This window comes from Actinomadura sp. GTD37 (genome assembly GCF_041951365.1).
Classification (GTDB): domain Bacteria; phylum Actinomycetota; class Actinomycetes; order Streptosporangiales; family Streptosporangiaceae; genus Spirillospora.
This window is the reverse complement of the sequence record NZ_JBGNUS010000001.1, coordinates 832,056-887,213: the sequence shown is the minus strand read 5'-3', so window position 1 is coordinate 887,213 and position 55,158 is coordinate 832,056. Positions and strand designations below refer to the sequence as shown.

The window sequence follows — 55,158 nt, the reverse complement described above, 5'->3', positions numbered from 1 at the left end:
CTGGTGATGACGATGTTGCTCGCCGGAATGCTGGCGACCGGGCTCAGCATCAACACCGACATCAAGAAAGGGGTCTTCGACCGGTTCCGCAGCCTGCCCATCGGACGATCCGCGCCCCTCGTCGGCATCGTCCTCGGCGACGTGATCCGGTACGTCGTCGCGGCGGCGGTGCTGTTCGCGACCGGCTACCTGATGGGGTTCCGCGTCCAGACGGACGCGGCGTCGGCGCTCGCGGCGGTGGGCCTGGCGACCGCGCTGGGCTTCGCGATGGGCTGGATCAACGTGCTCATCGGCGTCCTGATCAGGGAGGAGGTCATCGTGCAGACGGTCGCGTTCCTCGGGATCTTCCCGCTGGCCTTCGGCACCGACATGGTCGTCCCGGCCGACACGATGCCCGGCTGGCTGCGGGCATGGGTCGAGGTCAACCCGGTCAGCGACGCGGTGGAGGCCGCGCGGGGGCTGCTGGTCGGCGGGCCGGTGGCGGGCCCGGCGACGGCGACGCTGCTGTGGTCGGCGGGTTTCCTCGCCGTGTTCTGCCCCCTCGCCGTCGCCGCCTACCGGCGCCGCAGCTGATCGTCCAGCAGGGCGAGCGCGCCGGTCACGTCCAGCCCGCGGCCCCGCTCGTAGGCGTCGCGGTAGGCGCGCTCGCCCAGCTCGCCGCGGAGGCGGCGCGCGGGCCGGGCGACGTCGGGGTTGAACGCGTCGGGCGCGCCGCGCAGCACGGCCGCGGCCCCCAGCGCCTCCGCCGCCGCGCGGGGATCGGCGGCGGCGCGGAGCCGGGCGACCGCGTATCCGGCGACGGCGGCGATCGGCATGTCGGGCGCGCCGACGGCGAGGGCGAGCGCCTTCCGCAGGCGCCGGGCCGCCTCCCCGGGGTCGTCCCGTCCGATCGCGAGCTGGGCGTGCGCCGCCTCCAGCAGCGAACGGAACTGCGGGTAGGACGGGACGCGGTCCAGCTCGCGCCCGGCGGCGGCGTAGTGCGCGGCGGCCTCGGCCGCGTCCCCGGCGTGGCGGGCGAGGTCGCCGAGCGCCAGCCGGACGTGCACCAGGTGGCGGGACGGGGTCGCGGCGCCGGGCGCGGCCATCGCCGACAGCTCGTCCCGCGCCCTCCGGACGTCGCCGGAACGGGCCCGCGCCTTCGCGAGCATCACCCGCTGCAACCCGGCCGCGGCGTCCTGCCCCAGCTCGCGCAGCAGCCCGATCGACTCCTCCAGCGCGGCGACGGCGTCGGCGAAGTGCCCGTCGACGGTCTGCGTCTCGGCCCCGAACGCGAGCGCGAGCGCCAGCCCGGCCCGCTCGCCCGCCGCGCGGAACCCGGCCTGAGCCGCGACGATGTCCGCAGCGGCCTGCCCCATCTCGCCGCGGTTGCCGTTGAGCATGGCGCGCGTCAGGTGCAGCGCGGCGCTCGTCCACGGGTCGTCGTGGGGCAGCAGGCGGTCGACGGCCGCGACGCCCCCGGCGGGGTCGTCGGCCAGCAGCGCCGTGGCGGGGGCGATCAGCGCGGCGAGCGGATGCCCGTCGGCGGGCCCCGCAGGCGGCGGCGCACCCGGCCCCCGCAGGCCGCCGATCAGCGGGTCGTCGCGCGCCGCGCCGCCGGACAGGACGGTGTTGAACACGTAACCGCCCAGCGCAGCCGCCACCCCCGGCACCGGGGCGCGGCGCGGCACTTCCAGCGCGAGCCGCAGCCGCCGCGCCGCCTCAGCGTGATCGCCCTGGATCATCCAGAACGTGGCCAGCGCGGCGCCCATCCGGACGGCCCGCTCCGCGTCGCCCTCGTCCACGGCGTGGTGCAGCGCGGCGAGCAGGTTGTCGCGCTCCGCCGCCAGCCGGAAGATCCACTCCAGCTGCTCGGGACGGCGCAGCCGCGGCTCCGCCCGTTCGGCCAGTCCGAGGAAGCATCGGAGGTGCGCGTCCCGGGCCGGGCCGGCGTCGCCCGCCAGCCGCTCCAGGCCGTACTCGCGGATCGTCTCCAGCATGCGGAAGCGCGGCTCGGCGCCGTCGACGGCCTGGAGCAGCGACCGGTCGACGAGCGAGTCGAGGACGTCCAGGGCCTCCGCCGCGCCGGTCACCTCGGCCGCCGTCTCCGGCGTGATCGTCCCGGGGAACACCGACAGCCGCTCGGCGAACCGGCGTTCGGCGTCGTCCAGCAGGTCCCAGCTCCACGCGACGACGGCGCGCAGCGTCCGGTGCCTGGGCAGGGCCTTGTTCCCGCCCGTCAGCACGCGGAACCGGTCGTCCAGGCGTGCCGCGAGCTGCTCCGCGGACATCGACCGCAGCCGGGCGGCGGCCAGCTCGATCGCGAGCGGCAGCCCGTCCAGCCGCCGGCAGATCTCGGCGGCGACCCCGGGGTCGGGCTCGTATCCCGGCCGGACGGCCGCCGCCCGGTCCGCGAACAGCCGCACCGAGGCCGGCCGGTCCAGCGGCGGCACCGGGCACAGCGCCTCGCCGTCGACACCGAGCCGCTCCCGGCTCGTCGCGAGTACCCGCAGGCTGGGACAGGCGCCGAGCAGGTCGTGGACGAGCCCGGCCGCCGCGTCCACGACGTGCTCGCAGTTGTCCAGCACGATCAGCGTCTCGTCGGCGGACAGGGCTTCGACGAGCCGGCTCGTCCCGTCCCGGAGCCCGAGGACGCCCGCGACCGCGCGCGGCACCTCCGCCGGGTCGTCGACGCCCGCCAGCTCGACGAGCCAGACGCCGCCCGGGAACCGTCCGGCCAGCTCCGCGCCGACCTTCGCCGCCAGCCGCGTCTTGCCGGCCCCGCCGTGCCCGACCAGGGTGACCAGCCGGCCGTCCCAGAGCGCCCGCGCGACCCACGCGCACTCGCTCTCCCGCCCGACGAAGCTGGTCGGCGGCACCCGCAGGTTCCCGCGCGTGCGCTCCCTGGGCGCCGCCCGCAGGACGGCCAGGTACGCGTCCTGCAGCTCCTTCCCGGGATCGGCGCCCAGCTCCTCGGCCAGCACGCGCCTGAACCGCTCGAACACGCCGAGCGCCTCGGCCGAGCGTCCGCCCCGGTGCAGTGCCTGCACCAGCAGCGCGCGGGGCCGCTCCCGCAACGGATGCAGCGCCGCCAGCTCCTCCAACTCGGCGACCAGCCGCGCCGGCTCGACGCCCGTTTCGAGTTCGGCGGCCACCCGGTCCTCGACCGCCGAGATCCGCAGCGCCTCCAGCCGGACGGCCGCCGCGTCCGCGAACGGCGCACCGGCCGCGTCGGCGAGCGCGTCCCCGCGCCACAGCTCAAGGGCAGCCCGCAGCAGGCCCGCGGCGCGCTCGGCGTCACCGTCGCGGAGCGCCCTGCCGCCCGCACCGGCGAGGCGCTCGAACTCCGGGGCGTCGACCGACTCGACGTCCAGCACGTAACCGCCGGACACCGACCGCAACCTGCCCTCCGGCAGGCGCCGCCGCAACCGCGACACGAGCGCCTGCAACGCGTGCACGCCCGGCCCGCCCTCCGGCCACAGCGCCTGGACGAGCGCGTCGACGCCGACCGTCCGCCCCGGCTCCAGCGCCAACCGGATCAGGAGCGCCCGCAACCGGGCCCCGCCGACGGCGACAGCACTCCCCTGGTCCGTGACGACCAACGGCCCAAGGATCCGAACCCGCACCCCTCAACTCTGCCATCCGCGGCTAGGGCGCCTCGACCCCCGAGATCACGTACTTCATGACCTCGGCGTGCCGGATCCGAGCCGCCTGCTCGGGCTCGGGCCCCCCGCCCCGGAACCGCTCGACGTCCTCCCCGCTCTCCCACCGCTCGTACACGTTGATCCGGTCAGGCTCGACCAGGTCGGCCGACAGCGCGAAGTCGAGACACCCGGGCGCGGCCCGCGCCAGCGCCACGACCTCCCGGCACCCGTCGAGAAACCCGTCCCGAGTCCCCGCCTCGACGTACAAGGCCCCCGAAATAATGATCACCAGCGCCCCCTCTCACTCCCCCTCACCCTGCCCCACCCCACCGACAAACCCGCCCGCGCCCAAGCACCCGGCGGCCGGGCGGACGTGTCCTTTGGCATCCCGGGCCCGACCCGCATTCCGCTGATCAAGCAAGCGGTACCGGCCAAGCGGACATTCTGGCCATGCGAAGAACCGCGATCAGAGCGCGGCCGAGCACAGGGCGCGATCGGCGTGTGGACGTAGCGCGGGCGGGCGGCCGGCTCGCGACGTTCCACGTCCCGTCCGGCCTGCGGACGGACGGCACGTCAGGGGCGTCCGCGACCGGAGGACGCGGACGGCCCAGGATGTCGTAGAGCTGCCGAGCCAGGTCGGCACCGGTCTTGGCCTCGACCAGGCGGTCCGGCAGAAGCGCCCACAGCGATCCGCTGAACTCCCCCCACCACATGCACAAGCCGGGAAAGGAGCGACGCAGCTCGTCGAGGACCCGATCAATGTCGAGGTCCATTTCCAAGGCGCCCGCCGGACCGGGGCCGTAGTCGAACGATCGGCTGTAAGAAGCGTGGGGGTTCACCGTGATACCTCCGGGAGCGGCCCTACCAGGTGGCGGGGAACATGCGGTGCTTGAGGACGCCGTCGACCTGGTCGGCGGCGGACTTGGTGTCGCCGCAGGGCGCGAGGTACCCGCGCCGTCCGCGTCCGGCCTCGCAGTAGCCCCACACACCGCCCGTAAAAGCGTGAACGGCGACGGCCATCCGAACATGGTCGTCGGGGCTGAACGCGAAGACCCAGAGGACGGGCGGACGCGCGGGCTGGTCACCGGCCCGGTAGAGCTTGACGGCCTTGTAGCCCTTGGCCTGGACGGCGACGGCGAGCAGGTCCAGGTACCGGATCGCCGTGGGACGCCCGCGCAGGGTCCGCCACCGCAGCAGGTGCCGTTCGGCCCGGACGGTCAACGGGCGCAGCGAGCCCACGTGATCTTTCCTTCCTCGCCGAGCGGCCGGACGCCCCAGTCGTGGGCGAGCCGGGCCATCAGCAGCAGCCCGCGCCCGCCGATGGCGTCGCAGTCCTCACCCCGGACGACCGGCAGGGCCGTCCCCTCGTCCTGAACCTCGATGACGGTCAGGTGCTCGCGCACATCCGGGAAAATGCGGACGACGATCTGTCCGACTCCGACGTGCATGTACGAATTTGTAACCAGTTCCGTAACCACGAGCCGTCCGGCGAAGTCGTCGGCGTGCCCGAGTTCACGGAACCGCGCGGTCAGGTAACGGCGCGCCTTGGCGGGCGCCTGATCGGTCGGCTCCAGGATGAGCGCCGGCCTCTCCGGCGCAAGAGCTACAGGTGGCATCGGTACGACCTTCGAACGTGTCCGGTTCTTGTGTCTGTCAGTAAGCCACCCATCGACGCAGAGTCAGTGTTAACGTCCAGAAAGACGCAACAACTCAATGTTGATCTTCAATCTCCGGTTACTCCCCGGTACCGGCAGGTTAAGGAGCGCGAGCATGGCATCCCCCCGCCGACGTGCAGCGACGTCACCCGCCCTTGCGGCCTTCGGACGGCAGTTCCGCCGATACCGGGAGCGCGCCGGGTTAAGCCAGGCGCGCGTCGCACAGCGCACCGGCAAGACGGCGTCCTTCGTCTCGCAGATCGAAAGCGGGAAGAAGCGATGCAAACGCGAGTTCGTCGAGATCATGGACCCCGAACTCAAGGCCGGCGGCACCCTCCTCAACCTCTACGACGACCTGAACGGCGACGGCGCACTCGGCTTCCCAACGTGGTTCGACTGGCCCGAGGTGGAGCGCGAGGCCGAGATCCTGGTGACTTGGGAGCACAGCGTCGTACCCGGGCTACTTCAGATCGATGACTACGCCCGCACGCTTCTGAGCACGGACGAAGCCGTCATCGCTCGCCTGACACGGCAAGAGATCCTCAAGCGGGACGTACCAGCACCGGTTACCCTGATCGCGTTGCTGAACGAGCACGTTCTCCATCACCTTGTGGGCTCTCGGGAGATCATGCGGCAGCAACTCGAACATCTGCTGACCATGAGCGAGCTACCGAACGTGACTATCCAGATCGTCGTGAACGATGACGGCACCCCAGCCGGCAATGGTGGATCGTTCGTCCTCGCAACAATGAAAGATCGCAGCGAGATAGCCTACCTAGAAACCACTGTCCGTGGGATCACTACGGATGACTCGGGCGACCTTGCGGCGATCGCGCGCACCCTTGATAGCTTGAGAAGCAAAGCACTGCCAGCACGTATGTCCCGAGACTTCATCAGAAAGGTGATGATAGAGAAATGGACATGAGTAACGTACCGTGGCGCAAGACACGCCTGAGCACAGAGAACGGTGGCAACTGTGTAGAGCTTGCACCCGTGAGCAGATTGATCGCCATCCGCGACAGCAAGGACCCTGACGGCCCCAAGCTGACCCTAAACCAAAAGGAATTTCGAGGTCTAACCCAGGCCCTCAAGAACCTCTGAGCCGCACACCGCCTACCGCGAGGAACGGACGAGACATGGACCTGAGCCGCGTGACATGGCGCAAGGCCAGCCGCAGCACCTCCAACGGCGGAAACTGTGTTGAAGTCGCCAGCACTCCTGACGTAGTCGCCGTCCGTGACAGCAAGGACCCCAACGGCCCCAAACTCGTCATCACCTACAAAGACTTTCAACGCCTCACCGAAACCCTCAAGGCCATGTGATTCGTACTTGCCGACGGCGAATCCGAATCGGCGGCGCTTGAGCCTCTCTCGGCCGTGGACCCCGTCAGCGGTGGGGCGCAGTGCGGTGATGCGTCCGGCGAGAAACAGAGAGTTCGCGCCGCGCCTGCGTCCATGCCTCGACCGGGGGCCGAGTGGGTGGCGCGATCTGGCGCCAACCAGACGGGGATGGCCACCACTACACGCCGAGTCCGCACGGGTTCGTTCTTCCGTACCAGCGGTCGGCAATGAACGGACAGCGAGCCGGTTCCTCTCTCGTTGGACATCATGGCGTGCGCCGAACGCGGACCTGAGCTTCGGGCGAGTGGCCGTGCGTCGGGAGGGGGATGGGTAGGGTCGGGTGCGTGCCAAGTGGTGGTGTTCGAGCGCGTTCTCCGAAGCGGGTCAGGGAGCCGGTGGCTCCGGTGATTCCGCGGTCGTTGGCTGAGGCGGGGGCGGCCGAGTGCGAGCTGGCTGACGATGGCGTGTACCTGTCGATGCGGTTCGGGGCGCTGGACGTGTCCGACCGTGACGCGGAGGACGTCGAGTTCGAGCGGTGCCGTTTCCAGGAGACGCGCCTGGCGGGCACGGTCATGCGGCGGGCCGAGTTGCGGGACGTCGAGTTCGCCGCCTGCGACCTGGCGAACCTGAAACTGCACGACTCCCGGATCTTCAACGTGGCGATCGACGCCAGCCGCCTGACGGGGACGTCGCTGGCCGGCTGCTCGCTCCGGGACGTGCTGTTCAGCGACTGCCGCGCCGACCTGTCCTCGTTCCGTTTCTGCCGGTTCAAGAACGTGGTGTTCCGGGACTGCAACCTGGCGACGGCGAACTTCCAGGAGGCGGATCTCTCCGGCGCCCGCTTCGAACGCTGCAAGCTGACCGGCGCGCAGTTCAGCCATGCCGACATGAAGGGCGCCCGGCTCTCCGAGTGCGACCTCTACGGCGTGAACGGCGTCCAGAGCCTGGCGGGCGCCACGGTGACCACCGCTGACGCTCAGGGCCTCCTGCTGACCCTGGCGGCGGCGATGGGCATCACCATCGAGGACCACGCCGCCAACTCCTGACCGGACGAGCTACCGCTGAGACGGGCGAAAAAAGTTCTGGCGGGGATGTCGAGAAGGCGCGGTCGGCTCCGTCCCTGGGGGGAACGCGATCCAAGACGGGTCGCACCAGCAACGAGGAGAGTCACGATGGCCAAGTACCTGCTGCTCAAGCACTACCGCGGCGCCCCGGCCCCGGTGAACGACGCGCCCATGGACCAGTGGACGCCGGAGGAAATCTCGGCGCACATGCAGTACATGCAGGACTTCGCGGACCGGCTCGAGAAGACCGGCGAGTTCGTCGACGGGCAGGCCCTCGCCCCCGAGGGCAGCTGGGTCCGGTACGACGGCGAGGGCCGCCCGCCGGTCACCGACGGCCCGTTCGCCGAGACCAAGGACCTCATCGCCGGCTGGATGGTGATCGACGTCGACAGCCACGAGCGCGCCGTCGAGCTGGCCGGGGAGCTGTCGGCGGCCCCGGGGGCGGGCGGCGAGCCGATCCACGAGTGGCTGGAGCTGCGCCCGTTCATGACCGAGCCGCCCACCATCACGGAGTGACCTCGCAGCTGAACGAGGCCCTGCTCCGGAGCCTCACGCCGAGCGTGCTCGGCATCCTCGTCCGCCGCGGAGCCGACTTCGCGGCGGCCGAGGACGCCGTGCAGGACGCGCTCGTCGAGGCGGTCCGCGGCTGGCCGGACGACCCGCCGCGGGACCCGAAGGGCTGGCTCGTCACCGTCGCCTGGCGCAAGTTCCTCGACGCGACCCGCGCCGACGCCGCACGCCGCCGGCGCGAGGACACCGCCGACGAGGAGCCCGCGCCGGGCCCCGCGCCCGCGGCGGACGACACGCTCCAGCTCTACTTCCTGTGCGCCCACCCGTCGCTGACGCCGTCCTCGGCGGTCGCGCTGACGCTGCGCGCCGTCGGCGGGCTGACCACCCGCCAGATCGCCCGCGCGTACCTGGTGCCCGAGGCGACCATGGCGCAGCGCATCAGCCGCGCCAAGCGCACCGTCTCCGGCGTGCGGTTCGACCGGCCCGGCGACGTCGCCACCGTCCTGCGCGTCCTCTACCTGGTCTTCAACGAGGGCTACTCCGGCGACGTCGACCTGGCCGCCGAGGCCATCCGGCTGACCCGGCGGCTCGCCGCCGGGATCGACCACCCCGAGGCGGCGGGGCTGCTCGCCCTCATGCTGCTCCACCACGCCCGGCGCGCCGCACGCACCGCGCCGGACGGGAGCCTGGTGCCGCTCGCCGAGCAGGACCGCGGCCGGTGGGACACCGAGATGATCGCCGAGGGCGTCCGGATCCTCCAGGGCGCCCTCGCCCGCGACCGGCTCGGCGAGTTCCAGGCCCAGGCCGCCATCGCGGCGCTCCACGCCGACGCGCCCACCGCCGGGGAGACCGACTGGGTGCAGATCGTGGAGTGGTACGACGAACTCGCCGGCCTGACCGGCAGCCCCGTCGTCCGGCTCAACCGCGCGGTCGCCGTCGGCGAGGCCGACGGGCCGCGCGCCGGCCTCGCGGCGCTCGCCGAGGTGGACGACTCGGTGCCCCGCCACACCGCCGTGGCGGCGTACCTCCACGAGCGCGACGGCGACCTGGCGACGGCGGCCCGGCTGTACGCCGAGGCGGCCCGGAAGGCGCCCAACCTCGCCGAATGCGGCCACCTGACGCGCCAGGCCGCCCGCCTCAACGCCCGCCGCGCCCGCTGACCGCCCCGGTCGCGGGCGGACGGGAGACGCCGCTCAGCAGTACTTGGAGGAGCCCGTCCGCCCCCAGGAGCATTTGTCCGCCACGCGGCCGCTCGGGTAGAGGAGGTAGGCGGTGTCGCCGGTGTTGTTCCAGACGTACCAGGTCTTTCCGAAGTAGCGGTGCGTGGCGGTGCTCGTCCCCTTGCCCGTGTGAATGTAGACCGACTTCCGGCCCTTGATCGTGTAGGAGCCGAAAGTGTACGAGTAACCGGTCTTGTCGCGGAGTTTGACGCCCTTGAGGTTCTTGGACGAGCGGGACGTGTTGAACAGCTGCACCCATTCGGCGTTCAGCGACTTGTTCGACCCCGTGTCGCTGCCCGGCGAGTTGTAGTAGACCCGGTAGATCTGCACCGGACTCGCGGCCTCGGCCGGCGTCGCCAGCAGCACTCCGGCTCCCGCCACCGCGATCGCGGCGGCCCCCGTGACGAGAAGCTTCCTCACTTGTGGATCCCTTCTGATCGGACGAATCCCCAGGTGTACAGGTGTTCGCCGATCCGCGGGGACCGCTGGCCGACTCCGGGTCCGCTGTCAACCGAGCCCGGCGGCCACGCGTCCTACCTGTCGCGTTCTCCCAGGTGGTCCGGGGAAACACGGGGCCTGCGGGCGGCGGTCCGGGAAACCACGGACCGGCCGGTCACATGACCCGGGCGCAGAGGACGCCCTCGCGGAAGTCGTTCCATCTCCGGGAGCCGCTCGGACACCTGGTCGCGTAGTAGCCGGTGAACTGGAGAATGTAATCGAAGTCCTTCGGGACGGTGTTCTTGCTGCATGACCACGAGGTCATCAGGCCGTGCCCGGTGATGTACACCTTGCTTTCGTCCTTGCCCTTCTTCCCCAGGAAGCACTCGCCCTTCCGGAACTGCCGCCGCACGCAGAGGTAGATATTGTCCCCGTCATGCGCGGGGGACCGCCACCAGGATTCGCCGTCCAGCGTCTCGGAATTGCACTCGGTGCTCGAATCCCTCACTCCGGTCACCTTCACGTACGCGTCGCTGCGGCCGCAGGAGACCGCGCTCGGCGTGTTCTCGCTCCATTCGCCGCTGTCATAGGGGTCCTTGTAGGCGTCCAGGCAGTCGTTGACCGAGATGTCGTCGAACGCCTCCCAGGTCGGGTCCGGGGTCGGGCTCGCGCTCGGCCGCGAGGTGCTCCCCGATCCGCTCGTGCGGCCGGACGTCCGGCTTGCGGACGAAGTCGGGGTCGAGGTGCCGTCCGCGTTGCTCGACCTGCCGAACCTGTCGTCGTCGGCGGCGAAGGCGATGAGCAGGGCGATCATCACGACCCCGACGACTCCGACCGCGACCGCGGCGTTCAGCGGCCCCGGCGACCTGGCCCCCGGCGGACGCCCCGCGCCCGGCCCCTGCGGCACCCGTTGCGGACGTGCCTGCGGAGGTGCCTGCGGAGGTGCCTGCGGAGGTGCCTGCGGTGGTGGCTGCGGAGGCCGGTTCCCCGGGCCCTGCTGCGGCTGCTCCGGCGGACGCTCTCCCGCGTCGGCCCTGCGGGTGAAGATCTCCGTCTCCGCCACCCGCGTGGCGATCATCGTGGCGAACGTCTGCGGCAGGGACATCCCCTCGTCCGCCGCCAGCGCCGAGCAGTGGTCCAGGAAGTCGCCGGTCGCGGGACGGTCGTCCGGGTCCTTCTCCAGCCCGGCCGCGATCAGCCCCCGCAGCGACGCCGGGACGCCCGTCAGTTCCGGGTCCTCGTGGCGGACGCGGTAGCCGAGGGCGTCGGGCGGCCCCTCCCCGAAGGGGTGGCGGCCGGTGGCCGCGAAGGCGAGCACGGCGGCCAGGCAGAACACGTCGCTGGACGGCCCGATGACGCCGCCGAGGTACTGCTCGGGCGACATGTACCCGGGCGTGCCGACCAGGGTCAGGCTCTGGGACGCGGCGTCCAGCGCACGCGCGATGCCGAAGTCGATGATGCGGGGGCCGTCCTGGGCCAGCAGCACGTTCCCCGGTTTGAGGTCCCGGTGGATCACGTTCTGCTCGTGGACCGCCCGCAGCCCCTCCGCGAGGCCCGCGCCGAGCGCGGCCACCGACGTCTCGGGCAGCCGTCCGTGCTCGTCGACGGCGTCCTGCAGCGTCGGACCCGCGATGTACTCCGTCACCAGCCAGGGCGGGTCGGCGTCGGTGTCGGCGTCCACGACCTGCGCCGCGTAGAAGCCGCCGATGCGGCGCGCCGCCGCGACCTCCTTCCCGAACCGGCGGCGGAACGACGCGTTGTCGGCGAAGTGCGGATGGACGATCTTGACCGCCACCAGCCGCCTGCCCGGCGAGCGCCCCAGATAGACCTGGCCCATCCCGCCGGCCCCCAGCCGGGCCAGCAACCGGTACGGCCCGATCCGCACCGGATCGCCGTCCCTGAGCGCCTTGAGTCCTGCGCCGGACATCCCACCTGCCTCACACCTGCTGAACACCAGCGTCTATTTGATCGAGCGTAGCGAGCTTGATCATCAGGGTCTGTGTCCTTGGACTCATTCGCCCCCCGGCCCCCGTCAGCGCTCTTCAGGGTCGCGGCCCAGGACGTGGCGGCCGCCGTCGACGGGGACGACGGCTCCGTTGACGAAGCTCGCCTCGTCCGACAGCAGGTAGGCGACGGCCGCGGCCACCTCGTCCGGACGTCCCACCCGGCCCAGCGGGTGGAGCAGGCGCATCTCGTTCTCGATGCGCGCGGTTTCGGCCGGCCCCTGGCGTTCCAGGAGGGCCTCGTAGCGTTCCGTGGTGATCGAGCCGAGCGCCACGACGTTCGTGCGGATGCCGTGGGGGCCGTAATCGACCGCCAGCGCCCGGCTCAGCCCCTCGGTCGCCGCCTTCGCCGTCGCGTAGGGGAGGGAGCCGCGCACCGGACGCTGCGCCTGGTGGGACGAGACGTTCACGATCGCACCGCCCGTCCCCGCGTCCAGGAAACGGCGGACGGCGGTCACGCAGCCGACCACGGCGGGGTCGAAGTTCAACGCGACGAGGTCCAGCAGCTCACGGGCGGACGGGGACGGGGCATCGCGGAAGACGGCGGCGTTGTTGACCCAGCCGGTGAGCGTCCCGGCCTCCTGCGCGAGGTCGGCCGCGCGTCCGGCGACGTCCTCGTCGGCCGCGCTCCCCACGACCGGGATGACGCGCGCGACCCCCTCCGCCCACGCGACCGCGGCCGGGTCGAGTTCGATCACGACGACCGAGCCGCCGTCGGCGAGCAGGCGTTCGACGATCGTCCGGCCGACGCCCCGTCCTCCTCCGGTCACCACATAGGACCGATTCACGGCACATCCTCCTGTCGACGGTTTCCACCCATCGTGGCGCGTCCGGGAAACCGCAATTCCCGGCAGGTTCTTTATGGCGTCGCGTAGTCTGCTGCCTACTCTCAGTACGCGAGGAAGCGGGTTCCGAACATGGTGCGACGCTCGTCCCGTCCCGGCAGGCGGTCGAACGGCCGGCCGTTCTGGCGGCGCCGGCGGATCGGCTCGTCGGCCGCCACGCTGCTGGCCGCCGTGATCACCTCGGCCGCGCTGCTCTCCGCCGCCCTGATCAACTACGGCTTCGGCGGCGGGAGGGCCGGGAGCCCGGCGACGCCCGCGCCGGAGGTCGTCGACCGAGCGCCCACGGTCGCGCCCGCGGCCCCGGCCGCCACGCCCTCCCCGTCGCGGCACGGCCGTCCCAAGGCCAAGTGCTCATGGCTGGGGGACGGCAAGTGCAGGGCGTCCGTCACCAAGAACCCCCGCGGCGGCTCGGCCGGAGAGTGCGGCGGTTCCGGGGGCCAGGGCAGCGGCGGATGCGCCGCCAGAGTCGACTAGCGGAAGGCGTCCGGCATCGTCCTGCCCACGCTAGCCCTCATTGAAAAGCGGACGGTGCCTGTCGAGGTCTTGCCATTCGGACCAGTCGCCGTCCCGTGCGATCTGCCACAAATGCCATAGATGGCCGTCCGCGCCGCGCACGAATATCTCAATGCGCCCATCGGCCGAATGATGCGCGGCGGGGTCACCCGCCACCGTCAGCAGCTCCCCGTTCGGGAGTGGACGGTGCCTGCTGAGGTCCTCCCAGTTGGACCAGTTGCCGTCCCGCGCGACCTGCCACATATGCCACAGATGACCGTCGGCGCCGCGCACGAAGACCTCGATCCGACCATCGGCCGAATGATGCGCAGCCGGATCACCCGCCACCATCAGCGGACCATCCTCCGGATGCGAGCGATACCCGCTCACATCATCCCAGTTAGACCAACCACCCTCCCGCGCCACCTGCCACAAATGCCACAGATGGCCGTCCACACCGCGCACGAAGACCTCAATTCGACCATCGGCCGAATGATGCGCCGCTGGATCACCCGCCACCGACAGCAGTTCCCCATTCGGGAGCGGACGATGCCTGGCGAGGTCCTGCCAGTTGGACCAGTTGCCGTCCCGCGCGACCTGCCACATATGCCACAGATGGTTGTCCGCGCCGCGCACGAGAACCTCGATCCGACCATCGGCCGAATGATGCGCAGCCGGATCACCCGCCACCATCAGCGGACCATCCTCCGGATGCGAGCGATACCCGCTCACATCCCTCCAGTTAGACCAACCACCCTCCCGCGCCACCTGCCACAAATGCCACAGATGACCGTCCACACCGCGCACGAAAACCTCAATCCGACCATCGGCCGAATGATGCGCAGCCGGATCACCAGCCACCGACAGAAACCCCCCGCCCGGAAGCGGACGATGCCTACCGAGGTCCTGCCATTCGGACCAGTCGCCGTCCCGCGCGACCTGCCACAAATGCCACAGACGGTCGTCCGTGCCGCGCACAAGAACCTCGATCCGACCATCGGCCGAACTGTGCGCCGCCGGATCACCAGCCACCGACAGAAACCCCCCGCCCGGAAGCGGACGATGCCTACCGAGGTCTTCCCATTCGGACCAGTCGCCGTCCCGCGCGACCTGCCACAAATGCCACAGACGGTCGTCCGCACCGCGCACGAAGAACTCGATCCGACCATCAGCGGAATGATGCGCCGCCGGATCACCAGCCTCCGCCGGCAGGCCGCCCGGCATGAACATGGTCGCTTTGGAGGAATTCGCGAAATGGTCCAGGATCTCGGTGAGCCGGGGCCGCAGGCTCGGGTCTTTGGCCAGGCAGCCGCTGATCAGGCCGGTGAGGTGGGAGGGGAGCCGGGTCAGGTCGGGGGTGCCGTGGACGATCCGGTAGACGATCGTTCCGGCCGGCCCGGTGCCGAAGGGGCCGTGTTCGGTCGCCGCGAACGTGAGCACCGCGCCCAGCGCGAACACGTCGCTGGGCGGCCCGACCGCCAGTCCGCCGACCTGTTCGGGCGACATGTACCCGGGAGTCCCGAGCGCGGCGGTGGAGGTATAGGCGTCGTCCAGCGCACGGGCGATGCCGAAGTCGATGACGCGGGGGCCGTCGGCGGCGAGGATGATGTTGCCGGGCTTGAGGTCGCGGTGCACGAGACCCTCGTGGTGGATCGCGGCCAGTCCCTCCGCGAGTCCCGCTCCCAGAGCGCTGAGCGCATGGTCGGGCAGCGGCCCGTGTTCGCGGACGGCCTGTTCAAGCGACGGGCCGGGGATGAACGCCGTGGCCAACCACGGGAAGTGCGTCTCGGTGTCGGCGTTGACCACCTGGGCGGTGTAGAAGCCGCCGACCCGCCGGGCCGCTTCCACCTCCTGGGCGAACCGGCGCCGGAACCCGGCGTCTTCGGCCAGTTCGGGGCGCACCACCTTGACCGCGACCGGCCTCCCGCCTTGGGACCGGCCGAGGAACACCAGTCCCATACCGCCGCCGCCCAGCCTCCCCTCCAGCCGGTAGGGGCCCACCCTGCCCGGATCACCCGGTCGCAGCGGCTCCATCCAGCGACACCTCCCCGATCCTGAAGGACAAGTTGAGATCATCTCAAAACACCTCATCCTCTGTGGAGGCATCTCGACAGACCGTGACGAAGACGATCCGCAGGCGCGCGGCGACGCGTCGCGCACCCCGCCCGCCGACCGCGCCGACCGCGCACGAGCGGTCCCCCGTGATCGTCGCCGCGCGCACGAGTAGACTCGCGGGCGCGGACGGTTCACTCCTTTCGAGTGTCGTAAGAGGGAACCCGGTGCGAGTCCGGGACTGCCCCGCAGCGGTGAGCGGGAACGACCGCCGTCATAGGCACTGGGCCGAACGGCCTGGGAAGCGACGGCCAGTAGGACGCCTCCTCCGGGAGGCGACGCCCGCGAGTCCGAAGACCTGCCTCCGCCCGCGCGCCGGCCGGTGCGCGGTGGTGTGCGGCCTCGCGGGAAGGCCGGCGGCGCAGGCGTGCCGTCGCCGTTCCCGGGGCCGCCCGTGGCACAGCGAGGGAAGCCGCCATGAACACGACGATCCTCGGATACCCCCGAATCGGGGCCGACCGGGAACTGAAGGCCGCCACCGAGGACTACTGGGCGGGACGCGCCGACGCCGGCGCGCTCGCCGAGACCGGCGCCCGGCTGCGCGCCGAGGTCTGGACGGGGCTCCGCGACGCCGGGCTCGACGACGTCCCGTCGAACACGTTCTCCTTCTACGACCAGATGCTCGACACGAGCGTCCTGGTCGACGCCGTTCCGGACCGGTACCGGCGCCTGACCGGGCTCGACCGGTACTTCGCCATGGCCCGCGGCGTCCAGGACGTCCCGCCGCTCGAGATGACCAAGTGGTTCGACACCAACTACCACTACATCGTCCCCGAACTCGGGGTGGACACCCGGTTCCGGCTGGCGGACGGGGCGGCGGCGAAGCCGCTGGCCGAGTACCGGGAGGCGCGGGCGCTCGGCGTCGAGACGCGTCCCGTCCTCGTCGGGCCGCTCACGTATCTGCTGCTCGCCAAGCCGGCGGAGGAGGGGTTCCGGCCGCTCGACCTGCTCGACGGGCTGGTCGACGTGTACGCCGAGGTCCTGGAGCGGCTCGCCGGGTCGGGCGCGCAATGGGTGCAACTGGACGAGCCCGCCCTCGTCGCCGACCGGAGCGAAGCGGAGATCGACGCGCTCGCCCGCGCCTACACCCGCCTCGGGCGGCTCACCAGCAGGCCGCGGCTGATGGTCGCCACGTACTTCGGCACGATCGGCGCGGACGCGCTGCGGGTGCTGGGGCGCTCCCGCGTCGAGGCCGTCGGGCTCGATCTCGTCGCCGGTCCCGGCAACGTGGACGTGCTCGCGTCGGTCGGCGGGATGCCGCGCAAGACGCTCGTCGCGGGCGTGGTGGACGGGCGGAACGTCTGGCGCACCGATCCGGGCAGGGCCCTGGCCGCCTGCGCCTCCGTGCTCGGGCTCGTCGATCGGGTCGTCGTGGGCACGTCCTGCTCGCTGATGCACGTCCCGCTCGACCTGGACGCCGAGACGGCGCTCGACCCCGCCGTCCGCGGACGGCTCGCGTTCGCCCGGCAGAAGGTCGCCGAGGTCGTCGCCCTCGGACGGGCGCTCAGCGAGGACGTCCCGGTCCCGGACGCCGCGCCCCTTCCGGAGGCGGGCGTCGACCGGGCCGTCCGCGAACGGCTCGGGTCGGCGGCGGACACGCGCCGGGGCGACCGCGCCGCCCGGTTCGCCGCGCAGCGGGACGCGCTCGGCCTGCCCGACCTGGCGACGACCACGATCGGCTCGTTCCCGCAGACCCCCGAGATCCGCCGGGCCCGCGCCGACCGCCGCGCCGGGCGCGTCACCGGCGCCGAGTACACGCGCGCCATGAAGGACGAGATCGCCCGCGTCATCGCGCTCCAGGAGGACCTCGGCCTCGACGTCCTCGTGCACGGCGAGCCCGAGCGCAACGACATGGTGCAGTACTTCGCCGAGCAGCTCGACGGGTACGCGGCCACCGACCACGGATGGGTGCAGTCGTACGGGTCGCGGTACGTCCGGCCGCCGATCCTGCACAGCGACGTCGCGCGGCCGCGGCCGATGACCGTCGAGTGGGCCGTGTACGCGCAGTCGCTCACGGACAAGCCGGTCAAGGGGATGCTGACCGGGCCGGTCACGATGCTGGCCTGGTCGTTCGTCCGCGACGACCAGCCGCTCGCCGAGACGGCCCGCCAGGTCGCGCTCGCCCTCCGGGACGAGATCGCCGACCTGGAGGACGCCGGGATCCGCGTCATCCAGGTGGACGAGCCCGCCCTGCGCGAACTGCTCCCGCTGCGGGACGCCGACCGTCCCGGCTACCTCGCCTGGGCGGTCGGCGCGTTCCGGCTGGCCACGTCGGGCGTGCGGGACGCCACACAGATCCACACCCACATGTGCTACTCGGAGTTCGGCGAGATCATCGGCGCGATCGGGGAGCTGGACGCCGACGTCACGAGCGTGGAGGCGGCCCGCTCGCACATGGAGCTGGTCGGCGACCTGCGCGCCGCCGGGTACGGGAACGGCATCGGGCCCGGCGTGTACGACATCCACTCGCCGCGCGTCCCCTCCGCCGAGGAGATGGAGGAGAACCTGCGGCGCGCGCTGCGGGCCGTCGAGCCGGGACGGCTGTGGGTCAACCCCGACTGCGGGTTGAAGACCCGCGCCTATCCGGAGACGGAGGCGGCGCTGCGCAACCTGGTGGCGGCCGCCCGCCGCGTCCGCGCGGACCTGGCCGGCTGATCCCCCGCCGCCGCATGGCCCGCCCCCACCACGGGCCATGCGGCGGCCGCTCGCGTGGCCGGAACCGGCCTCAGTCGTTCATGCACTCCCACAGCCGGACGAGCTGCTCGCAGACCTCCGTGATGTCGGCGATCGGCATCTTGCCCGACTCCCCGGACCGGGAGCTCCAGCGGAACGTCGCCGACTCGCACCACACGGTCAGGTCGTCGTGCCCGGACAGGACGGAGACGCCGAGTTCGTCGATCGGGGTGAGTTCGGCTATGCCGCGCTGGACGAGCAGGCCGTGCAGGTCTTTCGCGGCGTGCGGCTCGTCCATCCGCCAGGTGTGCCGGAGCCGGCGCGCGGTGCGCGGGAGGGGCAGCGCGAACCACGTCGCCTTCCCCCGGACGGCCGGCGACCGCAGCCGGGAGCGGGACGGATGGTGCCCCCACCGCCCCTGCGTCAGCAGTTCGATGATCTCCAGCCCGCGGCCGTGTTCGGGCATCGGCCCGGTCGGCGTCTGCGGGCGCCACGCCCGGAGCGTGTCGAACGCCTTGACGACCAGCTCGTCGCGGCCGCGGCCGTCGGTGCGCTGGTAGACCCACAGCTCCGGCGCGGCCCCGTCTCCGCCGGGCAGCGCGTGCTGGAGGACGTTCGTGGCCAGTTCGCTGACCATGAGGGTGACGTCGTCGACGTCCTGGACGGAGAGCCCGAGTGCGGGGAGCAGTCCCGTGACGTGGGCGCGCGCAACCCGGGCGATCGAGTCGTCGGTGGGCAGCGGCAGGGCCGCGCAACCGCCGTTCTCCAGCCTCCACGGAATCCCGCACGTCGCTGCGGCCTTCGTCATGACGCCCACCTCGGGGGTTACGGAGACAGTCGCAAATCAGACATTCGCGACCTGAATCTCGATGGTTCGCGAGTCGCTATGTGTGATTCACAGTTCCAAGCTTCGCACATTTCTGGCCTTCCGGAGCAATAGATCGCAAGGATCATGCGCGGGGTGTTGAGACGTTCACCAAATACGGGCGAAAGCTACCAAAACACTCTTCCTCCAGGTATAAGGAACGTGTACCGGCGGACCCGGTACGCCCGTCGCCGGCCGCTGTAGCGTGGACGGCGCCTGAGAGAGGGCCGCACACATGAAGGATCCCCCAGGGATGCAGCCCTGGGGGATCCTGTGTGCGGCCCGGTCGGTCAGCGGTCGTAGCCGCCGGCCCGCACGTCTTCGAGGAACGCGGCGAAGACGGACCGGGGCACCACGTGCGCCCCGGCCTCCGGCGTCCTGCTGTCCCGCAGCCCGGTGGCCGTCTCGAGGTCGGCGACCTCGACGCATCCGCCGTTGCTGCTCGCGCTCGCGGTGGCCTTGAACCAGCGTGCCTGAGAGAGGTCCATAAGTCTTACTCCAGCTTCGCGATGAGTGACTCCAGGTGAGCCGCGGTGTGGGCGGCGCTCAGCGCCGCCGCGCGGATCTCTTCGAAGATCTCGCCATACGCCTCCACTTTGCTCGCGTCGTCGATCTCCTGGATGTCCGCGTCGTTCTCGAGGAAGACCATGCACGGCTCGTCGCCGGGGAACTCGAAGATGTTGACCAGCGTCGACATGCCGGGGTGCAGGCCGTCCGACAGGCGCAGCAGCCGCAGCTCGACGTTCGGCCGCGCGGACATGGTCAGCAGGTGGCGCAGCTGCGCGCGGCGGTCGCCGGGGTCGCCCCACTCGTACATCAGGGACGCCTCGGTGATCAGCGCGGACAGCCTCGGCGCGCCGTCGTCGCGTTCGAGGATCTGCTGCCGCCGCAGCCGGGCGCGCAGCGCCTGCTCCCGCCATTCGGGCGTCTGCTGCCCGGTCGACAGCAGCGCCTGCATGTACGGCAGCGTCTGCAGCAGCCCCGGCAGCACCAGCGGCATGACCACCCGGATGCTGGACGCGTCCCCCTCATAGCCGGGGAACTCGTTGTGGAACACGTCCGGGTAGTCACGCCACCAGGCCCGCTGCCGGGCGCGCGTCGCGAGTACCTCGAGCTCGTCGAGGTCGCTGCCCTCGTAGATGCGCGCCAGGTCGCGGATGTCACTGAGTTCGGGTCGAACCCAGTTGTTGGCCTCGAACCGGCCGACCTTGCCCCGTCCCCAGTTCAGCCGGTCGCAGACCTGATTGGCCGTGTATCCCGTCCCGACGCGCAGCTCTCGCAAGCGGCGCGCCAGCCCCCGTTTGGCAATGGTGGCGCCGTACGCCTCGCTCATCGGCACCACCTCCCTTGACATACGGCCGGCATCAGCATACGCCTTCCGAATTTGTGAATCACAGATTTGGCCGGATCAGGAAGCACCTCACGACTTCCGTCAGATGGAGCGGACATGGGACGGCCTCACGACGCGGCCCGGTCGAACTCACCCTTCCGCACGCCGTCCAGGAAGCAGGCCCATTCGTGCTCGTCGAACACGGAGATCAGGGCCCCGGACGTGCGCAAAAGCGTCCATTCCCCGACAAACGCGACTTCGATGCCGCCCTCGTCGTTCCCCGAGCGCCGCCAGTCGAGGGTGTCCGGGTCGACGCCCAATTCCGCCGCGGTCGGCTTCGTCATCATGGCTTCCTCGCCACAGCGGCATAGCCGAGACGTGAGCCATCACTGTTCGCCTCGTCAGGGTCTTCGGCGCCCCACACGCCGAGGTGGCACAGCTCCGCGGGCGCCCCCTTGTACGGCGGGACGATCTCCAGGCCGGTGAAGTACCGCTCGATGTCCGCGCGGGGCCGGGGGTAGGCGCCCCGGGACGACGACTTGGCGTACACCGCCGTGACCTCGTCGAGCTCCTCGCTGACCTGCCGGTCGCTGCTGATCGCGGACAGCGCCACGTAGCTGCCCGGCGCGAGCCTGCCGACGTACCGCTGGACGACGCCCCACGGGTCGTCCTCGTCCGACACGAAGTGCGTCACCGTCACCAGCAGCAGCGCCACCGGCTGCGTGAAGTCGATCATCGCCTGGGTCTCGTCGTGCCCGAGCAGGCCCTCGGGGTCGCGGAAGTCGGCCGTGATGAACGCCGTCCCCGCCACCCCCTCCAGCAGGGCCTTCGCGTGGATCCCGACCAGCGGGTCGTTGTCGACGTACAGGATCCGCGCGTCGGGCGCGACCTTCTGCACCGCGTCGTGCGTGTTGTTGCCGGTCGGCAGGCCGGCGCCGACGTCGATGAACTGCCGGACGCCCTGCTCGGCCAGCCACCGCACCGAACGCTGCAGGAACCCGCGGTTCGCCCACGCCGCGTCCTCCAGGTCGGGCATGTGCGCGCGGACCGTCTTCACGGCCTCGCGGTCGACCTCGTAGTTGGCCGAGCCGCCGAGGATGTAGTCGTACATTCGAGCCGGGCTGGGGACCGTGCTGTCCACCCCGGGAGGGGCCTGCTCGATGTCGCTCACCGTTTTTCGCCTCCATCGCCGCAACTTGTGATGCACGAATTATGAGGCAATCTCCCCACTTGGGCGATGCTCGGGCGGCGAACGGCATCCGTCCGGCACGGCGGGGTTCGGCGGCGTTCCGCCGGGCATCACGGGGCGAACAATGGGGACGAGAAGGGGGGAATCGAGCATGAAGACCCTGCCTGACCTCGCACTACGCCAGCTCACGATGCAGTTCGTCGGGAATGCGACATCGCTGCTGCGGTGCGGGCCGTTCACGCTGCTGACCGACCCCAACTTCCTGCACCGCGGGCAGCGCGCCTATCTCGGGTTCGGGCTCTCCTCCAAACGGCTGACCGAGCCCGCGCTGCGCATCGAAGAACTGCCGCGCCTGGACGCCGTCGTCCTGTCCCACCTGCACGGCGACCACTGGGACCGGGTCGCCCGCGCGAAGCTCGACCGCGGCCTGCCGATCGTCACCACGCCGCACGCGGCGCGCCGGCTCCAGGGCTGGCACCGGTTCCGGCACGCGGTCGGGCTGCGCTCCTGGGAGTCGCACACCCTGGTGAAGGACGGGGCGCTGCTGCGCATCACCGCGCTGCCCGGACGCCACGCGCCCGGCCCCGCCCGCTTCCTGCTGCCCCCGGTGATGGGCAGCCTCCTGGAGTTCGGCCCGGCCACCGGCGAGGTGCAGTACCGCCTCTACATCACCGGCGACACGCTGATGTTCGACGGCATCCACCAGATCGCCCGCCGTACCCGGGACATCGATCTCGCCATCCTCCACTTGGGCGGCACCAAGTTGCCCGGCGGCCTCATCGTCACGATGGACGCCAAGCAGGGTGCCGACCTGTTCGAGGCGATCCGTCCTGGACGTGCGGTGCCGGTCCACTACAACGACTACGGCGTGCTCAGCTCGCCGCTGGACGACTTCCGCCGCGAAATGGAACTCCGGGGCTTCGCCTCCCAGGCGACCTATGTCGAGCCGGGACAGACCCACACCTTCACTCAAGCCTGACGTCCGCCCTCGACCCGCTTGCGCATGGCGCGGGCCATGCGCAATGGGAAGAGGCCCACGAGCGGGGCACGCCGTCCCAGATCGTCGGTGTTCTTCTTGTCGAAGGCCCGCGCATAGCGCTGTGCGCGGGCGGCGGTGTCGTACTCCTTCGAGCCTCCGGCACCGCATCCGCGCACGCACGACCAGCGCATCGTCGTCCCGTCGGCGGTGAAGCGGTGGTCATGGCCGAAGAACCGGCAGGTCGGCATTGTCACGATTCCGCGTTCGCGTCGTCGGCCTCGGGCGGCCGCGCCGGCTCTCCGCTATACCCCGGGGGGTATAGTGCGAGGTGCGCCGGGAAGGGAAGGAACGGCGCGCACACCGGTCCGTATTGGAGTGGGTCAAGATGAGGAACGACGGAGTCCAGGTCGAGGTGGTGGAGACCTCCTCCCTCGGCGACCGCAGCTATCTCGCCCATGACGGGCGGGTCGCGCTGGTCGTCGATCCGCAGCGCGACATCGACCGCTTCCTCGCGCTGGCGGGACGGCTCGGCGTCCGCATCACGCATGTCGCCGAGACCCACCTGCACAACGACTACGTGTCGGGCGGGCTGGCGCTGGCCCAGGCGACCGGCGCGTCCTACCTGTTCGCCGCCGCGGACGAGGTCGGCTTCGACCGGGTGGGCGTGGCCGACGGGGACGAGATCGCCGTCTCCGTGACGTTGCGGATCCGGGCGGTGGCCACTCCGGGGCACACCTTCCACCACCTGTCGTACGTCCTGTCCGGGCCGGACGGTCCCGAGGGGGTGTTCACCGGCGGGTCGCTGCTGTTCGGCACCACGGGGCGCACCGACCTGCTCGGCCCCGAGCACGCCCACGCGCTCGCCCGCCACCAGCACGCCTCGGCGCGGCGCCTGGCCGACCTCCTCCCCGGCGGCGCGCACATCTGGCCCACGCACGGCTTCGGGAGCTTCTGCTCGGCGAGCCAGTCGGACGCGTCCGCCTCGACCATCGGCGACGAGCGGCGCACCAACCCGGCGCTCCGCCTGGAAGCCGACGGCTTCGTCGCCGAGACCCTGGCCGGGCTCGACGCCTACCCCGCGTACTACGCGCACATGGGCGCCCGCAACACCGGCGGCGCCGGCCTGATCGACCTCACGCCGGCCGAGGCCGCCGACCCCGGCCAGTTGCGCGACCGCCTCGCCGCCGGGGAATGGGTGGTGGACCTCCGCTCACGCAAGGCGTTCGCCCAGCGGCACCTGGCCGGGACGCTGAGCTTCGGCGTGGACGGGAAACTGTCGACCTGGCTCGGCTGGATGGCCGAATGGGGAGCGCCCCTGACGCTGCTGGGCGAGACCCCCGGTCAGTTGGCGGAGGCGCAGCGTGAACTGGCGCGAATCGGCATCGATCGTCCTGCGGCGTCCGCGACCGGCACGCCGGAGGAGTGGGCTGGCGGCGACCCGTCCCGGCTGGACGAGACGGACGTCGCCGCGTTCGCCGACCTCGCCGCCGCCCGCGCCGGACGTCCCCCGCGAAACCTCCCCGCACCGGACGTCGTGCTCGACGTCCGCATGGGAAACGAATGGGAGGACGGCCGCATCGACGGCGCCGTCCACGTCCCGCTGCCCGAACTCCCGCACCGGCTGGACGACGTGCCGGACGGGACGGTCTGGGTGCATTGCAGCACCGGCTACCGGGCCGCCGCTGCGAGCAGCCTCCTCCAGCGCGCCGGACGCCGGGTCGTGCACATCGACGACGACTACCCCGAAGCCCGCGCCGCCGGCCTCACCGACGACTGACCGGCCCTGAAAGCCCGGCCCAGAAGGGGGAAGGGCGCCCGCCGCGGCGGACGCCCTTCGGGGTGCTAGGTCACTTGAGGATGGGGAGGCGCTTGACCAGGGGGAGGTTGCCCCACCAGCGGCCGAGGCCCAGGGTGTCGCCGGCGCTGACGAGAGCCAGCCCGACGATCAGCAGTGCGTAGATCAGGTGGTCGTCCATGAACAGGTTGTTCTCCGGAGGCAGCACCGCCGCCCACATCAGCACCAGCAGCGCCACGCCGCCCGCGGCGGCGATCCGCATCCCGATGCCGAGGATCAGCGCCGCGCCGATCCCCGCCAGCCCGATCATGAACAGCCAGTCCGCCCACGCCGCACCGGCCAGGTCGTTGTAGAACCCCGCCATCGGGCCCTTGGGCGCGTGCGCCAGGAACCCCTCGGTCGGGCTCCCGCCGTCCAGCCAGCTTTTGCCCGCCGGCGTGGCGTGGCCCAGCCCGAACAGCTTGTCCACGAATGCCCACGCGAACACCCAGCCCAGCGCCAGCCGGGCCGCTGCCCAGATGTAGCGGGCGGCGGGCGTCTCGGTCAGCGGCCGCGGAGCCGCCACCCGGATCAGAGTGCCGCGCCGCGCCTGCGTCTTGTGCTCGGAGACCGCCATCGCCGTCTCACCTTCCGTCACATCGCCGGTTCTTCCTTCACCCCCTACTCAACTCCGGTCCGGCGTCCGGCCGTAGATCCGTTCGGTCCGGTTTCACCGGGCCCAAAGTCCTCGGACCGGACGCCTCGCACGCCCGAAAACCCCGTCCCCACGGGACTTCCGGCCCTATCCCGGGCGCTTTCGGTTTCCTCCGGCCGTGCGCACCGGAAGTGGTTAATCTCGGGCGTATGACCGATACCTCCGCCCCGGACGAGGCCGCCGGCGCGTCGCAGCGGCCACCGACCGTGGACTCCTCCGTGCCGCACACGGCCCGGGTCTGGAACTACTGGCTGGGCGGCAAGGACAACTACATCGTCGACCGCGAACTCGGCGACCGGATCCAGGCGGTCATCCCCGACATCGTCGCCTCGGCCCGCGCCGACCGGCAGTTCCTCGGACGGGCGGTCACCCACCTCACCGGCGAGACCGGCATACGCCAGTTCCTCGACCTCGGGACCGGGCTGCCCACCGCCGGGAACACCCACGAGGTCGCCCAGGGCATCGCGTCCGAGGCCCGCATCGTCTACGTCGACAACGACCCGCTGGTGCTCACGCACGCCCAGGCCCTGCTGACCTCCACCCCGGATGGCGCCACCGACTACATCGAGGCGGACGCCCGCGACGTCGAGAAGATCCTTGAGCGGGCCGCGGCGACGCTGGACTTCACCCGGCCGGTCGCGATCATGATGCTCGGCGTCCTGAACTTCATCACCGGCGAGGACGAGGCGCACCGGATCGTCGACCGGCTGCTCGGCGCCGTCCCGCCCGGCAGCCACCTGGCGATCGCCCACCCGACCGGGGAGGTCGACGGGGAGGCCGCCCAGCAGGCGGTCGACATGAGCAACCAGGCCGGGGTCGCGCCCATGCGCCTGCGCAGCCGCGCGGAACTGGAGCGCTTCTTCGACGGCATGGAGATCCTTGAGCCGGGTGTCGTCTCCTGCTCCCAGTGGCGTCCGGCCGTCAGCGACGCGAGCCGTCCGCCGAAGCCCGTCTACCAGTTCTGCGGCCTGGCCAGAAAGCCCTGATCCCGGACGGCGGCCGGGGGGGCGGGCCCGGCCGCTAGGTTGTCATTTCGAGCCGAAGCCTGACGCGCGCCCGCCGGACGCGAACGGTCCGAACCGTCCGACCCGGCTGATACGCCTTCCAGTGTGAGCGTCGAACTGTTCCTGGAGGTCGCGCACGGCCTCCCCGAGGTGGCCGAGAACGAGTCGTTCGGGGGCATGACCAGCTTCCGGGTGCGGGGCAAGAGCTTCGGCTACCTCAACGAGGCCGAGGAGACCGCCATGCTCAAGGCCACCCGCGACGAGCAGGCCGCGCTCGTCGCCGAGGCCCCGGACGTCTTCTCCCCGTCCTGGGCCAGCGGCCGCTTCGCCTGGGTGAACGTGAACCTGCGGGAGGTCGACGCGGACGAACTGGCCGAGCTGACCACCGAAGCCTGGCGCCTCTCGGCCCCCAAACGCCTCGCCGCAGCGCAGGGGTTCGGCGGCCAGGAAGACAGCGGCCAGGGGTTCAGCGGGCAGGGGTTCAGCGGGCAGGGGTTCAGCGGGCAGGGATCCGGCGCGGACCGCTGACCGGCGGCGTCGCCGGTCAGCGGGGGTTCTCAGCGGGCGGGGCGGCGGTGCGCTCCCAGCGGTCCGCAGGGTTCGGCGGCGTCCGCCTCGGTGATGTGCAGGCGGGTGTGGAGACCGGTGATGTGCAGGACGCGCAGCACCCGCGGATGCGGATGGTGCAGCCGCAGCCGGCCGCCGCGTCCGGACATCGCCTTGTGCGCCCACACGATCGCGGCCAGGCCGCTGGAGTCGGCGAAGCTCAGCCGGGAGAGGTCCAGCACCAGCCGGTGCGGATCATGGGCGGCGATCACGGCTCCGATGTGCCGGCGCAGGTCTCCGGAGCCGGCCACGTCGAGTTCGCCGCTCAGCCGCAGTTCCACGGTCGTCCCGTCGGGGTGCGCGTCGACGGTCAGCAGCAGCGCGCCGTTCGCGCAGGTGACGGTGCTTTCGGTGGTCGGGGGAAGGGCGGGTCGAGCGCCGTGCGGGCGCTTGTCTGCCAGGGTCACAGAGCCTCCATGAGCTGTGTGGATTCTCCGGAACCGGGCAGGGGCAGGGGCCGGACCGAGATGGAGTGGACAACGAATGCGGGGTCGGATGGATGTCGGCGGGGGGCGGGCCGGGGCGGCGCCGCGGGGTGCGGCTAGGCGATGCCGTCCTGGAGGATCTCGGCGGCCAGGTCGGCGACGCGGCGGCGGCTGTCGCGGGCCTGCTTGCGCAGCCGGTTGAACGCCGAGACGGCGTCCAGCCCGTAGGTGGCCATCAGGTAGCCGATGGCTCGTTCGATGACCACCCGGTAGTCCAGGGCGTACTGCAACTGGGAAACGGTGGCGCTGTGCTCGCGGGACGACAGCGCGGCCGCGAGGAGTTCCCCGATCAGGCCGGCGTAGGCGCGCAACGCCGTGATGTCGGAGTCGTCCCACCCGTACGGCTCGGAGCGGTAGACGTTCAAGGTGCCGACCGGGCTCCCGCCCAGCAGGAGCGGCACTCCGGCGACCGCCCGCACCCGCTCGTCCAGGACGTCCAGCAGTTGCGGCCAGCGGGGATCCGAGCGCACGTCCTTGGTCGTGACCGGGCGGCCCTTGACGTAGGTGTCGTAGCACGGCCCCTGGTCGGTGCTGGTCTGGGCCTCCTCCAGGGATCGTCCGACCTCGTCGGAGGCGGCCACGTACAGCAGCGCCTCGTCCTCGTCGATGAGCATGATGCCGGCGCCGTCGTAGCCGAACAGCCGGTCGACCGAGCTGACCACCCGCTGGAGGGCGCGGACCACGTCCGGCTCGTGCGCGGCCTTGCGCAGGTGGTCCAGGCTGAGATCCAGCGCTTCGTTATCGATATGCATCACGTGCTCCACATCCTTACGAGAGAACCATGGTCGGCGAGATGTGGAGGCACTACGGCCGACCGCGGTCGCCGGGTGCGGAATGCGCGGCGAGCCGGACCAGGAGGTCGGCGGCGGTGTCGGCGAGGTGCTCCCCGACCGCGATCTGCCCGCTCGTCCAGGTGCACGGCCTGCACTGGTAGAAGTTCAACGCCCCGACCACGTCGTCTTCGACATGGATCGGGATCGCCAGGACGGCCTTGACGGGCGCCGCGCTGCGCGCCAGCCGCGCGTATCCGGCCGCGCCGTGGCCGTCCAGGTCCGCGACGGCGACCGGGTGGTCGGCGAAGACGGCGTCGTGGGCCGGGCCCGCCTGCTCGTCCTGCTGGGCATACTCCAGTTTCAGTCCCTCTGCGGTGGACCCCCCGATCGCGCGCAGCCCGCTCGCCGCACCGGCCAGCATCAGCGCGACTCCGTCGACGCGGGAGATCGCCGCCATCGAGTGCAGTGCGCGGGACAACCTGCCGGCGATCAGCGAGGCGCGCTGGCCCTGCCCTGCCATGAGCGGGGCGCCGGACGTGCGATCTGGGGAGAGTGCCGGCGTGCGGTACGCCTCGGCACGGATGTCACGGTCGTTCGCCATTCTCGTCACCTCGGGCAGCATCGAATGCTGATCCGCGGACACAGGGCGGAACGTCTCAGCGTCATCGTACTCGGTCCACGGGCACAAACGTCCGTGCTCCGAGACACACCGGTCGCTCGGCATGCGCTTGGCCCCACGTCCGATGCCGGGGATTCAGGCTGGTCAGACCGGGTAGAGCGCGCCCCATGACCCCGGGGGATCGGGGTGACGACGACAGGGCGAATCGGGGGAGGCGCCGTGCGCGTTCGTTGGCGGCGCCGGGTGCGGTCGGCGCGCTGGCCGCCCGGCGTGGGGCTCGCGGCCTGGCGGTGGCTGCGGCACTCCCGCCGGGTGTCGCGGCGCCGGACCGACACCGCCGCGGCGGCGGCGGACATCGACCGGATCCCGCACCGCGGCGGCGACCGGGTGCAGGACGTGCGGCAGGGCGTCGGGCCCGTCTACCAGCGGCGTTACCGGGTCCGCATCACCGGCAGCCCGCTCACCCCGGCCGAGCTGATCACGCGGCTGGGCGACGATCTCAACGCCGCCTCGCCGGTGGAGGTCGCCGTCTTCGACAAGACCTCGGGGGCCTCCCGTCCGCTGGCGCGGGAGGACGAGTACGTCGTCCACATGCCGGGGCCGTGGAACTGCCCGGTCCGGGTGGTGGAGCGGACGGCGGAGTCGTTCCGGTTCGTGACGCTGCGCGGCCACCTGGAGGCCGGGGAGATCGAGTTCCGGGCGGCCGAGGCGGGGAACGGCGACCTCGTGTTCACGATCGAGTCCTGGGCGCGCAGCGGCGAGCGGCTGGCGCAGCTCCTCTACGAGAAGGTCGGCATCGCGAAGGAGATGCAGCTCCACATGTGGACGCATTTCTGCACCCGGGTCGCCGACCTGTCCGGCGGCCGGATGGCCGGCCCGGTGGAGACCCAGACCGAGCGGGCGGACGGACCCGTCCCCGGAGGCAAGCGGCCGGTCGCCCGCGCGGTCACCGCGGCGTTCGCCCGGACCTTCGCACTGGCGGCCCGCCTGCGCGACCGTCCCCTGCACCCCAGAGGGCTCGTGTTCGACGCCGCGCTCGTCCTGCACGGCACGTCCCGGTACTGGGGCGTCCCGCTCCTGGACGATCACACGGAACTGGTGGCCGAAGTGCGGCTCTCCCGCGCGGTGGGCCTCCCGCCCGCCCTGCCGGACATCCTCGGCCTGGCCATGCGCTGGCGGCAGCCGCCGGACGGCGACGCGGAACTGCTGCTGGCCACCACGGGCCGCACGCCGCTGGGCCGCCACCTGCTCCGGCCCGCGACCCGCTGGAGCCCGGCGTTCTACGGCTCCCTGCTCCCCTACCGGGCCGGCGACCGGCGGCTCCTGCTGGCCGCGGCCGCGCGGCGGAACCCGGCCGTGCCGGCCGACCTCACGGCGCTCGCACGGGCCGTGGACGAGTGGCCGCTGCCGCTGGACCTGCTGGTCGCCACCGAGTTCGGCGCGTGGGAGCGGTTCGGCGAACTGCGGCTCCTGGGCCCGGCGCGCGGCGACGACAGCGAACCCGGCCGTTTCGACCCCGCCCGGAATCCCATCCGGGGGCTGGCCCCCGCGGGGTGGTTCCAGCAGGTGCGGGGGCCGACCTACGCCGCCGTCCAGCAGGTCTCGGGCGCCGAGCGACGCCGCCGTCCGCGGAAGGCTCCCCCGTGAGGAGAAGCGCCCGCTTCCAGCGCCGGATGCGGCGGCTGCACGCCGGGCTGCACCGGCGTCCGCTGAACTTCGATCCGTCCCGGCACGACGTGAGCAGTCCGGAGGGCGGCTGGTACGTCGACGACTACCGGCAGCCGCTGCCGCCGGAGCCGCCCGGCCCGCCGGTCCCCGGCGGGAGCTGGGAGACGGCCTGCCGCCTCGTGCGGGACTACGAGTACGCCGATCCCGCGATCATCCAGGAGGTCTGCCGTTCGGGCCCTCCCGAGCCGGGCCGGGACATGCTGCTCGAAGGCCGGTTCTCCGGGCTGCGCTTCCACCTCGGGCTCCGCGTCGGGGGCGTCGTCGACGACGTCGTCGAGATCGGCGGCCGCCGCGCCCGCGTCTGGGGGTGGAACTACCGGACGCTGAAGGGGCATCTCGAACGCGGCCAGATGGACCAGGAAGTGCGCAAATGGCTCGACACCGGCGAGGTCGAGTTCCACATCCACGCCTTCTCGCAGCCGGCGGACGACCCGAACCCCGTCGTGCGCATCGGCTTCCTCCTCTTCGGCCGCCGCACCCAGCTCAGGTTCTACGACAACGCCTGCCGCCGCATGGAGCGCCTGACGACGTCCGCCCTGGCCGCGCAGCGCGGCTCCCCGAACGACCAGCCGACCTCGCAGCAATAGCCGACTTCCCGAGAACTTGGATGGGACATGACGACACCCGGCTCACCCGATGGACGTGATCTGCGGTTGCACGGCCAGACGGTCGTGCTCGTCGGCGGAAGTGCCGGCATCGGGCGGGAGACGGCCCGCCTGGCCCGCACCGAGGGCGCCGAGGTCGTCCTGACCGGCCGCGACCCCGGCCGGCTGCGGGACGCGGCGGCGGACGTCGGCGCGTCGGGCACGGCGGCGTTCGACGCGACCGATCCCGAGCGCCTCCGGCGGTTCTTCGCAGAACTGCCACGGGTCGACCACGTGATGGTGACGGCCGGGGGCAACTACTACGCGCGCTTGGCGGACCTGGACTTCGCGGAGGCGCAGCGCCAGGTCGACGAGCACCTGTGGCTGCCGATCCGTATCGCCCTCGCGGTGGCCGGACGGATGCCGGACGGCGGTTCGCTGGTGTTCATGGGCGGCACCGGCGCACGCCGTCCCGCCCTCGGGCTCGCGGTGTCGTCGCCGCTGACGGTGGCCCTGCCCGCGCTCACCGCCGTGCTGGCGCTGGAGGTGGCGCCGATCCGGGTCAACCTCATCGCCGCCGGATTCGTGGACACGCCGCTGTCGGCGCGCCTGCTCGGCGACCAGTTGGAGCAGCGCCGCGAGCAGCTGCGGGCCACCCTGCCGATCGGACGCGTCGTCCAGCCGGGCGATGTCGCGGCGCTGGCGGTGCATCTGATGACCAACACCGCGCTGACCGGCGGCACCTACGACATCGACGGCGGCCAGCAGGCCCTGCCGTCCCCCGGCGGATGACGATCGATTCTCAGGCGGCGGGACGGAAGCGCACCGCCTGGCCGCCGCTGCGCTGGAGGACGGCCGTGAAGACGTCGTCGCGGGTGACGGCGGAACGGCCGACGTCGAGCGCCGCCGGATCGTCCTTCCGCGCATCCGAATAGGACTCCGCGACCCACGTGCCCGCGCCGAGGAAGGAGAGCGGATACCGCACGGTCCGCGCCCGCTCGCCCGCCATCGCGCCGACATACCAGTCGGCGCCCGAGCGCCGCGCGACGACGAGATGGTCGCCGATATCGGCGGACAGCACCTTCGTCTCGTCCCAGGTGACCGGCACGTCCTCGATGAACTTCAGGCCCGGCGACTTCGCGTAGTGCTCGGGCAGGTCGGCGGCCATCTGGACGCCGGAGAAATAGGCGACGTAGTAGGCCAGTTGCTTGGCGGCCGTCGTGCGCACGCGCCGGCCGTTCTTTCGCGGGTCCCACAGGACGTCCATGATGCCGGGGGTGAAATCCATGGGGCCGGAGAGCATGCGGGTGAAAGGCAGGACGAGGGTGTGCTCCGGGGTGTCGCCATCGTCGTCGATGGCGTCCCATTCCTGGCCGCGCACGGCCTCCCGGGCGAGCGCGTTGGGAAACGTCCGGACCTCCCCGGTCGCGTGGACGCATTCGTGGCAGTCGACGTTGATGCGGTGCCGCGCGGCCTTTTCGAGGACGAGCCGGTAATGGTTGACCATCCGCTGGTCGTAGTGGTGGTGGCCGGGGACGTCCCCCACGTAACCGGTCTTGAGGTAGCGGATCCCGAGGCTCTCGTACAGCGTGAAAGCGGCGTCGATCTGCTTCGCGTAACCGTCGACCCCGGCGCCGGTCTCGTTGTGCGCGATGAATTCGACACCTTTGCTCTTGCCGTAGGCGACGACTTCGGCGAGGTCGAAGTCGGACGTGGCCTTCGTGAAGTCCTGGTCGGCCCAGGACCCTTCCCAGCCCCGGTTCCAGCCTTCGGCGAGCAGCCCGTGAATGCCGTGCGCGGCGGCGAAGTCGATGTACTGCTTAGCGCGCCGGGTTGTCGCGCCATGCCGCGGCCCGGCCTTCCACGTGGCCTGGCCGTGCTGGATCAGCCACCAGATGCCGACGTATTTGGCCGGCTTGATCCAGGACGTGTCTCCCCCGCAGATCGCGCACGGCGGATTGAGGTTCTCGGCCAGATGCGACTCGATCAGCCCGCCCGCCGTCCCCGCGATCGTCAGGACCCGCCACGGGGTGGCCCGCCCGGTGCGGGTGACGACCGCGGCCGTCCGTCCCGGCGTCGGCACCAGCGCGGCGCGCAGCCGCCCCCGCTCCGGCACCACGGTCATCGCCGCGTAGTCGTTCAGATCGGCCTCATGGATCGACAGATACGTCCCGGACGGATAGCGGAACGTCACCGGAGTGTTGGAGGCACCCATGGCGCCGTAGCCCGACGACCGCCACATGTTCTCGTCGGTGTCGAAGTCCCGTTCCGTCCACCACGCCTCCGGATTACCGGCGAGGGCGAACTCCGTCACCTCGTCCACGATCTCCAGCGACGGAAGGCCCGCCTGCCTCGGCACCTGATACCGGAAGGCCACGCCGTCGTCGTAGGCGCGGGCGACGACGCTGAAGATGCGCCCGTCCGCCTGCCGGAACTCGACGGTGAGCTCCCGGTAGTGGTCCCGCACCTGGGAGTCGGCGCCCCACAGCGGCCGCCAGGTCGTGTCACGGGAGGTGACGCGGCTGCCCGTGACCCGCACGTCGCCGCCGAGCACCGTCCCGTCCGCCAGCCTCAGCCCCAGCCCGGACGGCTGGACGAGCACAGATCCGCCCCGTCCGACGGAGTACCCGAGCCGTCCGCCGTCCACCGACAGCGTCAGCGAGAGGACGCCGTTGGGCGACCGCACGGTCGAGGCCCCCGGGTGGTGCGTGCCGACGGCCGCTTCCCCGCCGGCGAGCGCGCCGAGGGAGACGAAGGCCGCGACGGCGGCCCGCAGAACACGGGACCCGCACCACGTCCTTCGCACACAACGAATCTCGGCGCCCCGCCGCCCCACGTCAAGATCTCTTCCGCCCGGATCGGCGGTGTCCGGCTGAAGTCGGGGGGGACCGTCCGCTACGCGGAGGCGCGGGGACGGGCGGTGGGCGGGGTGAAGGTGCAGGGCAGGCGCTTGTAGCCGTTGATGAAGCCGGACATGAGCCGGTCGGGCTCACCCGCGGTGATGTCGGGCAGGCGGGTGAACAGCTCGCGGAACATCACCGTGATCTCGCGCCGGGCGAGGTTGGCGCCCAGGCAGAAGTGCGGGCCGGGGCCGCCGAACCCGACGTGCGGGTTGGGCGAGCGCAGGATGTCGAAGCGGTCGGGGTCGGTGAAGACCGCCTCGTCCCGGTTCGCGGACCAGTAGAACAGCGTCACCCTCTCGCCCTTGCGGTAGGTGTGGCCGTTCATCTCGTAGTCGCGGGTGACGTTGCGGCGCATGAAGATGACGGGGCTGCTGTAGCGGACGATCTCCTCGATCGCCCCGGCGATGCGCCCGTCGAAGTCCTCCAGCAGCAGTTCGCGCTGGTCGGGGTGCTCGGTGAACAGCTTCAGGCCGTGCGCGATCGCGTTGCGCGTGGTCTCGTTCCCGGCGACGACCAGCAGCAGGAAGAACGCGGCGAACTCGCGCGGGCTCAGCCGCTCGCCGTCGACGTTGGCGTTCACCAGCGCCGACGTCAGGTCGCCGGTCGGCGTGGCCCTGCGCTCCCGCCCGAGCTGGGAGGCCAGCCGGTGCAGCCGCCACCCGGCCGACGCGACGGTGCCCAGCATGCGGATCGTGGCGACCCGGCCCAGCTTCGCGGTTCCGCCGCTGTACTCGACGGTCGCGCCCACGTACTCGGGGTCGCTGTAGCCGACGATGATGTTGGTCAGCTCCACGACCCGGCGGTGATGCTGGACGGGAATGCCCAGCATGTCGCAGATGACCTCGACCGGCAGCCGCGCCGCGGCCTGGGACACGAAGTCGCCGCCGCCGGCCTCGATCAGCTCGTCCACGATCCGGGCGGCGCGCAGCGCGATGTCGTCCTCGGCCTTGGCGAGCATCTTCGGGCTGAACGCGCGGGACACGATCCGGCGGATCTTGGCGTGCCGCGGATCGTCCATGTCGATCATCGAGTTGAAGTACTTGTCCATCCAGCGCGGCATGTCGGCCGGGCTGGTGGCGCTGGGCTCGCTGCTGAACACCTCCGGATTGCGGCTGGCCTCCGCCACCTCGGCGTGGTGGGTCAGCGCCCAGGATCCCGGGCTCTGCGGGAGGAAGGGCAGCTTGGGCAGGGTCGAGAACACCGGCTCCGGCTGGGCGCGCAGCACCGCGAACGCCTCCGCCCGCTCGTGCAGGGGGCGGACCCAGAACCGCAGATCACTCAGGTCGATGTCCGCCGGCGTCAGCTGTCGGGGGGTCTCCGTGGCCACCGGACCTCACGCTCCCGTCTCGTCGCGCTTTCTGGTGAAGCATCACACCAGAAATTCTGGTGTTCAGCGTCCCCAGATCCGTGGGCGAAGTCAAGGGATGCGGCACAATCGGGACTGTGACGTCCGAGCCCGCTCCCGCGCGCCCGTACCGCGGCGTGCCCGCCGACCAGCGCCGCGCCCGCCGCCGCGCGGCGCTGCTGGCGGCCGGGCTGGAGTTGCTGGGCACGCAGGGGTGGGCCGCCGCGACCGTCCGGAAGGTGTGCGCCGAGGCCGGGCTCAACGACCGCTACTTCTACGAGAACTTCCCGGACCGGGACGCCCTGCTCCTCGCGATCATCGATGACCAGGTCGCCCAGGGCACCGACGTGATCCTGTCCGCCGCCCGCCGGGCCCCGCGCCACCCGCGCCCCCGCACCCGCGCCGTGGTGACCGCCATACTCGACTTCCTGACCGGCGACCCGCGCCGCGCCCACATCCTCACCCACGCGTTCCCCGCCTCGCCCCTGCTCCAGCGGCGGCGCATCGAGATCATCCGGACCATGGCCGCGATCTTCGCCGCCGAGACCCACGAGACCCTGGACCAGGTCCTCCTCCCCGACATCGACGTGGAGCTGACCGGCCTGACCCTCACGGCCGGCCTCTGGGAGCTGTTCACCACCTGGTTCCGCGGAGATCTCGGCATCGACCGCGACCACCTCATCGACTACACGGTCGCCCTGATCCTCAGCACCACCGAACTCGCCACCCCCCTCCACCACCACCTCCACTAACCCACGTCACGCCCACTCGCGCGCTGCGCATGTCGCCCAGCACGGTTCCCGCCGCACCTAGCGTCCGCATCGCCCACCAGGTGGTACGCCGCCCGCCACAAGGCCGTCGCCACGTCGAACATCCCGCACGCGGAGGCTCAACGTGTACCTCGCGAACCGGTAAGCCAACCGGAACCAATGCGCCCCATGACAGCCTCACCCGGCGCGTCCGACACTGGCTCCATGCCTCTGCAAAACCTCAACTGGCGCAAAGCAAGCCGCAGCGGCGAGAACGGCGGCGACTGCGTCGAACTTGCAGGCGTCCCCGACGCGCACTGGCATAAGAGCGCGCACAGTGGGCCCAACGGCGGCGAGTGCGTCGAACTGGCGGACGCGGCCGGTGCGGTGGTGGCGGTGCGGGACAGCAAGGACCCGGACGGGCGCGCCCTCCTGCTGACCCGCGCGGCCCTCCGCGCGGTCCTCCGCTCCCACGTCCGCTGACGCCTTCAGCGGTAGTGGCGGCGTCTCGGTGGGGTGTTCCAGGTGCTCGGCGAGGGCGGTGTCAGCGTGGGGGTGGGGTGGGGCCGAGGAATTCGACGCCGTAGCGGGCGGCGATCGCGGTGAGGTCGCTCATCGCGTCGCGGGGGTCGGCGTCGGGGGTGGCGATCGCCGCGCTCTCCTCGAAGAAGGTCTCGAAGCCACCCGGCAGGACGAGGCTCAAATGGCGGCCCCACTCCGAATGGACCTGGTAGCCGTGCGGCACATCGCGCGGCCCCCAGACCCAGGTGCCCGGAGACGCCGTGATCACATCGTCGCCGACGAAGACGCTGTACTCGCCCTCAAGGATGTAGAACGCCTCGTCCTCTTGGTGATGCACGTGCGGAGGGGGCGCGGCCCCTCCCGGACCGGCGACCTCGACGGCGCCCAGCGCGCCATCGGTGTCGGCCGTAGAGGTAAGCATCCGGATTGTCTGGTCGAAGAACCGGATAGGCATGATGCCTCCCGCCAAGGAGGTCGGTTCGGACGTCACGTCGTAGGTGCGACGGTATCCCTGCCGCTTCGCGGCTTCCAGAACGGCGGGGTCAGGTCTCGGTAAGCATCGCGTTCGAGCGCCCCTCAGGCTGGTGTGAGGCTGCGTACGAGTTCGGCGGCGGGGGCTTCGGTTGTTGTGTGGAAGGACTCGCCCGCCCACAGGTTGACGCCTTCCGGGTCGCCTTGCGCGGCGGACGCCTTGCGTAGGGGCGAGGTCACGTAGTGGACGTCGGGGTAAGCGGCGGGTGCGTGCGCCGAGTGTTCGGTGAGGAAACGGTTGACGAGGCCACGGGCGAGACGTCCGCTGAAGGCTCGGGTCATCGCGGTGGACGTGAAGCGGGGGTCCGCTAGGGCGGCCTTGTGGACGGCACTGGCGCCGCTCTCCGGGCACCGGACGAACGCCGTCCCAAGCTGGGCGGCCACCGCGCCGAGGGAGAGGACCCGGGCGACGTCCGAGGCCGAGGCGAGGCCGCCCGCCGCGATGAGGGGCTGCGAGGTCATCGCGCGCACGGCGTGGAGCAGGACGCGCAGCGGCAGCGGCTCGTCGGACGCGTTCGTGAACGAGCCCCGGTGCCCGCCCGCCTCGGAACCCTGGAGGCACAGGGCGTCGGCCGCGGCCGACTGGCGGGCCTCGTCCACGGACGTCACGGTGACGATCACGACCACGTCGCGGGCCTGGAACGCCTGGACGACGTCCGGCGGCGGGCACCCGAAGGTGAAGGACACGAACGGCGGCGGGTCGGCGAGGAGGTCGGCGATCTTCGCCTCGTACGCGTCGTCGCGGGCCGCGGGGCTGCCCGGGGAGACGCCGAGACGGGCGGCCTCCGATGCCAGTCGGTCGCGGTAGGCGTCGACGAGGACGGGGTCGATCTCGTCCCGTGACGGCATGAAGACGTTCATTCCGAACGGGCGGGACGTCAGCTTCCGGGTGGCGGCGATGTCCGCGCGCATGGCCTGCGGCGTCTTGTAGCCGGCGGCGAGGAACCCCAGGCCGCCCGCGTCCGAGACGGCGGCGGCCAGCTCGGGCGTCGACGGTCCGCCCGCCATCGGCGCCTGCACGATCGGAACGCCCGTCCACATCCCGCCGCCGCTCGACCTCATGATCCGCACCATAATCCGTGGGGAGGACCGGGCGCCGACCCGGGGTCACGGACGGGAGTGCCCGGGATGCGGGTTTTGCTGCACTACGACATGGATCACGACGAGCCCGGTCTCGACATCGTGAGCTGCTCCGAGCAGGACGACGCGCGGTTCGCCGAGTTGCTGCCGGACGCCGAGGTCGTCTGGCACGTCCTGCGTCCCCTCACGGCCGCCGACATGGACCGGGCGCCGAAGCTGCGGCTGATCCAGAAGCTCGGCACCGGCGTCAACACCATCGACCTCGACGCCGCGAAGCGGCGCGGGATCGCGGTCGCGAACATGCCGGGGCAGAACGCGCAGGCCGTCGCGGAGACGTCCCTGCTGCTGATGCTGGCGGCGCTGCGCCGGGTCGTCGCGTTCGACGCGCGGACGCGGCGCGGCGAGGGCTGGCCCGCCGACCGCGCCCTGGTCGGCGGGGAACTGGCCGGACGGACGGTCGGGCTCCTCGGCGGCGGCGAGATCGCCACCCTGCTGCGCGGCATGCTGGAGGCGATCGGCGCGAACGTCCTCTTCACGTCGCGGCGGCCGCGCCGCGACGACCCGGCCTGGCGGGAGCTGGACGACCTGCTGCGGGCGAGCGACATCGTGTCGGTGCACATCCCGCTGACCGACGGGACCCGTCATCTGCTCGACGCCGGGAAGCTGGCGCTGCTGCCGCCCGGCGCGATCGTCGTGAACACGGCGCGCGGCGCGGTCGTCGACGAGGCGGCGCTGGTCGCGGCGCTCGCCTCGGGCCGTCTCGGCGGCGCCGGCCTCGACGTCTTCGAGGAGGAGCCCGTGGACGCGTCCAACCCGCTCCTGGCCCTGGAGAACGTCGTCGTCATGCCGCACGTCGCCTGGCTGACCGGCGAGACGTGGGACCGGTACTTCGCGGTCGCGGCGGAGAACTGCCGCCGCCTCGCGAGCGGCGGCGGCCTCCTCCACCGCGTCGTCTAGGGGATCAGGACGGGCTTCACGACCTTGCCGGACGTCGTGTCCGCCTCCGCCTGGTTGATCTGGTCGAGCGGGTAGGTCGTGATGAGCCGGTCGAACGGGAACCGGCCCTGCCGCCACAGCTCGATCATCGTCGGGATGAAGGTGTGCGGGACGGCGTCGCCCTCGATGATGCCCTTGACCGTCCGGCCCATGAGCAGGAGGTTCGCGTCCAGCGTGTACTCGGCGGCGCCGACGCCGACGAGGCCGCAGACGCCGGTGGTGCGCAGCGACGCGACCGCCGTCGACACGACCGCGGGGACGGCGGTCGAGTCGAACGAGTACTGCACGCCCTCGCCGCCGGAGATCGCCCGGATCTGCCCGGCGATGTCGTCGTCCGCCCCGTTCAGGACGTGCGTGGCGCCCAGCTCGCGGGCCAGGTCGAGCCGCGACTCGTGCAGGTCGACGGCGACGATGACGGCCGCGCCCGCGACCCGCGCGGCCATCACGGCGGCCAGCCCGACCGCGCCCGCGCCGAAGATCGCGATGCTGTCGCCGGCGCGGACGCCGAGCGAGACGAGCACCGACGCCGCCCCGGTCTGGACGCCGCAGCCGAGCGGCCCGAGCTGTTCGAGCGGGGCGTCGGCGGTGACCGGCACGGTGTTGCGGACGGTCCCGAGCGCGTGGGTCGCGAACGACGACTGCCCGAACCAGCGCGTGTGGACGGCCTCGCCGTCGCCGGTGGTGGCGCGCGGCGTCCCGTCCAGCGGGATGGCGAGCATGTTGAGCGCGGCCATCTGCGGGCAGGCGCCGGGCTGCGCGTTGCGGCAGTTGGCGCACGTCCCGCACGAGTCGAACGACATGACCACGTGGTCGCCCGCGGTGAGGCCCGTGACGCCCGGCCCGACCGCCTCGACCACGCCCGACCCCTCGTGGCCGAGCACGACCGGCTTGGTGACCAGGTCGCCCGGTATGCGGCCGAGCATGTCGGTGTGGCACATCCCGGTGCCCGCGATCTTGACGAGCACCTCGTCCGGGCCCGGGTCGGCCAGGTCGAGGGACTCGATCGTGTAGGGGGCGTCTGCGGCGCGCAGCACCGCGGCGTTGATCTGCACCAGGAATGTCCTTAGGCGATGGAGTAGCGGACGGGAAGGCGCTTCAGTCCGCCGACGAACGTCGTGGCGGTGCTCTCCGGTGTCCCGGCGAGTTCGATGGAGCGGAGGCGGGGCAGGAGCTCGGCGAAGAACGCGCGGATCTCCATGCGGGCGAGCGCCGCGCCGAGGCAGTAGTGGACGCCGAATCCGAACGCGAGGTGCTTGTTCGGGTCGCGGCCCACGTCGAAGCGGAACGGGTCGTCGAAAACGTCCTCGTCCCGGTTCGCGGACGGGTAGGAGAGCAGCACGGCGTCGCCCTCGCGAACCGTGGCGCCGCGCAGTTCGTAATCGCGGGTGGCGGTGCGCATGAACTCCTTGACGGGCGTCACCCAGCGGATCATCTCGTCCACCGCGAAGGGCATCAGCTCCGGGTCGCGCTGGAGCCGTTCGAGCTGGTCGGGGTGCTCGATGAGGGCCTGCAGGCCGCCCGAGATCGTCGCGCTCGTCGTGTCGTGCCCGGCCGTCGCGACGATGACGTAGTACGAGGCGGTGTCGAAGTCGTTGAGCGGTTCGCCGTCGATCCGGGCGTTCGCGATGGCGGACGCGAGGTCGTCCGTCGGCTCCTTGCGGCGCGCCTCCGTCAGCCCCTGGAAATAGGCGAAGAAGTCGAGCAGGACCTGGAGCTTCTCCTCGTTCGTCGCGCCGCGCTGGAACTCGTCGTCATCGCCGCCGAAAAGTTCCTGCGTCAGCTTCAGCATGCGGCCGAAGTCGCTTTCCGGAAGCCCGAGCAGCGACAGGATCACATACAGCGGGAAATGGACGGCGACCTCCTGCGCGAAGTCGCATTCGCCGCCGAGTTCCACCAGCCGGTCGACGTACCGCTTCGCCAGTTCCTGGATGCGCGGCTCCAGCGCCCGCATAGCGCGCGGCCGGAACCAGTCGGCGCCGATCGCCCGGACGACCCGGTGGTCGGGGTCGTCCATGTGGATCAGCGTGCGCAGCGCGATGCCCTGCTCGGCGCGCTGCCGGTTCAGCTCGTCGAACTCGGCGGTGCCGAGCAGCGGGCGCGGCGCGTTCAGGAAGATCTGGTGGTTGCGCTCGATCTCCAGGACGTCCTCGTGCTTGGTGACCGCCCAGAAGGGGGTGTAGCCGGGGCCGTCCACCCAGTGCACCGGCGACTCGCGGCGCAGCAGCGCGAGCGACGCGTGGAACCGCCGGTCGTCCGCGTAGGCCTTCGGGTCGGCGAGGTCGAGCCCCGCCCGGTCCACGGTCAGCGTCATCGGTTCTGCTCCTCGATCGGGGCTGCCGCCACACTGGGAACCTACGGGGCCGAATCTGGTTCGGTCAACGATCCCCGGCCGTGCGGCGGACGGTGCGCGGGCTCAGATGTCGGTGAAGTCGCCGTGCCGGCCGCGGCCGTCCGCGAACCGCGCGGCGCCGCGGAGCGCGTCGTCCAGCGAGCCGATCCCGTGCCGGTACTCGGCGGCGACCGCCTCGTCCTCCGGCAGGCCCTCCGCGTCCAGCACCGACATGCGGTCGTTGCGCAGGCAGGTCTGCGGGAACCCGGCCAGCTCCGCCGCGAGCGCCTCGGCGGCCTCCCGCGACGCGCCCGCCGGGACGAGCCGGTTCGCGAGGCCGATCTCGAACGCCTCCCGCGCGCCGACCGGGCGCCCGGTGAGGACCAGGTCCATCGCGCGGCTCGTGCCGATCAGCCGGGGCAGCCGGAACGTCCCGCCGTCCACGAGCGGGACGCCCCAGCGGCGGCAGTAGATCCCGAACGTCGCGTCCTCCTCGACGACCCGGAGATCGCACCAGAGGGCCAGCTCCATCCCGCCGGCGACGGCGTGGCCGGCGACCGCCGCGATCACCGGCTTGGACAGGCGCAGCCGCGTGCAGCCGAGCGGGCCGTCCGCCGGGGGCGGGTCGACGCGCGGGCTGCGGCCGGTGCCGATCGACGCGAGGTCGGCGCCGGAGCAGAACGTCCCGCCCTCGCCCCACAGGACGGCGACGCTCGCGCCCTCGTCCGCGTCGAACGCGCGGAACGCCGCGGCCAGCTCACGCGCCGTCGTCCCGTCCACGGCGTTGCGGGTCTCGGGACGGGACATGACCACCGTCGTGACAGGCCCGTCCCGTTCGATCCGTACCGCCACGCGGCCTCCTAGTCGCCGATGAACGCGCCGTCCGCCAGGTCGCCGAAGCGTTCGAGGTCCTCCGCCGGGGCGTCGATCGCGCGCAGCGGACCGGCGTCGGCGAGGTGACTCCGAGCGTAGAGGCGTGCGACGAGCGCCTTGCGGTCCGTCCCCGAATCGGCGCGCTCCCAGCCCGCCTGCTCCAGCAGCAGCGCCGCCGCGTACACGTCCGCCATGTACTGGGCGAGCGGGAAGAGCCGCGCTTCGGCGACGGTCCTGTCGAGGCCGCGCCACGTTTCTATGGCCTGGCGGAGATGCCCGATGCGGTCGGCGACCAGGGCGGCGGTCGCGTCGTCTCCGTCCGGGGCCTGCCGGACGGCCTGCGTGAGCCTGTCGAGGAACGGCTCGTGCGCGTCCTGCCGCTCTATGGCGCGCCGGACGTCCAGGCACAGGACGTTGTCGCCGCCCTCCCAGATGGGGTTGACCTGCGCGTCCCGGAGGATGCGCGCCACCGGCCACTGCTCGATGTACCCGTTGCCGCCGTGGATCTCGATCGCGTCGCTGGCCGCCGTCACGCCCAGCCGGGACGCCCTCAGCTTGATCAGCGCGGCGCCGATGCGGAGCCGGGGCCGTCCCAGGTACCCGTCGAAGACGAGCGCCTGGGCGGCCTCGGTCTCCACGATCAGCTCGGCGAGCTTGCGCCGCATGAGGGGCTGGTCGATGAGCGCGGCACCGAACGCCTCCCGGGCCCGCGCGTAGCAGAGCGACTCGACGAGAGCCCGCCGCGCGCACCCGAGGCCCATCATCGAGATGCCGAGGCGGGCGCCGTTCGTCAGCTCCATCATGCGGGCGAGTCCCCTGCCGTCCCCGCCCTGCCCCGCGCTGGACGACGGGGCCAGCAGGAACGCCTCCGCATCGGTGAACTCGATCTCCGCCGACGCGACCGACCTCGTGCCCAGCTTGTCCTTGAGCCGCCGGATGCGGACGCCGTTGCGCGACCCGTCCCGCCGCTCCGTCAGGACGAGGAACGGCGCGATCCCCCGCACCCCGTCCACCCCGCCCTCGGACTTGGCCAGCACCACGAACGCCGACCCGTTGGCGTTGGACGCGAACCACTTGAACCCGTTGAGCCGCCAGGCGTCGCCGTCCTTGGACGCGGTCGACTCCAGCGCCCCGAGATCGGACCCGCCCGATCGCTCCGTCAGCATCTGCGCGGCCTCGCCGGACATCTCCCCGGCCGCGAACAGGTCCCGCACCCGCTCCTTGACGTCGTCCGGCGCGAACATCTCCGTCAGCCGCACGACCATGTCGCCGCCGGTCCCGAGCGCGCACGCCATGCCGATGTCGGCCTGGTCCAGGAGGTAGCTCCAGGCCACGCCGAGCGGCGCGGCGTCGACCCCGCCGGCCTTCGCGTCCGCGACGAAATCGGGCCGGGTGAACGACGTCGCGACGAGATCCCTGCGGGCCGCCTCGAACGACGGCGGCATGACGACCTCGCTGACGTCGCGTCCCCACCGGTCGTACTTCTCCAGCCGCGGCGGGTTGCGGTCGGTCTCCTCCGCGCGCTCGGCGATCGGGCCGCCCATCAGCGCGCCCATCTCCTTCAGCCGCGGCTCGGCCCAGCCGAACCCGTCCCCGAGGTGGCGCCGCATGAGGAACCGCAGCGTGGGATCGCAGTCGTACCAGTTGCGGCCCACGGCCCCCCGGTAGCGCTCGGTCGCGTACCGGCGCGCCTTCGCCGCGCCGCCGAACGGCAGCCGGTCGAACGGCTCGATCAGATAGGACGTCATACTCCGACATTACGCTTCTACGTCACATGATGGAAGACCGTAAGATCCGCCTCGTCCGGCCGCTTTCCTTGCAAACCGACTGTCCCGTCCAGTTGCGCGTCGAATGCACCGGCACATGGTCGGCGTGGGTGCTGCCCGGTGACGGCACCATCGCCGCACGCGGCTCGTTCCTCCATGTGGAGGCACAGGGCGAGTGGCAGATCAGAGTGATCTGAGCCCATCCCGGTAGGGTCGTGACCAGCCATGGAAAGCCTGGAGATCCGCCCGCTCACCGCCCGCTCGGTCGTGCTGAGCACGCTGCTCGGCGTCCACCCGCCCCGGCTCCCGGCCCGGTACCTCGTCCGCGTCGGCGACCTGTTCGGCATCGCCGAGGGGACGGTCCGGGTCGCGCTGTCCCGCATGGTGGCCTCGGGCGACCTCGTCCAGACCGGCGGCGGGTACGCCCTCACCGAGCGGCTCCTCGCCCGCCAGGCCCGCCAGGACGAGAGCCGCTCCCCGCGGACCCTCCCCTGGGACGGCTCCTGGGAGATCGCCGTCATCACCGCCGAACGCCGCCCCGCCGCCGACCGCGCCGCGCTCCGCCAGGCCATGTCCGCGCTCCGCCTCGCCGAACTCCGCGAAGGCACCTGGCTGCGCCCCGCCAACCTGACGCGCACCCGCCCGGCCCCGGTCGTCCGCCAATGCACCTTCCTGACGGGCCGCCCCGAAGAAGACCCGGCGCTCCTCGCCGCCGCCCTCTGGGACCTGGGCGCCTGGACGACCAAAGCCGAAGCCCTTCGCACCGCCTTTTCGGCCGCCACCGAAATAGCCGACCGCTTCACCCTCGCCGCCGCCGTCCTGCGCCACCTCCTGAACGACCCGCTGCTGCCCCCGTCCCTCCTCCCGCCCGACTGGCCCGGCCCCACCCTCCGCACCCTCTACAAGTCCTTCGAAAAGGACTTCGAACAACTCCTCACAACCCACGTCCTGACCTGAAAAGGCCGGGGGATCTACGAGTTCACCCCTCGCCCGCGGCGTTCACAACCTCTAGCCTGACTTTCCGTCGGACAGGAGGTTCGATGGACCGGGCAGAGCAAGCAGCGTCCCTGTTACCGCACGTCAAACGATTAGCCGAGGAACACGGGCCCGCCCTGAAACGCGCCCACACGCTCCTCCTCGACGGAGCATTAGTGGGCCCGGCCGCCGACCGCCTCCAGAAGACCCTCGCAAACCAGCACGACGACGCCCGCGCGGCCTTCTACGCCGCCTTCGATTCGGTCCGCCACCTGGCCGCCGGCCTGCCCCGCGTCCGCGACCCCTACATCCCGGGCGCACCCCGAGGAGGCCGCCAAACCTCGGCCGTGCGCAGCGGCTCACCGGAGAAACTCGACCAGCTCAGCGCGGAACTGACCCGAGCCTCGAACTCCTGGCAGGACGCGGCCCAGGCCCTCTCCGAAATCCTCGCCAACCTCGGCCTCAGCACCGCCCCCGCCCGGACGATCTCCGGCGCCGCGCGCAGGATCTCCCAGCAGAAGTCCGAAGTACGCCGAAGCCGCGACGAACTCCTCAAGACCGACCGCCAACAGGTCGTCCAATCCGCCAAGACGGGCGACCCGCTCCGCGACGGCTGGAACGCCTACGCCCACCACTACCTCCCCGGCCTCGGGCAAGGCGTGAAGGACATGGGCCTCAGCGCCCTGGCCGGCAACCCGATGACCGCCCCGTTCTACATAGCGATCAAGCCGAAGGGCTGGCTGGAGCGAGGCCCCGTGGGCCAGATCCAGGGCCTCGCCCAGGGCGTCCAGCACCCGATCGCCTTCGCCAAGGCGGCCATCAACTGGGAAGAATGGAAACGCGACCCCGTCCGCGCCTTCGGCGAGGCCGCCCCCACCATCGTCATAACGGCGGTAACCGGCGGCACCGGCTCAGGCTCCGGCATAACGGCCCGCCTCGCCTCCGCCCTCCGCCGCACCACCAAACCCGAAACCGCAAAATCCGCCCAGGCCCTAAAAGAGGCCGCCGCCGAGGCCCCCAAAACCAAAGACCTCACCCGCCAGCCTCCGGAAACCCCAGAGGCCCCTCAAGTAGTTCGCAAGGGGGCGGAACGAACCCACCCGGCGCTGCCCCGGAGGCCTGCCAGCGCCGATGAACCGCATCCCGCCCTCACGCCTGCGGAGAAACAGGCCCTGGAGGGCCATCTGGACGACCTGAAGGAGTTGAACCCAGAAAAATACACAGAGGCGACAAGAGACCCAGACCATAACTTCAAGGCCACCAAAGGCTCCAAGGACGAGGCTAGGATATCGCTGGATCTGCTCAAGAGAGGGTTGTTCGACGAGAACTACAGGCGTCCCAGCGGACCCAAGCAAGGAGACTTCATCGACAAGGGGATCCACTGGGACATCAAGGGCATCCACTCGGACTGGCCGCCGGGCGTCCCCAAACATGTCCGCGCAAGACCATTCCCAAATGCTTACAATTCGACAGACTTTCAACGTACACTGCTCAAGCAGTTCCAGATGAACCGCGGCGTGATAATCGACACCAGAAATGCCGACCAGAGCGCCATCGACGACATGCGGCGCATCGTTGAACGGGAGGGGTGGAGTGACCGCGTCATCTGGTACCCATGACAGCGGCTGGGGGCCGCGCACTTGGCCGCTCGACGCGGAGGCGGCCGCGACTCTGCGGGACTGGCTCTCAAGCCCTGACTCGACCCTCTATGCGCTGGATCTGGACTTCCGCGGTGCCGATCTGGATGGCGTCGACTTCACCGAGGCGTGGTTGAGCGGTTCGGTTTTCTCTGGCTCCAACCTCAGCCGCAGCCTGCTGTGGAGAGCGCACTGCGAGAACACGAGTTTCAGGGAGGCTGATCTGTCCGATGCCGAACTGGTGAAGTCCTTCCTCACGGAGGCGGACTTCGCGGGAGCCCGGATGGTCGGTGCAAAGCTCGGGCGTGCAGAATGCATACGCACATCTTTCGTCGGCGCGGATATGAGGCGGACGGACCTTGGCGATGCCTCGTTCATCGGCTGCGACATGAGGAACGCCGACCTGCGCGAATCTACCGCGACAATGGCCGCCTTCGGGGAAACCGATCTCACGAACGTAAAGGTGACCGGCATGACTGGGAGCGTGGTCGGCTCCATCGTCCTCACCACCCGAGCAGCCACAACCGAACTCGCCGGCGTCCAGCTAGAGCGGTGGTTCAACCGCAACGGTGCGGATGTGGCGGTGGAGAATTAGCAGCAGAGCCCCAACCGATTACTTGCGCGTCACCTCGCGGCCGCACCTGACTCGTCAGCGCGGGAGGATGGGTTGCAGGTGGAGGCAGCTGGTCAGGAAGTAGTGAATGACGTGCCTGGTCGTGAATCTGGTCCTGGCGGGACGTCGGCGGGCTGCGGATGAGGTGCTCCGGCTTCGGTCCGGACAGCGTGGCCCTCGGGGGTGCTCTGCCCTCGTGTCGGAGTGTGGGGCGTTGAGTGAGGATTGCCGTTCACGTGCGGGCGCGCTGTTTGGGCGGGATCGGTGGGTGGGGGTAGGCCGTTGGGGGGACAGGGCGGCGTGCAGGCGGTGAGCCAAGTCGGCCGACGTTTTCGCCTCGACCAGGCGATCAGGGAGGAGAGCCCATAGGGAGCCGCTCCGCTCGCCGAACCAGATGCAGGGACCGGGGAAAGCGCGGCGCAGATCGCCGAGGGCCTGACCGATGTCGGTGTCGAGCCCCAGGCGGGCGGCTGGATGGTCGCTGAGGTGAGGTGGGGGAAGATGCGTCATCAGAATTCCCTCGGCGTTACCAGGTGGCGGGGAACATGCGGTGTTTGAGCAGTGCGTCCACCTGGTCGGCGGCGTGCTTGGTGTCACCGCAGGGCGAAAGGTGGCCGCAGCGTCTGCTTCCGGCTTCGTAGTAGGCCCAGTTGCCGCCGGGCGTCGCGCGGACGCTCACCGCAACACGGACGTGGTCGTCCAGGCCGAACGCGAAGACCCACAGCGTTGGCGGGCGGGTGGGGAGCTCGTCGGCCTGGTAGAGCTTGACGTACCGGTAGCCCTTGGGCGCGAGGGCGACGGCGAGCAGGTCGAGGTTGCGGATGATGGTCCAGCCCGGGAAATCCTCCCGAAGACGGGCCTTGGTCTGCTCGATCTCGTCCACGGTGACTCGGCGCCTGCCCGCACTCCCGCAGCGCCGCATGGCACCGCGATGGCCTCACGCCGGACGATGTTGAGCGCCTCACTCTTGCGACGCTGCGCCCCGCGCGGCTCGATGCCGCGGTGCTTGAGGCCCTGGCCATCGTCCTGGCCGGGCAGCGGAGGCTGGAGGACGCGCTCGGAGCCGCTGCCGTCCTCGCCCCCGTCTCCACTCAGCTCGGCGCCCTGACCACGATGCTCAAGGACGCCGGGGGCCCGCTGCGGCCACGGCTCGGCCGCCTCGTCGCCGAGTGGACCGTGTACGCCGGGTGGCTCGGCGAGTACCGGGCTGCGCTGGTCACCGCTCGAGACCAAGCTTGACGCCCGTCCCATGGCGGGCACAACGAAACCGAGCGGCGCGCGGGTTCTCTGGTGGCCGGCGGTTACGTGAGCTTCGCTGCCCGGCGTTCCAGGAGGTTGTCGCTTGGGTGGGTGTGGGATCGTTTTGGGGACGGCCGCCGTGTCCGCGGTGCTTCCAGGTCCGCGACGTGGAAGGACGGCGACGTGTCCGACTTCGGTGATCTGGTGTCGGCCGAGCGGCGCAGGCTCGATGGGCAGGCGGCGGCCCGTACCGCGAGCGAGGACGCCCTTTGCCACGGCCAACTGCCCGAGTGGCAGCAGGTCATCGCCCGCGTCCGGGAACTGCTGTCGGCCTCGGCGCGCCATCTTCAGGACGCCGCTGTCCCCCCGTCCCCGTACTGGAGCAGCGCAAGGGGGCGTTCGTCTGGTCAGTCGAAGGTGACCACTTGGCGGACGGCTTGGGCGGTGTGGAGGTGGTCGAAGCCCTCGTTGATGTCGGTCAGGGGGAGGCGGCCGGTGAGGAGGGCGTCCACCGGGAGGGCGCCGTTGCGGTACATGGCGATGAAGCGGGGGACGTCGCGGCGGGGGACGCAGGAGCCCAGGTAGCTGCCGCGTAGGGTCTTCTCCTCCGCGACGAGGCTGAGGGCGGGGAGGGTCAGCGGCGTATCCGGGGCGGGGAGGCCCACGGTGACGGTCGTGCCGCCCGCGCGGGTGGCGGCGTACGCCTGCTCCAGGACGCGCACCACGCCGGTCGTGTCGATGACCTTCTCCGCGCCGCCGGACGTCACGTCGCGGATCGCCTCGGTGGCGTCCGGGCCGCCCTCGATGGGGTGGGCGCCCAGTTCCTCGGCGAGGTCGAGCTTGTCCGGGACGAGGTCGACCGCGTAGACGGTCGCGGCGCCGGCGGCCTTGGCGGCGAGGACGGCGGCCAGGCCGACGCCGCCGAGGCCGAAGACGGCGACGGTGTCGCCGGGGGTCACGGCCGCGCTGTAGAGGGCCGCGCCCGCGCCGGTCAGGACGGCGCAGCCGAAGAGGGCGGCGATGTCGAACGGGAGGTCGGGGTCGACCTTCACGGCGGAGCGGGACGAGACGACGGTGTACTCGGAGAACGCCGAAACGCCCAGGTGGTGGTTGGGGCGGGTGCCGTCCGGGGCGATGAAGCGCTTGCCGCCGCCGAGGAGGGTGCCCGCGGCGTTCGCCTGGGCGCCGGGGCCGCAGAGGGCGGGACGTCCGCCGACGCAGCGCTCGCAGTGGCCGCACGCCGGGACGAACGCGAGGACGACGTGGTCGCCGGGGGCGAACTCCGTGCCGGGGCCCGTTTCGACGACCTCGCCGGCCGCCTCGTGCCCGAGGGCCATCGGGAGGGGGCGGGGGCGGGAGCCGTTGATGACCGAGAGGTCGGAGTGGCAGAGGCCCGCGGCGCCGATCCTGATCAGGAGTTCGCCGGGGCCCGGCGGGTCGAGGCGCAGGTCGGCGATCTCCAGGGGGCGCGAGGACGCGTAGGGAGCGGGACGTCCCGACTCGACGAGGACGGCGGCGCGGGTATCGGTCATGGGGTGACCAGCTTCTCCATCTCGGCGCGGACGGGGCCCGTGATCTCGACTGGGCGGCGGGTGTGCCGGTCCACGAAGACGTGCACGAAGTGGCCCTCGGCTACGGTAACCCCGTCGGACGCGCGGAACATGCCGATCTCCCAGCGCACACTGGACCGGCCCAGCTTTCCGATGCGGAGACCGATCCTGATCGCGTCCGGGAACGAAACCTCGGCCTTGTACTCGCAGTGGGACTCGACGCAGAGGCCGATGGAGGCGGACGTCGCGGGATCGAAGCCCGCCGTCCGGATCATCCATTCGTTGATGACGGTGTCCATGAGCGAGTAGTGGACGACATTGTTGACGTGCCCGTAGACGTCGTTGTCCTTCCACCGTGTCGGGACGTTCTCCCAGTGCTGGTACTCGCCGGTCATGTAGGGCAGCCTAGGGTCGTCCCAGCGGCGGTGGCGCATCGCCCCGGCAGGACGGTGACCACGCAAAACGGCGTCCGGCCGCGCCAGTGCCGGCGCCCAATGCGGAAGCGGCGTTCACCAGGCCGCGAGGAAAGGTTCTGAGCACGATCCCGGCCAGGTGAACGCCGCCCCCAGAGCGGCGCCGCGTCCGGCGCCGCCGTCTCTCAGGACGCGCGGGCCGCGTCGAAGCGGGCCCGCACGTCCGTCCAATTCACCAACGACCAGAGCTTCTCCACGTAATCCGGGCGGACGTTGCGGTACTGCAGGTAGTACGCGTGCTCCCAGGCGTCGAAGACCAGCAGCGGTGTGGTGTTCATGCCGACGTTGCCGTGGTGGTCGTAGATCTGCTCCACGACGAGGCGGCGGCCCAGGGGTTCCCAGGCGAGGACGCCCCAGCCCGATCCCTGCACGGCGGACGTCGCCGCGGTGAGCTGCTTCTGGAACGCCTCGAACGTCCCGAAGTGCTCGTCGATCGCCGAGGCGAGCTCCCCGTCCGGACGGTCGCCGCCGTCCGGCGACAGGTTGTCCCAGAAGATCGAGTGCAGGACGTGCCCGGAGAGGTTGAACGCGAAGGTCTTCTCCAGGCCGACCAGGCCGCCGTACTGCTCCTTGTCCCGCGCGTCGGCGAGCTTCTCCAGCGTGTCGTTGGCGCCCTTGACGTAGGCGGCGTGGTGCTTGGCGTGGTGCAACTCCAGGATCTCGCCGGTGATCGCCGGCTCCAGGGCGGCGTAGTCGTAGGGCAGGTCGGGAAGCGTGTAGTCGGCCATACGGCCACTATTGCAAATGACTTGCAGTTACGTCCAGCTCGCAAGAGATTCGTTCCGGCGGACGCCACCACGAGATCCTCGATCGGAGGCGAGCCTTTCCGGGGCGGAGCCGCAGACGGCCCGCCCCCTGGGGTGGGGGCGGGCCGTCGTGGGCCGGGTCAGTGGCGGCGGCCTCCACCGCGGAACTTGGCGAGCAGGCCGCGCGCCTTCGCCCGCATGCGGGGGTCGCGGGCGTACCGTTCGGCCTTCGCGCGCATCTTGCGGCCCTGCGGGCCCTTCGCGTACCTCATGATCCGGTCGACGATGGGCATGGTCGTCCTCCTCGGACTAGGTCTCCGTCCAACGAGTGCCCGGTCGCAGAAGTTCAGAACGCCTCGTCGAGGGTGACGCTCCCCTCGACGCCGATCTGGTAGGCCGAAACCCGCCGCTCGAAGAAGTTGGACAGCTCCTGGACGTCCTGCAGCTCCATGAACGCGAACGGGTTCGCGGTGCCGTAGCGGGCGGGGAGCCCGAGCCGGACGAGCCGCTGGTCCGCCACGTATTCGAGGTAGGCGCGCATGTCGTCGGCGCCCATGCCGGGCAGGCCGTCGCCGCACAGGTCGCGGGCGAAGGCCAGTTCCGCCTGGACGGCCTCCTCCATCATGCGGACGACCTGCTCGGTCAGCTCGGCGTCGAACAGCTCCGGTTCCTCGGCGCGGACGGTGTCGACCACGGAGAACGCGAAGCTCATGTGCATGCTCTCGTCCCGGAAGACCCAGTTCGTCCCCGAGGCGAGGCCGTTCAGCAGGCCGCGCGACCGCAGCCAGTACACGTACGCGAAGGCGCCGTAGAAGAACAGGCCCTCGATGCACGCCGCGAAGCAGATGAGGTTGAGCAGGAAGGCGCGCCTGTCGGCGGCGGTGCGGAGCTCGTCCAGGGAGCCGAGCGAGTCGATCCAGCGGAAGCAGAACTCGGCCTTGGCCCGGATGGACGGGATGTGCTCGATCGCCGCGAACGCCTGCACGCGCTCGTCCTGATCGGGCAGATAGGTGTCCAGGAGGGTGAGGTAGAACTGTACGTGGACGGCCTCCTCATATAGCTGCCGGGACAGGTAGAGCCGGGCCTCCGGGGCGTTCACGTGCTTGTAGAGGTTCAGCACCAGGTTGTTCGCCACGATCGAGTCGCCGGTGGCGAAGAACGCGACGAGCCGGTTGACGAGGTGCAGTTCGCCGGGCGTGAGGCGGCCGAGGTCCACCAGGTCGGAGGCCAGGTCGACCTCCTCGACCGTCCACGTGTTGCGGATCGCGGCCCGGTACAGCTCGTAGAAGCCGGGGTAGCGCATCGGCCGCAGGGTCAGGTCCATGCCGGGGTCGAGCAGCATGCCGCGCTCCTCCGTCCGCGCGCTCACTGGCACGCCTCGCAGGTCTCGGGGTTCTCCAGCGAGCACACGGCCGCGGCGACGGTCGTCTGCGCGATCCGCGTCGCCGGACGGGACCGCAGGTAGTAGGTGGTCTTCAGCCCGCTGCGCCACGCGTAGGCGTACATCGAGGAGAGCTTCCCGATCGTCGGCGTCTCCATGAACAGGTTCAGCGAGTGCGCCTGGTCGATGTACGGGGTGCGGGCGGCGGCGAGGTCGATCAGCGCCTTCTGCGGCAGTTCCCAGGCCGTCCGGTAGAGGGCGCGCATCTCGTCCGGCAGGTCGACGAGGCCCTGGACGGACCCGTTCGCCTTCTTGATCGCCTCCCGGACGGCCGGCGTCCACCGCCCGAGCGACTTCAGGTCGTCCACGAGGTAGCCGTTGATCTGCAGGAACTCGCCGGACAGCGTCTCGCGCTTGAACAGGTTGGACACCTGCGGCTCGATGCACTCGCCGCAGCCCGCGATGGACGCGATCGTCGCGGTCGGCGCGATCGCGATCAGCAGCGAGTTGCGCAGCCCGACCTCGGCGACGCGTTCCCGGAGTGCGGCCCACGCGTCCGGACGGGTGGGCGCCGCGTCCGGGAAGTGGTCCAGGTGGAGCTGGCCGCGCGCGGTGCGCGTCATGGCGTAGGCGGGGAGCGGGCCATGCGCGGCGGCGAGATCGGCGGACGCGTCGTAGGCGGCTAGCGCGATCTCCTCCGCGATGCGCGTCGACAGCGCACGTGCCTCATCGGAGTCGAAGGGCAGGCGCAGCGTGAAGAAGACGTCCGCGAGGCCCATCACGCCTAGGCCGACCGGTCGCCACTTGCGGTTCGCCTTCTCCGCCTCCGGGGTGGGGTAGAAGCCCCGGTCGATGGTGCGGTCCAAGAACCGGACGGCGGTGCGGACCGTGGAGCGAAGCCGCTCCCAATCCACCCCGGCGGAAGTGACGTGCGCGGCCAGATTCACCGATCCGAGGTTGCAGACGGCCGCCTCCCCGTCGCTCGTCACCTCAAGGATCTCCGTGCACAGGTTCGACAGGTGGACGGTCTGGCCCGGCTCGGCGGTCTGGTTGCAGGCGCGGTTGGCGGCGTCCTTGAACGTCATCCAGCCGTTGCCGGTCTCGGCGAGCGTGCGGATCATCCGCCCGTACAGCTTGCGGGCCGGCATCTGCCGGACGAACCGCCCGTCCCTCTCCGCCGCCCGGTACGCCGCGTCGAACGCGTCGCCCCACAGGTCGGCCAGCTCGGGGACCTCCTTCGGGTCGAACAGCGACCACACGGCGTCGTCCTCGACGCGGCGCATGAACTCGTCCGGGATCCAGTTCGCGAGGTTGAGGTTGTGGGTGCGGCGCGCGTCCTCGCCCGTGTTGTCGCGCAGTTCGAGGAACTCCTCGACGTCGGCGTGCCACGGCTCCAGGTACACGCAGGCCGCGCCCTTGCGGCGGCCGCCCTGGTTGACGGCGGCGACGGACGCGTCCAGCGTGCGCAGCCACGGGACGATGCCGTTCGAATGCCCGTTGGTGCCGCGGATCAGCGAGCCCCGCGACCGGACCTTCGTCCACGAGATCCCGATGCCGCCCGCGTACTTGCTGAGCCGCGCGACCTGCCCGTACCGCTCGTAGATCGACTCCAGCTCGTCGCGCGGCGAGTCGAGCAGGAAGCAGGACGACAGCTGCGGGCGGCGCGCGGCCGAGTTGAACAGCGTCGGCGAGCTCGGCAGGTACGACAGCGTGCTGAGCAGCGCGTACAGCTCGGCCGCCTCCGCCACGCCGTCGCCGTCCGCCGAGGGGGACCGCCCTCCCGCGGCGGCGTCGCCGGGATGGGCGAGCCCGCACGCGACGCGCAGCAGGAAGTGCTGCGGACGCTCCAGTACGAGCCGCGACCGCGGATGACGCAGCAGATACCGGTCGTAGAGGGTGCGCAGGCCGAAGTACTCGAACCGGTCGTCGGCGGACTCGTCGACCAGCGCGTCGAGGGCGGCGGCGTTGGCGGCGACGAACGCGGCCGGGGCGTCCGCCAGCAGGCCCGCGCGGTGCGCGGCGGCGACCGACCCGGCGAACGTCGAGACGCCGGCGGACGCCGCCTCGTCCCGGATCCGGGCGCCGAGCAGCCGCGCGGCGACCTTGGAGTAGCCGGGTTCGGCGGGCACCAGGGCGGCGGCCTCGCCGATCGCGAGATCGCGCAGCGCCGCCTCGTCGAGCCCGCCTCCAGGGCGGTTCCGGGCGGCCGGCGCCCCGCCGGAGCCCGTCCGGACGGCGGCGAGCACCCGTCCCGCCTCGACCCCCGGCACCCCTGCGCAGGCGGCCTCGACCTCCGCGGTGATCCCCGTCGCCGGCGGCGCGGCCAGAGCCTGTGTCACGTGCATCTCCCCTCGCGAGCCGCCTCGCGGGGGCATGCGAACGGGACGCGGCGGCAGGCCGCGCTCCGCCCCCGGCCCACCCGCGAGGCCTGGACGAACAACGTGCGGGCAGGTCTTCGGACTCGCGGGCGCCGCCTCCCGGAGGAGGCGCTCTACTGGCCGTCGCTTCCCGGGCCGTACGGCCCAGTGCCTATGACGGCGGTCGTTCCCGCTCACCGCTGCGGGGCAGTCCCGGACTCGCACCGGGTTCCCTCTCACGTCGCCCCCGCCGCGGACGGCGGGGGCGAACCAGCACGGGATTGAACCCTACATCTAGTCGACGATCTTTGTGCAACCCCAAGATGTTGGGCGGGTCGGGGCTTGTCCCGGGGGCGGCCGCGCACCGCCGGACGGTGGTGGCACGATGGTCGCGTCATGTCCGAGCATCCCCCGCAGCCCTGGTTCCGGGCGTCCCGCGCGGTGGTCTTCGCCACCGTGTGCGTCGCCCT

59 protein-coding genes and 2 riboswitches (2 of these 61 running past the window's edge) are annotated in these 55,158 nt (G+C 71.4%); of the genes, 25 read left to right on the top strand and 34 right to left on the bottom strand.

Translation table 11 applies throughout. The features are described from left to right. Nucleotides 1–573: the 3' portion of an ABC transporter permease gene (locus ACA511_RS04295; RefSeq protein WP_375022713.1), read on the top strand. The gene continues 300 nt to the left of window position 1, outside the view; only the last 573 of its 873 coding nucleotides appear in the window; its start codon lies off the left edge, out of view; it ends in the stop codon at nt 571–573. Here ACA511_RS04295 and ACA511_RS04290 read toward each other — a convergent pair. The 5 genes from ACA511_RS04290 to ACA511_RS04270 all read right to left on the bottom strand — a co-directional run bounded on the left by ACA511_RS04290 (nt 555) and on the right by ACA511_RS04270 (nt 5,236). Then, the gene (locus ACA511_RS04290; protein WP_375022712.1) at nt 555–3,578 is read right to left on the bottom strand and encodes a BTAD domain-containing putative transcriptional regulator; all 3,024 of its coding nucleotides are present in this window, start codon (nt 3,576–3,578) and stop codon (nt 555–557) included. The two genes, ACA511_RS04295 and ACA511_RS04290, sit on opposite strands and share 19 nt — an antisense overlap. Nucleotides 3,579–3,624: 46 nt before the next feature. Then, nucleotides 3,625–3,909, bottom strand: coding sequence for a putative quinol monooxygenase (locus ACA511_RS04285; RefSeq protein ID WP_375022711.1), 285 nt, complete (start codon nt 3,907–3,909; stop codon nt 3,625–3,627). A gap of 124 nt (nt 3,910–4,033) precedes the next feature. Beyond that, complete coding sequence (locus ACA511_RS04280; protein ID WP_375022710.1) at nt 4,034–4,459, bottom strand: hypothetical protein; 426 nt, start codon at nt 4,457–4,459, stop codon at nt 4,034–4,036. Between the two features lie 22 nt (nt 4,460–4,481). After that, complete coding sequence (locus tag ACA511_RS04275; RefSeq protein WP_375022709.1) at nt 4,482–4,859, bottom strand: hypothetical protein; 378 nt, start codon at nt 4,857–4,859, stop codon at nt 4,482–4,484. Beyond that, a complete protein-coding gene (locus ACA511_RS04270) occupies nt 4,838–5,236 on the bottom strand; it encodes an ATP-binding protein (RefSeq protein WP_375022708.1) in 399 nt (132 codons plus the stop codon). Before ACA511_RS04270 ends, ACA511_RS04275 begins: the two co-directional genes overlap by 22 nt. A 154-nt stretch (nt 5,237–5,390) precedes the next feature. Between ACA511_RS04270 and ACA511_RS04265 the strand changes: the two genes are divergently transcribed. The 6 genes from ACA511_RS04265 (at nt 5,391) to ACA511_RS04240 (ending at nt 9,349) form a co-directional block, all read left to right on the top strand. Next, a complete protein-coding gene (locus ACA511_RS04265; protein WP_375022707.1) occupies nt 5,391–6,200 on the top strand; it encodes a helix-turn-helix domain-containing protein in 810 nt (269 codons plus the stop codon). After that, nucleotides 6,191–6,376 carry a DUF397 domain-containing protein gene (locus tag ACA511_RS04260; protein ID WP_375022706.1) on the top strand — a complete coding sequence of 62 codons (186 nt, stop codon included), beginning with the start codon at nt 6,191–6,193 and terminating at the stop codon, nt 6,374–6,376. Before ACA511_RS04265 ends, ACA511_RS04260 begins: the two co-directional genes overlap by 10 nt. Nucleotides 6,377–6,411: 35 nt before the next feature. Then, the gene (locus ACA511_RS04255; protein WP_375022705.1) at nt 6,412–6,597 is read left to right on the top strand and encodes a DUF397 domain-containing protein; all 186 of its coding nucleotides are present in this window, start codon (nt 6,412–6,414) and stop codon (nt 6,595–6,597) included. A 437-nt stretch (nt 6,598–7,034) separates the two neighbouring features. Next, complete coding sequence (locus tag ACA511_RS04250) at nt 7,035–7,661, top strand: pentapeptide repeat-containing protein (protein ID WP_375022703.1); 627 nt, start codon at nt 7,035–7,037, stop codon at nt 7,659–7,661. A gap of 126 nt (nt 7,662–7,787) precedes the next feature. After that, on the top strand, nt 7,788–8,195 hold the full coding sequence (locus ACA511_RS04245) for a YciI family protein (RefSeq protein ID WP_375022702.1): 408 nt from the start codon (nt 7,788–7,790) through the stop codon (nt 8,193–8,195). A gap of 8 nt (nt 8,196–8,203) precedes the next feature. After that, nucleotides 8,204–9,349 (top strand): RNA polymerase sigma factor, encoded by a 1,146-nt coding sequence (locus ACA511_RS04240; RefSeq protein ID WP_375024677.1) that lies wholly within the window; start codon nt 8,204–8,206, stop codon nt 9,347–9,349. A gap of 33 nt (nt 9,350–9,382) precedes the next feature. Here the strand turns inward: ACA511_RS04240 and ACA511_RS04235 are convergent, their stop codons facing one another. The 3 genes from ACA511_RS04235 to ACA511_RS04225 all read right to left on the bottom strand — a co-directional run bounded on the left by ACA511_RS04235 (nt 9,383) and on the right by ACA511_RS04225 (nt 12,638). Continuing rightward, the gene (locus tag ACA511_RS04235; RefSeq protein WP_375022701.1) at nt 9,383–9,829 is read right to left on the bottom strand and encodes a lamin tail domain-containing protein; all 447 of its coding nucleotides are present in this window, start codon (nt 9,827–9,829) and stop codon (nt 9,383–9,385) included. A 193-nt stretch (nt 9,830–10,022) separates the two neighbouring features. After that, entirely contained in the window at nt 10,023–11,774 is a 1,752-nt protein-coding gene (locus ACA511_RS04230; RefSeq protein ID WP_375022700.1) for a serine/threonine-protein kinase, read from the bottom strand. Between the two features lie 105 nt (nt 11,775–11,879). Beyond that, entirely contained in the window at nt 11,880–12,638 is a 759-nt protein-coding gene (locus ACA511_RS04225; protein ID WP_375022699.1) for an SDR family NAD(P)-dependent oxidoreductase, read from the bottom strand. Nucleotides 12,639–12,767: 129 nt separating this feature from the next. Between ACA511_RS04225 and ACA511_RS04220 the strand changes: the two genes are divergently transcribed. Continuing rightward, nucleotides 12,768–13,169, top strand: a complete 402-nt coding sequence (locus ACA511_RS04220) for a hypothetical protein (protein ID WP_375022698.1) — start codon at nt 12,768–12,770, stop codon at nt 13,167–13,169. A 30-nt stretch (nt 13,170–13,199) separates the two neighbouring features. On the opposite strand, the gene ACA511_RS04215 is transcribed toward ACA511_RS04220, so the two are convergent. After that, a complete protein-coding gene (locus ACA511_RS04215; protein ID WP_375022697.1) occupies nt 13,200–15,221 on the bottom strand; it encodes a protein kinase in 2,022 nt (673 codons plus the stop codon). A gap of 209 nt (nt 15,222–15,430) precedes the next feature. Beyond that, nucleotides 15,431–15,602, top strand: a riboswitch (cobalamin riboswitch). A 114-nt stretch (nt 15,603–15,716) separates the two neighbouring features. Between ACA511_RS04215 and metE the strand changes: the two genes are divergently transcribed. After that, entirely contained in the window at nt 15,717–17,954 is a 2,238-nt protein-coding gene (gene metE, locus ACA511_RS04210; protein WP_375022696.1) for a 5-methyltetrahydropteroyltriglutamate--homocysteine S-methyltransferase, read from the top strand. 70 nt (nt 17,955–18,024) lie between these two features. On the opposite strand, the gene ACA511_RS04205 is transcribed toward metE, so the two are convergent. From ACA511_RS04205 to ACA511_RS04185, 5 genes are all read right to left on the bottom strand, one after another. Then, on the bottom strand, nt 18,025–18,780 hold the full coding sequence (locus tag ACA511_RS04205; protein WP_375022695.1) for an ATP-binding protein: 756 nt from the start codon (nt 18,778–18,780) through the stop codon (nt 18,025–18,027). 347 nt (nt 18,781–19,127) lie between these two features. Continuing rightward, nucleotides 19,128–19,325: a DUF397 domain-containing protein gene (locus tag ACA511_RS04200; RefSeq protein WP_375022694.1), complete on the bottom strand. Its 198-nt coding sequence runs from the start codon at nt 19,323–19,325 to the stop codon at nt 19,128–19,130. A gap of 5 nt (nt 19,326–19,330) precedes the next feature. Beyond that, nucleotides 19,331–20,170, bottom strand: coding sequence for a helix-turn-helix domain-containing protein (locus ACA511_RS04195; RefSeq protein ID WP_375022693.1), 840 nt, complete (start codon nt 20,168–20,170; stop codon nt 19,331–19,333). 125 nt (nt 20,171–20,295) lie between these two features. Continuing rightward, a complete protein-coding gene (locus ACA511_RS04190) occupies nt 20,296–20,511 on the bottom strand; it encodes a DUF397 domain-containing protein (RefSeq protein WP_375022692.1) in 216 nt (71 codons plus the stop codon). Beyond that, nucleotides 20,511–21,338, bottom strand: a complete 828-nt coding sequence (locus ACA511_RS04185; protein ID WP_375022691.1) for an SAM-dependent methyltransferase — start codon at nt 21,336–21,338, stop codon at nt 20,511–20,513. The genes ACA511_RS04190 and ACA511_RS04185 overlap by 1 nt, the downstream gene beginning before the upstream one ends. Before the next feature lie 169 nt (nt 21,339–21,507). Here ACA511_RS04185 and ACA511_RS04180 point away from each other — a divergent pair, with 169 nt between their 5' ends. Further along, nucleotides 21,508–22,335, top strand: a complete 828-nt coding sequence (locus ACA511_RS04180) for an MBL fold metallo-hydrolase (protein WP_375022690.1) — start codon at nt 21,508–21,510, stop codon at nt 22,333–22,335. Here the strand turns inward: ACA511_RS04180 and ACA511_RS04175 are convergent. Beyond that, entirely contained in the window at nt 22,326–22,583 is a 258-nt protein-coding gene (locus ACA511_RS04175; RefSeq protein WP_375022689.1) for a hypothetical protein, read from the bottom strand. The genes ACA511_RS04180 and ACA511_RS04175 overlap by 10 nt on opposite strands. 137 nt (nt 22,584–22,720) lie before the next feature. Here ACA511_RS04175 and ACA511_RS04170 point away from each other — a divergent pair, with 137 nt between their 5' ends. Continuing rightward, nucleotides 22,721–24,112 carry a rhodanese-like domain-containing protein gene (locus ACA511_RS04170; protein ID WP_375022688.1) on the top strand — a complete coding sequence of 464 codons (1,392 nt, stop codon included), beginning with the start codon at nt 22,721–22,723 and terminating at the stop codon, nt 24,110–24,112. A gap of 70 nt (nt 24,113–24,182) precedes the next feature. On the opposite strand, the gene ACA511_RS04165 is transcribed toward ACA511_RS04170, so the two are convergent. After that, nucleotides 24,183–24,746: a hypothetical protein gene (locus ACA511_RS04165; RefSeq protein ID WP_375024676.1), complete on the bottom strand. Its 564-nt coding sequence runs from the start codon at nt 24,744–24,746 to the stop codon at nt 24,183–24,185. A gap of 227 nt (nt 24,747–24,973) precedes the next feature. On the opposite strand from ACA511_RS04165, the gene ACA511_RS04160 reads away from it, so the two are divergent. After that, nucleotides 24,974–25,810: an SAM-dependent methyltransferase gene (locus ACA511_RS04160; RefSeq protein WP_375022687.1), complete on the top strand. Its 837-nt coding sequence runs from the start codon at nt 24,974–24,976 to the stop codon at nt 25,808–25,810. Nucleotides 25,811–25,933: 123 nt separating this feature from the next. Continuing rightward, nucleotides 25,934–26,356, top strand: coding sequence for an MmcQ/YjbR family DNA-binding protein (locus ACA511_RS04155; protein ID WP_375022686.1), 423 nt, complete (start codon nt 25,934–25,936; stop codon nt 26,354–26,356). Between the two features lie 29 nt (nt 26,357–26,385). Here ACA511_RS04155 and ACA511_RS04150 read toward each other — a convergent pair whose 3' ends face one another. From ACA511_RS04150 to ACA511_RS04140, 3 genes are all read right to left on the bottom strand, one after another. After that, on the bottom strand, nt 26,386–26,841 hold the full coding sequence (locus ACA511_RS04150) for an STAS domain-containing protein (RefSeq protein WP_375022685.1): 456 nt from the start codon (nt 26,839–26,841) through the stop codon (nt 26,386–26,388). Between the two features lie 134 nt (nt 26,842–26,975). Continuing rightward, complete coding sequence (locus tag ACA511_RS04145) at nt 26,976–27,671, bottom strand: GAF domain-containing protein (RefSeq protein WP_375022684.1); 696 nt, start codon at nt 27,669–27,671, stop codon at nt 26,976–26,978. A 52-nt stretch (nt 27,672–27,723) separates the two neighbouring features. Next, on the bottom strand, nt 27,724–28,293 hold the full coding sequence (locus ACA511_RS04140) for a GAF domain-containing protein (protein ID WP_375022683.1): 570 nt from the start codon (nt 28,291–28,293) through the stop codon (nt 27,724–27,726). A gap of 237 nt (nt 28,294–28,530) precedes the next feature. On the opposite strand from ACA511_RS04140, the gene ACA511_RS04135 reads away from it, so the two are divergent. The 3 genes from ACA511_RS04135 to ACA511_RS04125 are packed head-to-tail and all read left to right on the top strand — an operon-like array spanning nt 28,531 to nt 31,415. Continuing rightward, nucleotides 28,531–29,958 carry a DUF1990 family protein gene (locus ACA511_RS04135; RefSeq protein WP_375022682.1) on the top strand — a complete coding sequence of 476 codons (1,428 nt, stop codon included), beginning with the start codon at nt 28,531–28,533 and terminating at the stop codon, nt 29,956–29,958. Beyond that, a complete protein-coding gene (locus ACA511_RS04130; protein ID WP_375022681.1) occupies nt 29,955–30,626 on the top strand; it encodes a DUF1990 family protein in 672 nt (223 codons plus the stop codon). Before ACA511_RS04135 ends, ACA511_RS04130 begins: the two co-directional genes overlap by 4 nt. Before the next feature lie 27 nt (nt 30,627–30,653). Then, the gene (locus ACA511_RS04125) at nt 30,654–31,415 is read left to right on the top strand and encodes an SDR family oxidoreductase (RefSeq protein ID WP_375022680.1); all 762 of its coding nucleotides are present in this window, start codon (nt 30,654–30,656) and stop codon (nt 31,413–31,415) included. Nucleotides 31,416–31,425: 10 nt separating this feature from the next. Here the strand turns inward: ACA511_RS04125 and ACA511_RS04120 are convergent, their stop codons facing one another. Continuing rightward, nucleotides 31,426–33,429: a glycoside hydrolase family 97 protein gene (locus tag ACA511_RS04120; protein ID WP_375022679.1), complete on the bottom strand. Its 2,004-nt coding sequence runs from the start codon at nt 33,427–33,429 to the stop codon at nt 31,426–31,428. An 89-nt stretch (nt 33,430–33,518) separates the two neighbouring features. Continuing rightward, nucleotides 33,519–34,853, bottom strand: coding sequence for a cytochrome P450 (locus ACA511_RS04115; RefSeq protein WP_375022678.1), 1,335 nt, complete (start codon nt 34,851–34,853; stop codon nt 33,519–33,521). Nucleotides 34,854–34,969: 116 nt separating this feature from the next. Here ACA511_RS04115 and ACA511_RS04110 point away from each other — a divergent pair, with 116 nt between their 5' ends. Together ACA511_RS04110 and ACA511_RS04105 are read left to right on the top strand one after the other, a co-directional pair. Next, nucleotides 34,970–35,623 (top strand): TetR/AcrR family transcriptional regulator, encoded by a 654-nt coding sequence (locus ACA511_RS04110; protein ID WP_375022677.1) that lies wholly within the window; start codon nt 34,970–34,972, stop codon nt 35,621–35,623. 222 nt (nt 35,624–35,845) lie between these two features. Further along, nucleotides 35,846–36,103 carry a DUF397 domain-containing protein gene (locus ACA511_RS04105; RefSeq protein ID WP_375022676.1) on the top strand — a complete coding sequence of 86 codons (258 nt, stop codon included), beginning with the start codon at nt 35,846–35,848 and terminating at the stop codon, nt 36,101–36,103. Between the two features lie 61 nt (nt 36,104–36,164). Here ACA511_RS04105 and ACA511_RS04100 read toward each other — a convergent pair whose 3' ends face one another. Both ACA511_RS04100 and ACA511_RS04095 read right to left on the bottom strand, forming a co-directional pair. Next, nucleotides 36,165–36,563 (bottom strand): cupin domain-containing protein, encoded by a 399-nt coding sequence (locus ACA511_RS04100; RefSeq protein WP_375022675.1) that lies wholly within the window; start codon nt 36,561–36,563, stop codon nt 36,165–36,167. Between the two features lie 155 nt (nt 36,564–36,718). After that, the gene (locus ACA511_RS04095; RefSeq protein ID WP_375022674.1) at nt 36,719–37,735 is read right to left on the bottom strand and encodes a nitronate monooxygenase; all 1,017 of its coding nucleotides are present in this window, start codon (nt 37,733–37,735) and stop codon (nt 36,719–36,721) included. 66 nt (nt 37,736–37,801) lie between these two features. Between ACA511_RS04095 and ACA511_RS04090 the strand changes: the two genes are divergently transcribed. Further along, nucleotides 37,802–38,710, top strand: a complete 909-nt coding sequence (locus ACA511_RS04090) for an NAD(P)-dependent oxidoreductase (RefSeq protein WP_375022673.1) — start codon at nt 37,802–37,804, stop codon at nt 38,708–38,710. Here the strand turns inward: ACA511_RS04090 and ACA511_RS04085 are convergent. From ACA511_RS04085 to ACA511_RS04070, 4 genes are all read right to left on the bottom strand, one after another. Next, nucleotides 38,707–39,801, bottom strand: coding sequence for an NAD(P)-dependent alcohol dehydrogenase (locus ACA511_RS04085; RefSeq protein ID WP_375022672.1), 1,095 nt, complete (start codon nt 39,799–39,801; stop codon nt 38,707–38,709). The genes ACA511_RS04090 and ACA511_RS04085 overlap by 4 nt on opposite strands. Before the next feature lie 11 nt (nt 39,802–39,812). Beyond that, nucleotides 39,813–41,060: a cytochrome P450 gene (locus ACA511_RS04080; RefSeq protein ID WP_375022671.1), complete on the bottom strand. Its 1,248-nt coding sequence runs from the start codon at nt 41,058–41,060 to the stop codon at nt 39,813–39,815. Nucleotides 41,061–41,162: 102 nt separating this feature from the next. Then, nucleotides 41,163–41,930, bottom strand: coding sequence for a crotonase/enoyl-CoA hydratase family protein (locus ACA511_RS04075; RefSeq protein ID WP_375022670.1), 768 nt, complete (start codon nt 41,928–41,930; stop codon nt 41,163–41,165). A gap of 8 nt (nt 41,931–41,938) precedes the next feature. Continuing rightward, nucleotides 41,939–43,699, bottom strand: a complete 1,761-nt coding sequence (locus tag ACA511_RS04070; protein ID WP_375022669.1) for an acyl-CoA dehydrogenase family protein — start codon at nt 43,697–43,699, stop codon at nt 41,939–41,941. A gap of 26 nt (nt 43,700–43,725) precedes the next feature. Between ACA511_RS04070 and ACA511_RS04065 the strand changes: the two genes are divergently transcribed. The 4 genes from ACA511_RS04065 to ACA511_RS04050 all read left to right on the top strand — a co-directional run bounded on the left by ACA511_RS04065 (nt 43,726) and on the right by ACA511_RS04050 (nt 46,924). Continuing rightward, nucleotides 43,726–43,914 carry a hypothetical protein gene (locus ACA511_RS04065; RefSeq protein ID WP_375022668.1) on the top strand — a complete coding sequence of 63 codons (189 nt, stop codon included), beginning with the start codon at nt 43,726–43,728 and terminating at the stop codon, nt 43,912–43,914. 28 nt (nt 43,915–43,942) lie between these two features. Continuing rightward, on the top strand, nt 43,943–44,674 hold the full coding sequence (locus ACA511_RS04060; protein ID WP_375022667.1) for a PaaX family transcriptional regulator C-terminal domain-containing protein: 732 nt from the start codon (nt 43,943–43,945) through the stop codon (nt 44,672–44,674). A gap of 83 nt (nt 44,675–44,757) precedes the next feature. Further along, entirely contained in the window at nt 44,758–46,311 is a 1,554-nt protein-coding gene (locus ACA511_RS04055; RefSeq protein ID WP_375022666.1) for a hypothetical protein, read from the top strand. Then, the gene (locus ACA511_RS04050) at nt 46,286–46,924 is read left to right on the top strand and encodes a pentapeptide repeat-containing protein (protein ID WP_375022665.1); all 639 of its coding nucleotides are present in this window, start codon (nt 46,286–46,288) and stop codon (nt 46,922–46,924) included. Before ACA511_RS04055 ends, ACA511_RS04050 begins: the two co-directional genes overlap by 26 nt. Nucleotides 46,925–47,468: 544 nt before the next feature. On the opposite strand, the gene ACA511_RS04045 is transcribed toward ACA511_RS04050, so the two are convergent. Next, complete coding sequence (locus ACA511_RS04045; RefSeq protein ID WP_375022664.1) at nt 47,469–47,825, bottom strand: hypothetical protein; 357 nt, start codon at nt 47,823–47,825, stop codon at nt 47,469–47,471. Nucleotides 47,826–47,944: 119 nt separating this feature from the next. On the opposite strand from ACA511_RS04045, the gene ACA511_RS04040 reads away from it, so the two are divergent. Next, nucleotides 47,945–48,181, top strand: a complete 237-nt coding sequence (locus ACA511_RS04040; RefSeq protein WP_375022663.1) for a hypothetical protein — start codon at nt 47,945–47,947, stop codon at nt 48,179–48,181. 407 nt (nt 48,182–48,588) lie between these two features. Here ACA511_RS04040 and ACA511_RS04035 read toward each other — a convergent pair whose 3' ends face one another. From ACA511_RS04035 to ACA511_RS04010, 6 genes are all read right to left on the bottom strand, one after another. Continuing rightward, entirely contained in the window at nt 48,589–49,713 is a 1,125-nt protein-coding gene (locus tag ACA511_RS04035) for a zinc-dependent alcohol dehydrogenase family protein (protein WP_375022662.1), read from the bottom strand. Next, nucleotides 49,710–50,126: an acyl-CoA thioesterase gene (locus tag ACA511_RS04030; protein ID WP_375022661.1), complete on the bottom strand. Its 417-nt coding sequence runs from the start codon at nt 50,124–50,126 to the stop codon at nt 49,710–49,712. Before ACA511_RS04030 ends, ACA511_RS04035 begins: the two co-directional genes overlap by 4 nt. 203 nt (nt 50,127–50,329) lie before the next feature. Continuing rightward, nucleotides 50,330–50,932: a superoxide dismutase gene (locus ACA511_RS04025; protein ID WP_375022659.1), complete on the bottom strand. Its 603-nt coding sequence runs from the start codon at nt 50,930–50,932 to the stop codon at nt 50,330–50,332. 158 nt (nt 50,933–51,090) lie between these two features. Continuing rightward, nucleotides 51,091–51,243: a hypothetical protein gene (locus ACA511_RS04020; protein ID WP_375022658.1), complete on the bottom strand. Its 153-nt coding sequence runs from the start codon at nt 51,241–51,243 to the stop codon at nt 51,091–51,093. A 53-nt stretch (nt 51,244–51,296) separates the two neighbouring features. Continuing rightward, nucleotides 51,297–52,319: a ribonucleotide-diphosphate reductase subunit beta gene (locus ACA511_RS04015; protein ID WP_375022657.1), complete on the bottom strand. Its 1,023-nt coding sequence runs from the start codon at nt 52,317–52,319 to the stop codon at nt 51,297–51,299. After that, nucleotides 52,316–54,676 carry a ribonucleoside-diphosphate reductase subunit alpha gene (locus ACA511_RS04010; RefSeq protein ID WP_375022656.1) on the bottom strand — a complete coding sequence of 787 codons (2,361 nt, stop codon included), beginning with the start codon at nt 54,674–54,676 and terminating at the stop codon, nt 52,316–52,318. Before ACA511_RS04010 ends, ACA511_RS04015 begins: the two co-directional genes overlap by 4 nt. A gap of 83 nt (nt 54,677–54,759) precedes the next feature. After that, a riboswitch (cobalamin riboswitch) is annotated at nt 54,760–54,978 on the bottom strand. Nucleotides 54,979–55,084: 106 nt separating this feature from the next. Between ACA511_RS04010 and ACA511_RS04005 the strand changes: the two genes are divergently transcribed. Then, a protein-coding gene (locus ACA511_RS04005; RefSeq protein WP_375022655.1) for a hypothetical protein crosses the window boundary here: on the top strand, nt 55,085–55,158 show its 5' portion. The gene runs 586 nt beyond the window's last position; the window shows 74 of its 660 coding nt (coding positions 1–74); its start codon is at nt 55,085–55,087; its stop codon lies off the right edge, out of view.

Coding starts and splice junctions, on each gene's coding strand:
- ACA511_RS04270 (WP_375022708.1), bottom strand. CDS start 5,236: ATGCCACCTGTAGCTCTTGCGCCGGAGAGGCCGGCGCTCATCCTGGAG.
- ACA511_RS04265 (WP_375022707.1), top strand. CDS start 5,391: ATGGCATCCCCCCGCCGACGTGCAGCGACGTCACCCGCCCTTGCGGCC.
- ACA511_RS04260 (WP_375022706.1), top strand. CDS start 6,191: ATGGACATGAGTAACGTACCGTGGCGCAAGACACGCCTGAGCACAGAG.
- ACA511_RS04255 (WP_375022705.1), top strand. CDS start 6,412: ATGGACCTGAGCCGCGTGACATGGCGCAAGGCCAGCCGCAGCACCTCC.
- ACA511_RS04245 (WP_375022702.1), top strand. CDS start 7,788: ATGGCCAAGTACCTGCTGCTCAAGCACTACCGCGGCGCCCCGGCCCCG.
- ACA511_RS04230 (WP_375022700.1), bottom strand. CDS start 11,774: ATGTCCGGCGCAGGACTCAAGGCGCTCAGGGACGGCGATCCGGTGCGG.
- ACA511_RS04220 (WP_375022698.1), top strand. CDS start 12,768: ATGGTGCGACGCTCGTCCCGTCCCGGCAGGCGGTCGAACGGCCGGCCG.
- ACA511_RS04215 (WP_375022697.1), bottom strand. CDS start 15,221: ATGGAGCCGCTGCGACCGGGTGATCCGGGCAGGGTGGGCCCCTACCGG.
- metE (WP_375022696.1), top strand. CDS start 15,717: ATGAACACGACGATCCTCGGATACCCCCGAATCGGGGCCGACCGGGAA.
- ACA511_RS04205 (WP_375022695.1), bottom strand. CDS start 18,780: ATGACGAAGGCCGCAGCGACGTGCGGGATTCCGTGGAGGCTGGAGAAC.
- ACA511_RS04200 (WP_375022694.1), bottom strand. CDS start 19,325: ATGGACCTCTCTCAGGCACGCTGGTTCAAGGCCACCGCGAGCGCGAGC.
- ACA511_RS04195 (WP_375022693.1), bottom strand. CDS start 20,170: ATGAGCGAGGCGTACGGCGCCACCATTGCCAAACGGGGGCTGGCGCGC.
- ACA511_RS04190 (WP_375022692.1), bottom strand. CDS start 20,511: ATGACGAAGCCGACCGCGGCGGAATTGGGCGTCGACCCGGACACCCTC.
- ACA511_RS04180 (WP_375022690.1), top strand. CDS start 21,508: ATGAAGACCCTGCCTGACCTCGCACTACGCCAGCTCACGATGCAGTTC.
- ACA511_RS04175 (WP_375022689.1), bottom strand. CDS start 22,583: ATGCCGACCTGCCGGTTCTTCGGCCATGACCACCGCTTCACCGCCGAC.
- ACA511_RS04170 (WP_375022688.1), top strand. CDS start 22,721: ATGAGGAACGACGGAGTCCAGGTCGAGGTGGTGGAGACCTCCTCCCTC.
- ACA511_RS04165 (WP_375024676.1), bottom strand. CDS start 24,746: ATGGCGGTCTCCGAGCACAAGACGCAGGCGCGGCGCGGCACTCTGATC.
- ACA511_RS04160 (WP_375022687.1), top strand. CDS start 24,974: ATGACCGATACCTCCGCCCCGGACGAGGCCGCCGGCGCGTCGCAGCGG.
- ACA511_RS04145 (WP_375022684.1), bottom strand. CDS start 27,671: ATGCATATCGATAACGAAGCGCTGGATCTCAGCCTGGACCACCTGCGC.
- ACA511_RS04140 (WP_375022683.1), bottom strand. CDS start 28,293: ATGGCGAACGACCGTGACATCCGTGCCGAGGCGTACCGCACGCCGGCA.
- ACA511_RS04125 (WP_375022680.1), top strand. CDS start 30,654: ATGACGACACCCGGCTCACCCGATGGACGTGATCTGCGGTTGCACGGC.
- ACA511_RS04105 (WP_375022676.1), top strand. CDS start 35,846: ATGCCTCTGCAAAACCTCAACTGGCGCAAAGCAAGCCGCAGCGGCGAG.
- ACA511_RS04100 (WP_375022675.1), bottom strand. CDS start 36,563: ATGCTTACCTCTACGGCCGACACCGATGGCGCGCTGGGCGCCGTCGAG.
- ACA511_RS04095 (WP_375022674.1), bottom strand. CDS start 37,735: ATGAGGTCGAGCGGCGGCGGGATGTGGACGGGCGTTCCGATCGTGCAG.
- ACA511_RS04090 (WP_375022673.1), top strand. CDS start 37,802: ATGCGGGTTTTGCTGCACTACGACATGGATCACGACGAGCCCGGTCTC.
- ACA511_RS04080 (WP_375022671.1), bottom strand. CDS start 41,060: ATGACGCTGACCGTGGACCGGGCGGGGCTCGACCTCGCCGACCCGAAG.
- ACA511_RS04070 (WP_375022669.1), bottom strand. CDS start 43,699: ATGACGTCCTATCTGATCGAGCCGTTCGACCGGCTGCCGTTCGGCGGC.
- ACA511_RS04065 (WP_375022668.1), top strand. CDS start 43,726: ATGATGGAAGACCGTAAGATCCGCCTCGTCCGGCCGCTTTCCTTGCAA.
- ACA511_RS04060 (WP_375022667.1), top strand. CDS start 43,943: ATGGAAAGCCTGGAGATCCGCCCGCTCACCGCCCGCTCGGTCGTGCTG.
- ACA511_RS04055 (WP_375022666.1), top strand. CDS start 44,758: ATGGACCGGGCAGAGCAAGCAGCGTCCCTGTTACCGCACGTCAAACGA.
- ACA511_RS04035 (WP_375022662.1), bottom strand. CDS start 49,713: ATGACCGATACCCGCGCCGCCGTCCTCGTCGAGTCGGGACGTCCCGCT.
- ACA511_RS04030 (WP_375022661.1), bottom strand. CDS start 50,126: ATGACCGGCGAGTACCAGCACTGGGAGAACGTCCCGACACGGTGGAAG.
- ACA511_RS04025 (WP_375022659.1), bottom strand. CDS start 50,932: ATGGCCGACTACACGCTTCCCGACCTGCCCTACGACTACGCCGCCCTG.
- ACA511_RS04020 (WP_375022658.1), bottom strand. CDS start 51,243: ATGCCCATCGTCGACCGGATCATGAGGTACGCGAAGGGCCCGCAGGGC.
- ACA511_RS04010 (WP_375022656.1), bottom strand. CDS start 54,676: ATGCACGTGACACAGGCTCTGGCCGCGCCGCCGGCGACGGGGATCACC.